This is a genomic window from Streptomyces sp. JK94, assembly GCF_053613315.1.
In genome coordinates this window covers 109,663-165,997 of sequence record NZ_JBSICH010000012.1, presented here as the reverse complement: position 1 = coordinate 165,997, position 56,335 = coordinate 109,663, and the positions used below count along the sequence as shown (strand labels likewise).

The following is a 56,335-nucleotide window of genomic DNA, read 5'->3' as shown; positions in this document are numbered from 1 at the left end:
CGCAGGTCACCTCGGTGCCGGCGACGGTGTCGCGGACGTTGCCCGTGGGCAGCAGGGGGCCTGCGCCCTGCGGGAACTCCAGGACCACCGCGGCGGCGGTCCCGGGCACGCCGGAGATCTCGGCGTCCCCGGTGGGGTCGACGCGTCCGCCCGGGGTGGGGAACGTCGCGACGGCGAGTTCTCCGGTGTTGCGCATGCGGACGCGTACGGACGTCTCCTCGTCCCCGGCCGCCACCAGCCCGCGTTCGACCGCGAACGGGCCCACCCCGGCGAGGATGTTGCCGCAGTTCTGCCGGTCGGTCACCTCGGGTGTGTCCACGGCGACCTGGAGGAAGAGGTAGTCGACGTCCGCGTCCGGGTCGGCCGACCGGGAGACCACGGCGACCTTGCTGGTCAGCGGGTGGGCCCCGCCCAGGCCGTCGATCTGGCTCGGGTCGGGGCTGCCCATGATCCGCAGCAGCAGCCCGTCGCGGGCACCGGGGTCGGCGGGCAGGTCGTCGGCCAGGAAGTAGGCGCCCTTGGAGGTGCCGCCACGCATCAGCGTGCAGCGCACCCCCTCGGAGCCGGTCACGGCCGCTCCTCCGCCGTGTACTCGTCGTACGACTGGTAGGTGACGCCCAGCTGCTTCAGCTTCTCCCGCAGCCCGTAGCGGTCCAGGCCCAGTTGTCCCTCGACGAACGCCGCGCGGGCGCCGGCCTCCTTGGCCTCGCGGGCCTCGGACGCCTCGGCCGTCCGCCGGGCGCGTTCACGAGGGACGACCACCACGCCGTCGTCGTCGGCGACGATCACGTCGCCGGGGCGGATCACCTGGCCGTCGACGGCGACCGGCACGTTGACCGAGCCGCCCGTGGCCTTCACGGTGCCCTGGGCGGAGACGGCCCGGGACCAGGCGGCGAAGCCCATCTCGCGCAGCTCCTGGGTGTCGCGGAGGCCCGCGTTGATGATCAGACCGCGCACACCGCGCCGCTGGAGGGCGGTGGCGAAGAGTTCGCCGAACATGCCGTCGGTGGACGGGGAGGTGGTGGTGACCACCAGGACGTCGCCCTCGCCGCACTGCTCCACGGCGGCGTGGATCATCAGGTTGTCGCCGGGCCAGCTGAGGACGGTGACCGCGGTGCCGGCGATGCGCACCCCCTGCTGGACGGGGCGGATCTCCGGGCCGAGCAGACCGGTGCGGCCCATGGCCTCGCTGACGGTGGCCACGCCGTACCCGGCGAGTGCCTCGACGTCCGCGGCGGCGGCCTTCGGCGGGCCGGTGACGATGACGCCGCTCATGCCAGCTCCTTCGCGATCTGCGGGTACGGGCGCATGAACGCCTCGGCCATGGTCTTGTGGGCCAGGCCCAGGTTGGGGCCCGCGTTGCGCTTGAGCTGGACGCCGCGGCGGACGGCGAGGTCGGTGTAGTAGTCCCACAGGTGCTGCTGGGCGGCGAGGCACTCCATGGCCTTGCGCTTGGTCTCCCACACCTCGGTGATGTCGAGCAGGACCTCGGGCCGGAAGCCGCTCATCTCGGGCTGGTGCGGCTCGAAGTAGAAGACCGGCGGGGCGCCGATGATCTCGCCCTCGCCCGGGTAACCGATGGCCTGGGCGAGGACGCGGGCTTCGAGGGCCATGCGGTTGGCGGCCGGGTGGTCGCCGTTGTACGGGTCCTCGACCGGGTGGGTGAGCACCACGTCGGGCTGGGTGGCGCGGTATACCTCGACGAGCCTGTCGGTCAGCTCGGGCGTGGCGGTCAGCGGGTAGTCGCCGGCGTCGAAGAAACGGACCTCGGCGCCGAGGGCGGCGGCGGCCCCCTCGGCCTCCTCCCGGCGGATCGCCTTGATCTCCTCCAGCTTCTTCCCCTCGCGCCAGGCCTTGGCGGACTCGCCGCGCTCGCCGAAGGTCAGGCACGCGATGGTGACCTTCTCCCCGCGCGAGGCGGCGAGGGCGATGGCGCCACCCGCCCGCCACACGAAGTCCCCCGCGTGCGCGGTGACGACGAGTGTCGAGCGTGGGGTGGCGGCGGGCGCGTTGCCGTGCGTCATGGATGCTTCTCCTTGGTGAACAGGTGACGCCCGCCTCGACGCGTGTGTGTCAGTCGCGCAGCGCCTCGATCACACTGGTGAGGTGGGCCCGGACGGCCGCCTCGGCCGCCTGTGGGTCCCTGGCCTCGATCGCCTCGATCATGGCCAGGTGCTCGTTCAGGGATTGCTGCGGACGCCCCGGGCGCAGCGCCAGCTGGAAACGGTGACGCACCAGTTGGGCGTTGAGCCGCTCCAGCAGCTCCACGGCCGTCCGCTGCCCGGAGAACTCCCGGATCCTGGCGTGGAGTTCGTGGTTGAGGTCCGAGTAGGTCAACGGCTCGCCGGCGGTCACGGCCTTGCGCATGGCCGTGCCCAGGCCCCGCAGTTCACCGAGCTGCTCGTCGTCGACGGCGGCGGCGGCCTTGGCCGCGCACAGCCCTTCGAGGACCAGGCGGCATTCGGTGATGGCCACCGCCTCCTCGACCGTGACGACCCGTACCCGTGAACCGCGGTTGCGGATGCGTTCCACGAGCCCCTGGGACTCCAGGTCGATCAGCGCGGCCCGGATGCTGGCCCGGGTCACGCCGAACTGCTCGGCGAGTTCGTTCTCCACCAGCCGCTGCGCCGGTGCCATCTCGCCGCGCAGGATCGCCTGCCGCAGCTGCCCGAGCGCAAGCTGTTTGGCCTGCTCCCCGGTGCCCGGACGGGCTTGTTTCGGCATGGTTGCCCTCCCTGAGTGAGTGCCTGTCGAACGTAAATCTAGCCAAACAAGATTGTCAACAATTTCGTCTACCGTATTCCCGCCTTCCGGCCCGCACCGGCCGCTCAGGTCCGGTCGGCGCGGTGCCCCCGGGGAAGCGGTGACCGCCTCGTCCCGGTGATCGTGAGACGACCGGGAACCGCTCCGCCCCGCTGACCGCGTCCCGTGCGGCGCCGGACGCCGCTCCTCTCCCTCGCCCCGCACCCCCGGGCGGGCGGGGAGGTCGACGACGTGCTGGACGGCGAGGCACCGCGGAGCGCAAGGCGGTACCGGCCCGGTCACACGAGCCGGCACCCCCGCGGACGCACCCGCCCGGCGCCCCGGCACAACTGCACGGCCCCCGGCACGGGAGGGCGGCGGCGAGCCGCTCCGGGGACACGCCGACCAGGGCCGTCCATCCATCGGGCGCACCGCCGGTGACGGGCGCCCCGGCGGGTGACGCGGGCCGGGGTGCGTTCGATCCAGGTCGCTCCCGGGGTAGGCGGGGCGGAGGGGCCGGGAGGCCGGGGGCCACCCGTCGTGGCGGGGCACACCTCAGTCCCGCTCAGGGAGGCGGGCCGCCGGGGGCGGAGGTGCGGGGAAGCCAGGAGGCCCCGGGGGCCACCGGTCGTGGCGGAGCACACCGCAGTCCCGCTCAGGGAGGCGGGCCGGCGAGGGCGGGGGGCCGGGAGGCCGGGGGCCACCCGTCGTGGCGGGGCACACCGCAGTCCCGCTCAGGGAGGCGGGCCGGCGAGGGCGGGGGGCCGGGAGGCCGGGGGCCACCCGTCGTGGTGGAGCGCACGTCAGTCCCGCCCGGCGGCCGGCTCCCCCGTCACAGCCGGGAGCCCCGTCACAGCCGGGAGCCCCGGTGCTCCGCGCGCAGCAGCCAGGCGAGGTAGGCCCCGCCCGCCACGCCGGTCACCACACCGACCGGCAGCAGGGCGGAGCCGGTCAGGCGCTGGGTGACCAGGTCCGCGGCGGTCACCAGGAACGCTCCGGTCCACCCGGCGGCCAGGACGTTCGGGCCCGCCGCCCGGGTCATCCGGCGGGCCAGCTGCGGGGCGGCCATCGCCACGAACGGGACGGGGCCGGCCGCCGCCACCGCCAGGGCGGTGAGACCCGTGCCCGCGCCGAGCAGCACCAGGCGGCTCCGCTCGGGCGGCACCCCGAGCGCGGCGGCGGAGTCGTCGCCCATCTCCAGCATGGTCAGCCGTCGTCCGTACGCCAGGACGACCGGCGCCAGTGCCACCAGGCCCAGCGCGGCGACTCGGACGTCGTTCCAGTCCCGGGCGTTGAGCGAGCCGATCGTCCAGGCGGCGGCCTGCGCGGCCTTGCCGATGTCGGCGCGCAGGTACAGGAAGCTGGTCGCCGCGCCCAGCACCGAGGAGGCGCCGATGCCGACGAGGACCAGCCGGTATCCGTGCACCCCGCGCTTCCAGGCCAGCAGGTAGACGGCGGCGGCCGTCGCCGCACCGCCGCACACCGCGCCGACGGCCGTCTGCGCCGCGCCCGCGTCGAGGACGATGATGGCCACGAGGGCGCCGGCCGAGGCGCCGTTGCCGAAGCCGATGACGTCGGGGCTGCCCAGCGGGTTGCGGGTCAGGGACTGGAAGACGGCGCCCGCCATGCCCAGCCCGAAGCCGACCAGGGCGGCCACCAGGGCGCGGGGCAGACGCAGGTCGAGGACGACGAACCCGGCGCCCGGCGGCCCGTCGCCGGCGAGTGTGCTCAGCACCTCGGGCGGGGACAGCTCGTAGGTCCCGGTGCCGATGGCCAGCACCATGGCGCCTGCCGTGAGCACGGCGAGCACCACGCAGACCAGCAGGGTCCGGGCGCCGTAGCGCAGCGACCAGCGGCCGGTGCGCAGCAGTCCGCGCCGCACCTCCGCGCGGGCCCGCACGGGGGTGTCCTTCACGAGGCTCACAGCTGGGCCACCTTCCGCTGCCGTACGAGATGGATGAAGAGCAGTCCGCCGAGGAACGCGGTGACCGTGCCCACCTCGATCTCGGACGGCGGCATCACGACGCGGCCGATCACGTCCGAGACGAGCAGCAGCACCGGTGCGAACACCGCACAGCAGGGGATGAGCCGACGCGGGTCGGGCCCGCAGAAGGCGCGGGCGGCGTGCGGGATCATCAGGCCGATGAAGCCGATCGGCCCGCACACGGCGGTGGCGCCGCCGCACAGCAGGGTGATGGCGATCACGGAGAGCACCCGCACGCGCCGCACCCGGGTCCCCAGTGCCCGCGCGTGGTCCTCGCCGAGGGCGACCGCAGCGAGCGGCCGGGCCAGGGCGAGGGCGAGCACGGCGCCGCCCAGGAGCAGCGGCGCCACGGTGACCAGCAGGGAAACCTCGCGGTTGGCCAGGGTGCCGACCGACCAGAACCGCATCTCGTCCAGCGTGCTCAGGTGCCACAGCGAGAGGCCGTTGACGTAGCCGAACAGGGCCGCGTTGACGGCGGTCCCGGCCAGCGCGAGCCGCACCGGCGTCGCCCACCGGCCGCCGCCGAGGGCGTTGACGGCGGTGGCGGCGAGGGCCGCGCCGGCGAGTGCGAACCACAGGTATCCGGTGAACGACGTGATGCCGAGGACCCCGATCGCGGTGACGACCGCGGCCGACGCGCCCGCGTTGACGCCGAGGAGTCCGGGGTCGGCGAGCGGGTTGCGGGTCAGGGTCTGCATGACGGCGCCGCCGAGGCCGAGGGCGGCGCCGACGGCGGCGCCGATGAGCGTGCGGGGCAGCCTCAGGTCCCGGACGATCGCGTCGTTCTCGGTGCCGGACGGGTCGAACAGCGCGGACCAGACCTGGTCGAGCGGTATCTGCCTGGCTCCCACGGCCAGGGAGAGGGCGGTCGCCCCGACGAGCAGGAGGACGCCGAGGAGCAGGCCCGCCGCGCGTCGGGGGGCCCTGGTGCGGGGCCTCTTCCCGTCCTGCTCCCTCCTCGGTGGGGCTGCGGCCGTCGTGGTGCTCACGAGACGGCCGTCCGGGGGGCGGAGCGCCGGACGACGGGCACCGAAGCGTCTAGGTGCAGGACACACATTCCAGTGGACATGTGCTTAGCTTAGGCTAGCCTTACCTTGGCTGTTGACGATTTCGTCGGCAGTTCCGCCTGCCCTGCACGCTCCGACCAGCGGTTCACGGAGAACACCGATGACCACGCTCACTCGATCCACCCCTCGCGGTGCCACCGCACCGGACATCCGCCCGGAGCGGGTGACGGGACCGCGCGTCGCGCGGCTGCTGGAGGCCGTGGAGGGGGCCGACGACGCCCGACGGGCGGCCCTGGCCGCCGAGTTCTGGCAGGAGGCGGAGAGTCTGGGCACCCCGCTCGTCGAGGTGTTCGACGGTGCGCCCGGCCATCGGGCGGTCACGTTCCTGTGGCGGGGTCACCGCGCCACCCGGCAGGTGCTCTTCTTCGGCAACCGCCTCACCGACCGCGCCCACCTGGCCGGTTCACTGCTGGAGCGGGTTCCGGGCACCGACGTCTGGCACCTGGGGCTCCGGCTGCGCGCCGACCACCGCGGCTCCTACCGGCTGGCCGCCGACATCTCGCTCCGGGAACCGCCCTCGGACCCGGACGGACTCCAGCAGCGGCTGCGGTCGCTGACCGCGTTCGCCGCGGCCGACCCGCTCAACCGCCGTACCGTAGCCACCCGCCGCGGCGAGTCCGACGCCTCGGTCTTCGCCCTGCCCGACGCACCCGCCCAGCGGTGGGCCGGGCGGCGGGGCACGGTGCCGGCCGGGCGGGTCGAGCGGCACCGGGTCCCGGGCTCGGCGCCGGTCGGGGACCGGGACGCCTGGGTCTATCTGCCGCCGGGTCACGAAGCCGGCACCCGTGCGCCCCTGCCGGCCGTGGTGCTGTGCGACGGCGACATGTGGTTCGGGCGGCTCGGACTCGGCGACACGCTGGACGCGCTGATCGCCGACGGCGCGCTGCCGCCGCTGGCCGTGCTGGCACCGGACGCCGTGGACCGGCGGACCCGTTGGCGCGACCTCGGCGGCCGGGAACCGTTCGTCACCTTCCTGGCGGACGAGTTGCTGCCCTGGGCGGCCGGACGCTGGCCGCTGGCCACGGACTCCGAACGCACCGTGGTCGCCGGGCAGAGCCTCGGCGGCGTGACCGCGCTGTACGCCGCGTACCTGCGGCCCGACCGGTTCGGCAACGTCCTCGCCCAGTCCGCCTCCCTGTGGTGGCGGCCCGGACAGCCGCCGCCGGCCGGGCCCAAACCGCCGGTCCACGGCACGCCCTGGCTCGTCGCCCGCTACGCCGCCGGAACCGCCCGGCCGGTGCGCGTCCACCTGGACGTCGGACTGCACGAGGGCGTCATGGTCGACCACAGCCGCGCCCTGTACGACGCGTTGCGCACGACCGGCCACCGGGTCACCCGCACCGAGTTCAACGGCGGTCACGACTACGCCTGTTGGCACGGCGCTCTGGCGGACGGACTGGTCCGCCTGCTGGGCGGCCCCACCCCCTGACCCGTCGCCTCGCGCACCCTTCCGCCCGCCGGCTCCCCTCCCGCGCCTCCCCTTCCCCGTCCCGCCCGCACCTTCCCCCGTCTCGCCCGCCTTCCCTCGTCCAGACCCGTTTCCCCGTTCCCATCTCCCCGTCCCGCCCCCGTTCTCCGTTTCCCGTTTCCCGTTTTCCACCACCCTTCCGAGGAGCGACTCCTTCATGTCCCCTGCACGTGCCTCCCGCAGAACCGTCCTCGCCTCCGCCGCCGTCGTCACCGGAGCCCTGCTCCTGACCGGCTGCGGTGACGACGGCGGCGGCGACAGCGCGGGCGGCTCGGAGGCCGGCACCCGTCAGGTCACCGACGCCACGGGCCGCAAGGTCGACGTGCCCGCCGAGCCGAAGAAGGTCGTGACGCTCAGCGAGCCCACCCTGGACGCCGCCCTCGCGCTCGGCATCGAGCCGGCCGGCGCCACCGCCGGACGCGGTCAGAAGGGCGTGTCCACGTACCTGGCCGACAAGGCGGGCGCGGCGCAGGTGGTCGCCACGGTCGCTGAGGCCGACATGGAGAAGCTGGCCGCGCTCCAGCCCGATCTGATCCTGCTCGACGAGACCACGGCGGTGAAGGGCGAGGTCTCCAAGCTGGAGTCCATCGCCCCGACCGTGGTCACCGCCAAGCTGAACGAGGACTGGAAGAAGGCCTTCACCGCCACGGCCGACGCGCTGAACCGGAAGGCCGAGGCCGAGAAGATCCTCACCGGCTTCGACTCCGACGTGACGGCCGCCAAGGGGAAGCTCGGCGAGAACGCCGGAGCGGTCGTCAGCGTGATCCGCTGGCAGAACAAGGCGCCGTCGGCGGTCGGCCGGGGCGTGGGCCACGTGGGCGCCACCCTGACCGCCCTGGGCCTTCAGCGGCCCGAGGACCAGCAGGGCGTGGGCACCGGCCACAGCGAGCCGGTCAGCCTGGAGAAGCTGTCCACCATCGACGGCGACTGGCTGTTCTTCGGCACCCTCGGCGAGAAGGCCGACGGCGAGGAGGCGTACGCCGAGGCCCAGAAGGTGCCCAACTTCAGCAGGCTCAAGGCCGAGCAGGAGGGCCACGTCGTGGTCGTCCAGGGTTCCGCCTGGAACAGCGCCGGCGGCCCCCTGGCCGCCCGGATCGTCCTGGACGACGTGACGAAGGCGCTCGCCTCGTGATGCCCGGACTCGACGGCCGGCTCGCCCTCGTGACGGGGGCGGGCCGGGGCATCGGCGCGGCGGTGGTCACGGCCCTCGTCGAGGAGGGCGCCCGCGTGGTCGCCACCGACCTCGACCCCGCGGGCGTGGAGACACTCGCCGCCCGGCACGACGGGCGGGTCACCGCCCGCCCGCTGGACGTCACCGACGCCACCGCCGTGGACACGCTGGTGGCCGAGACCGAGGAGACCCTCGGCCCGCTGGACATCGCCGTCAACGTGGCCGGCATCCTGCGCGACGGACCCGTCGCCGGCCTCTCCGACGAGGACTGGGCAGCGCACTTCGCGGTCAACACCACCGGGGTGTTCCACGTCTCGCGCGCCGCCTCCCGCCGCATGGCCGGGCGTGGCCGCGGCAGCATCGTCACCGTCGCCTCCAACGCGGGAGGCGTCCCCCGCGCGGGCTTCGCCGCCTACGCCGCGTCCAAGGCCGCCGCGGTCATGTTCACCAGATGCCTGGGCCTGGAGGTCGCGCGGCAGGGCGTGCGCTGCAACACGGTCTCCCCCGGCTCGACCATGACCGACATGCAGCGCGCCCTGTGGACGGCGGGCGAGGAGGAGGCCTCCGCCCGGCGGGTGATCGAGGGCGACCCGGCGGCCTACCGCACGGGCATCCCGCTCGGCCGGATCGCCGACCCCTCCGACATCGCCGACGCCGTCGTCTTCCTGGCCTCCGACCGCGCCCGGCACATCACCATGCACGACCTGTACGTCGACGGCGGCGCCACCCTGCGGGCCTGACCCGGGCCCTCGGCACACGTCCTCCCCACTGGAGACAGCCATGTCCCTTTCCCTGCACGAACCCCTGCACGAACCGCTGCCCGACACCCCGCACCGGCCCACCGGAGCACCGGTCACCCCCGGCGCCGCGACCGCGCTGCTGGAGTCCTACCGCCCCGCGACCGACCGCTTCCTCGCCACCCCCCACCGCACGCTCCTGGGACGCGGCACCGCCGCCGGGATACCCGAGGACTCCCGTCCCCCGGCCCGGCGGGTGCGGGAGACGCTGGAGGCGCTGCGCCGCCCGGGCGCCCCCGTGCCGGTGGTCGTGGGGGCGCTGCCCTTCGCCCCGGACGCCCCGGCCGCGCTGGCGGTGCCCGACTCGGTGCGCTGGGCACCGCCCCTGCGCGAGGACCCGCTGATCGCGCTGCCCGTGCCCGAGGACCGGCACCGTCCCGAGTGGCGGGTCCGGGAGGTCCCGGCCGCGGGACGGTACGGCGAGGCGGTCGCCGCCGCGGTGGCGCGGATGCGGGCCGGGGAGTTCGACAAGGTCGTCCTCGCCCGCACCCTGGAGCTGACCTCCGCCCGGGAACCGGACCTGCCGGCCATGCTGCGCCGCCTGGCCCGCCGCGACCCGGCCGGCTACACCTTCGCCGTGCCGAGCGGACCGGGCCGCACCCTGGTCGGCGCCAGCCCCGAACTGCTGGTCTCCCGCCGGGGCGGCCGGCTCACCGCCAACCCCCTCGCCGGATCGGCGCCGCGCAGCACCGACCTCGCCGAGGACGTGCGGCGCGCGGCGGCTCTGCTGGAGTCCGAGAAGGACCTGCACGAGCACGCCGTCGTCGTGGCCGCCGTACGGGAGGCCCTGGCGCCCTTCTGCCGCGCGCTGGACGTGCCCGAGCGGCCCACGCTGGTGCGCACCGCCGCCATGTGGCACCTGTCGACCACGGTCACCGGCGAGGTCTCCGCCCCGGACACCACCGCCCTCGACCTGGCGTCCGCGCTGCACCCCACCCCGGCGGTCTGCGGCACGCCCACCGAGCGGGCCAGGCGGGTGATCGCCGAGTCGGAGCCCTTCGACCGCGGCGCCTACACCGGCATGGTCGGCTGGCAGGACGCCGACGGCGACGGCGAGTGGGTGGTGACGATCCGCTGCGCCGAGGCCGAGGGCACGACCCTGCGGCTGTTCGCCGGCGCCGGGGTCGTGGCCGCCTCCACGCCGGAGGCCGAGACCGCGGAGACCGCAGCCAAGTTCCGTACCTTCCTGCACGCCGTAGGAGCAGCACTGTGACCCTCACCCCCGGTGTGGACGCCCCCACCTGGCCGCCCGAGTTCGCCGAGCGCTACCGGGCCGCCGGTCACTGGCGCGGCGAGACGTTCGGCGGCATGCTGCGCGAGCGGGCCGCCGCCCACCCCGACCGGATCGCCCTGGTCGACCCGGCGCCCGAGCGCCGCACCTGGACGTACCGGGAGCTGGACGCGCGCGCCGACCGGCTCGCCGCCGGGTTCCTGGCACGCGGCATCGCCAAGGGCGACCGGGTCGTCGTGCAGCTGCCGAACGTCGGCGAGTTCGTCGAGGTGGTCTTCGCCCTGTTCCGCATCGGCGCGCTGCCGGTGTACGCGCTGCCCGCCCACCGCGAGACGGAGATCTCCCACTTCTGCTCCTTCACCGAAGCCGTCGCGTACGTCGTCCCCGACCGGCACGCCGGTTTCGACCACCGGGACCTGGCCGCGCGGATACGGGAGCGGACGCCGGGACTGCGGCACGTGTTCGTGGCCGGGGACCCCGGTGAGCACACGGCGCTGAGCGAGGTGCCGTGCGAGCCGTCCGGTCCGTTCGACGGGCCCGAGCCGCACGAGCTGGCGTTCCTCCAGCTCTCCGGCGGGACGACGGGCCTGAACAAGCTGATCCCGCGCACCCACGACGACTACCTGTACTCGCTGCGGGGCTCCGACGAGATCTGCGGCGTGGACGACGACACGCGTTTCCTGGTCGTGCTGCCGGCCGCGCACAACTTCCCGATGAGTTCCCCGGGCTGGCTGGGTGTCCTGTACGCGGGCGGCACGGCGGTGCTCGCCCCGAAGCCCGATCCGGCCACCGCGTTCCCGCTGATCGAGGCCGAGCGGATCACCATGACGGCCCTGGTGCCGCCCCTGGCCCTGGTGTGGACCGAGGCCGCGTCCGCCACCGGGCACGACCTGTCCACCCTGGAGCTGGTGCTGGTCGGCGGCGCCAAGTACAGCGAGCAGGCCGCCCGCCGGCTGGAGCCCGCGCTCGGCTGCACGTTGATGCAGGTGTTCGGCATGGCCGAGGGCCTGGTCAACTACACGCGGCGGGACGACGACACCGAGACGGTCGTCACCACGCAGGGCCGGCCGATCTCCCCGGACGACGAGGTCCGCATCGTCGACGACGAGGACCGCGACGTCCCCGAGGGCGAGTTCGGGCACCTGCTGACCCGGGGTCCGTACACGATCCGCGGCTACTGGCGGGCCCCCGACCACAACCGGCGGTCCTTCACCGAGGACGGCTTCTACCGCACCGGCGACATCGTGCGCCGCACCCCGACCGGCCACCTCGTCGTGGAGGGCAGGGCCAAGGACCAGATCAACCGGGGCGGCGAGAAGATCGCGCCGGAGGAGGTCGAGAACATCATCCTGGCCCACCCGTCGGTGCACGACGTGTCGGTGGTCTCGGTGCCCGACGAGTACCTCGGCGAACGCTCCCTCGCCTACGTGATCCTGCGGCGGGGCGCCGAGCCGCTGAAGCCGGTCGCGGTCAAACGGTTCGTCCGGGAACGCGGCATCGCCGCCTACAAGGTCCCCGACCTCGTCGAATTCGTCGACGCCTTTCCCCGGACCGGCGTCGGCAAGATCAGCAAGACGCAGTTGCGGTCCGCCGCCGGACAGGCCTGACCGTACCGAGAGGACTCCCCCATGACACTCCCCGCCATCGCCCCCTATCCGCTCCCGGCACCGGACGAACTCCCGGAGAACCGGGTGTCCTGGACCGTGGACCCCGCGCGCGCCGTCCTGCTCGTGCACGACCTGCAACAGCACTTCCTGTCCGCCTTCCCCTCCGGCGAGCAGCCCCTGACCGGCATGCTCGGCAACACCGCCCGTCTGCTCAAGGAGTACCGGCGCCTGGGCGTGCCGGTCCTCCACTCCGCCCAGCGCGGTGGTCAGACGCCCCGGCAGCGGGGCCTCCAGCTCGACTTCTGGGGGCCCGGCGTCCCCGACGACCCGGAGAGGCTCGCCGCGCCCGAGGCCGTCGCCCCCGAGGCCGGGGAGACCGTGCTCACCAAGTGGAAGTACAGCGCGTTCGTGCGCACGGGGCTGGCGGACCTGCTGCGCGAGGGGGGCCGCGACCAGATCGTCCTCACCGGCGTGTACGCGCACATCGGCGTGCTGATGACCGCCGCCGACGCCTGGCAGCGGGACGTCCAGGCGTTCGTCGTCGCCGACGCCGTCGCCGACTTCTCCCGCGCCGACCACGACATGGCACTGCGCTGGGCCGCCGGCCGCTGCGCGGTCGTCACCACCACCGACGCGCTCCTGACGGAGGTCTGACCATGGCGCTGACCCTTGAGCGAATCCGCACCGACGTCGCCGACTGCCTCGGCGAGGACCCGACGGACATACCCGTCGACGAGAACCTGGTCGACCACGGCCTCGACTCGGTCCGCGTCATGGCGCTGCTGGAGCGCTGGCGCCGCGAGCACGACGTGACCGCCTCCTTCGCCGACCTCGCCGAACGGCCCGTCATCGAGGCGTGGGCGTCCCTGCTGGGGGCGGTATGAGCGTCCTGCCCCTGACGGCGGCCCAGACGGGCATGTGGTTCGCCCAGGCCCTGGACCCGCTCAGTCCCGCGCAGAACACCGCCGAGTGCCTGGAGATCGACGGACCGCTCGATCCGGTGCGGTTCGCCCGCGCCCTGCGCCGGGTGACGGACGAGACCGAGGCCTTGCGGGTGCGGATCGAGGACACCCCGGACGGCCCCGTGCAGCACGTGTCGGACGTCGTCGAACCGCCGCTGACCGTACGGGAGTCGGACACCGAGGCCGAGGCCGAGGCCTGGATGCGCGCCGACCTCGCCGAGCCGTTCGACCTGGCGGCCGGGCCGCTGTTCCGCCACGCCCTGTTCCGGGTCGGCGCCGACCGGTGGCTGTGGTACCAGCGCGTCCACCACCTCGTCATGGACGGGTACGGCTACTCGCTGGTGGTGCGCCGCACCGCCGAGGTGTACTCGGCGCTCGTCCGCGGTGAGGAACCCGCCCCGCGCGGCTTCGGCCACCTGGCCGACCTGGTCGCGGACGACACCGCGTACCGGGAGTCGGCCGCGTTCGAGGCCGACCGGGCGCACTGGGCCGAGGCGTTCGCCGACCGGCCGGAGGCGCCACGGCTCGCGGGCCGCGGCGCGCTCCCGTCCCGCACCTTCCTGCGCCGCACCGCCCACCTCTCCCCGGACGCCACCGAGCGGCTCAAGGACCTCGCGACCCGGCTCCGCGCGACCTGGCCGGACGTGCTGATCGCGGCGCAGGCCCTGTGCACCGCCCGCGCCACGGCCCGTACCGACGTGGTGCTGGGCCTGCCGATGATGGGCCGCATGGGTTCGGTGGCGCTGCGCGTGCCCGGCATGGTCATGAACGTGCTGCCGCTGAGGCTGACCGTCTCCCCCGAGGAGACCTTCGCCGAGCTGGTCCGGCGGGTGGTGCTCGGCATCCGCGAGGTCCGCCGCCACCAGCGCTACCGCTACGAGGACATCCGCCGCGACCTGGGCCTGCTCGGCGAGGGCCGGGCGCTGGTCGGCCCGCTCGTCAACGTCATGCCCTTCGACTACGGCGTGGACTTCGCGGGCGCCCCCGCCCGGGCGAGGAACCTGTCGGCGGGGCCGGTGGACGACCTGACGGTCAACGTCTACGACCGCGCCGACGGCCGGGGCCTGCGCGTCGACCACGACGGCAACCCCGCGCTGTACGGGGACTCCGGCCTCGCCGCGCACCAGGAACGGTTCCTGGACCTGCTGGACCGGCTGGCCGGCACCGACCCGCAGCAGCCCCTGGCGGTGCACGCCGTCGCGACCCCGGCGGAGGCCGACCTCGTCGTCGAGGAGTTCAACCGCACGGAACGGGCGCTGCCGCCGACCACGCTCGTCGGACCGATCGAGGCGCGGGCCGCCCGCACCCCGGACGCCACCGCGCTGGTCTTCGGGGACACCGAGCTGGCCTACGCGGAGCTGAACACCCGCGCCAACCGGCTCGCCCGGCACCTCCAGCGTCTCGGCGCCCGGCCGGGCGCGGTGGTGGCGGTGTCGGTGCCGCGCTCGGTGGACCTGGTCGTGACCCTGCTCGCGGTGCTGAAGTCGGGCGCCGCCTACCTGCCGCTCGACCCGGACTACCCGGCGCAGAGGCTGGCCTACATGCTCGGCGACGCCGCACCGGTGTGCGCCGTCACCGACCGCGCCGGCCGTCTCCCGGACAGCGCCGGCACCGAGGTGGTCCTGCTGGACGGGCTCGACGTGTCGTCGTACGCCTGGACCGACCCGCCCCGCGCCCTCACCCCCGCCCACCCGGCGTACGTCATCTACACCTCCGGTTCCACCGGCCGCCCCAAGGGCGTGGTCGTGCCGCACCGGGCGATCGACAACCGGCTGCGGTGGATGCAGCACCAGTACGGGCTGACGGCCGGGGACCGCGTGCTCCAGAAGACGCCGTCGTCGTTCGACGTGTCGGTGTGGGAGTTCTTCTGGCCGCTGCGCGAGGGCGCGACGCTGGTCGTCGCCGAGCCCGGCGGCCACAAGGACCCGCTCCACCTGGCCCGGCTGATCCGTGAACAGGCGGTCACCACCTGCCACTTCGTACCGTCGATGCTCCAGGTGTTCCTGGCCGCCCCGGAGGCCGCCGGCTGCGCGGACGCGCTGCGCCGGGTGTTCTGCAGCGGCGAGGCCCTCCCGCGCGAGACGGCGTCCGCGTTCGCCCGCGCCCTGTCCGGCGTGGAGCTGCACAACCTCTACGGGCCGACCGAGGCCGCCGTCGACGTGACGTACCACGCGTGCGACCCGGCGGACACGGGCCCGGTGCCGATCGGGCGGCCGGTGTGGAACACCCGCCTGTACGTCCTGGACGCCGCCCTCCAGCCCTGCCCGCCCGGCGTCCCCGGCGAGCTGTACCTGGCGGGTACGCAGCTCGCCGACGGCTACCTGGGCCGGCCGGAGCTGACCGCGGCCCGGTTCGTCGCCGACCCCTTCGGTCCGGCCGGCACCCGCATGTACCGCACCGGGGACCTGGCCCGGTGGACGGCGAACGGCGAGGTCGAGTACCTCGGCCGCACCGACCACCAGGTCAAGCTCCGCGGCCAGCGCATCGAACTCGGTGAGGTCGAGGCGGCGCTGGCCGCCCGCCCCGGCGTGGACGCGGCGTGCGCCCTGGTCCGCGACGACCGGCTCCTCGGCTACGTGACCGGCAGCGCCGATCCGGCCGGGGTCCGGGCGGCGCTGGCCCGGGAGCTGCCCGAGCACATGGTCCCGGCGGCCGTCGTCGCCCTGGACGCCTTCCCGCTCTCCCCCAACGGCAAGCTGGACCGGCGCGGGCTGCCCGCCCCCGTGTTCGCCGGCGGCACCGGCGGGCGGCCGTACGCCTCCGCCCGTGAGGAGGCGCTGACCGGCCTGTTCGCCGAGGTGCTGGGCGTGGAAGGGGCCGGCCCCGACGACGCGTTCTTCGACCTGGGCGGGACCTCGCTGCTGGCGGTGCGCCTGGTCGGCCGGGTCCGCGAGGAGTTCGGCGCCGAGCTGACCATCGGCTCCCTGTTCGAGGCGCCGACGCCGGCCGGGCTCGCCGCCCGGCTGGACGCCGCCGCACCGGCCGCCGGGGACGCCCTCGGCGTCGTCCTGCCGCTGCGCGCCGAGGGCGACCGGACACCGCTGTTCGGCGTCCACCCGGCGGGCGGCCTCGCCTGGTGCTACGCGGGACTGACCGCGCGGCTCGGCCCGCAGCAGCCGGTGTACGGGCTCCAGGCCCGCGGTCTGACCGGTGACGAGGCGCTGCCGCGCACGCTCCGGGAGGAGGCCGAGGACTACGCGGAGCGGATCCGCGAGGTCCAGCCGCACGGCCCGTACCGCCTGCTGGGCTGGTCGGTCGGCGGTGTCCTCGCGCACACGGTCGCCGTCCTGCTCCAGGAGGCCGGCGAGGAGGTCGAACTCCTCGCGCTGCTGGACGCCTTCCCCTCCGAGCAGTGGCGGGAGCGTCCGGCTCCGGAGGAGGGCGACGCGCTGACGGCCGTGCTGCGCATGGCGGGCTTCGACCGTACCGGCGAACGCACCCGCGAGGACGTGCTCACCACGCTGCGCCGGGCGGGCAGCCCGCTGGCCGGGCTCACCGACCGCACCCTGTCCCGGATCGTCGACATCGTCCCCAACCACGCCCGCATGATGCGCGAGCACGAACACCGCCCGTACGACGGCGACGTGCTGTTCTTCACCGCCGCCGCCCCGCGCGCCGAGTCCTGGCTGACCAGGGAGTCCTGGCGTCCGTACGTCACCGGCGCCCTCGACAACCACAACCTCGACTGCACCCACCCGCAGCTGATGCGGGACCGGTACCTCGACGACGTCGCGGCGGTCCTGGCCGCCCGCCTGAAGGAGCTGGACGCATGACCCCGGAACCGGCCTGCCCCTTCGGTCCCGGCCCCGAGGACGGCCGGGAGGGCCACCCGGTCCTGGAGAACGCCGGGGGCCGCCGGCCCACGTGGCCCACGTGGCGCGCGTGGCGCGCGTGGCGCGCGTGGCGCGCGTGGCGCGCGGTTCCGTCCGGCTGGACGCCCCGCTTCGGCCCCGCACCGTACGAGCGGTGCGTGCGCCGGGTGTCGGCGGGCCGGGAGTGGTCCCCGCAGCCGGCTCAGCGGCCCAGCAGTTCCACCAGCCCGTCCGCCAGTTCCGTGCGCCAGCAGAGGTAGTCGTGTCCGCCGTTGAACTCCCGGTAGGAGGAGTCGTGGTAACCGAGGGCCGTCAGGGTGTCGCGCAGCCTGCGCGCGGCGGGCAGGGCCACCCATTCCTGTGCGCCGAAGGAGAGCCGGAAACGCACCGGCAGCCGGGGCGTCCGGGCGAGGGCCCCGGTGAGCCACTCCGGCTCCGGTTCCACCGGCCACCAGAAGGAGCCCGACTGGACGAGGGCGTTGCCGAAGCGGTGCGGTGCCGCCGCCGCGGCGTAGGCGGCGGTGAGTCCGCCGAGGCTCTGCCCGGCGATCACGGTGTGCGCCGGATCGTCGCCGAGGGGCAGGAACCCCGCCGCCCACGGCAGCAGTTCACCGGTGAGGAAGTCGACGTACTCGGGCCGGCAGGAGAGTTCGGCCCAGCGGGTGGCCTCGTCCACGGCCTCCGGCAGCACGGCGGCGACGGGCGGGATGCGGCCGTCGGCGACGAGGTTGTCGAGGAGGTGGGAGAGCCCGAGGCGGGGCTGCCAGTGCTCGCCGTCGAGCAGCACCAGCACCGGCAGCTCCGCCGGCTCCCGGACCGCGCCGGGCGGTTCGTACAGCCAGACCCGGCGGGAGCCGCCGAGGCGGGCGCTCGCCACGGTGTGCTCCGTGACGGTGCCCCGCGGGATGCCGGGCCGCGGTTCCCAGTCCACCGCGCGCGGGGCGGCCGGGAGTTCCGCGTACGACACCGGCTCCGTCTCCCAGCGGTGGGGCAGCGTGCGGGGGTTGAAGGGGTCGGTGCGGCGCAGGGAGCGCAGACGGCGCCGGCAGGCGGGGGTTCCCGGGTCCGGTCCGTCGCCCTCGTCGACGTACAGGTCGTAGGTGCCGCGCCAGTCGTGCCGCAGACGCAGGGTCCAGTGCCAGACGTCCGTGCCGGGGACGCGTTCCATGAGGTTGCCGTCGGGGTCGCGGGGGTCGCCGAGCTTGTTGGGCAGGACCTCGACGGCTCGGGTGCCGGGGGTGCCGCGCCACAGGAACGTCACCGCCCGGTGGTCGGCGTCGCCGCGCGGGTCGGGGCCCACCAGGGGCGTGCCGCCGCGGGCCCGCACGTCCGCCCAGAAGGCGTCCTCGCCGCCCGGTTCCGGCAGTGTGCACACCGGCCGGGCGAGGCGGGGCACCGGATGCGGCCTGGGCAGACGGGGCGGGCGGTGCGGGGCGCCTTCCGGGGGCTCCGAGAGGTGCGGGGACGCGGACTCCGGTTGACTTTCCATGATCTTGACTGTCCACCATCTGTAGGTTAGGTTAGCCTTACCTTAGTTGATCGCGCATCCCGTTCCGCGCCGGCTTCGCCGCCCTCGATGTGCCCCTCTTGTTCGAACGTCCTTCTCCGTGACGTTTCTCCTGCCAGGAGCAGTTTCCATGACCTCTGAAAGATCCGCTTCGCCCTCCGGTGCCCGGCTGAGCCGTGCGGTCGCCCTGACCGCCGGCGCGGCCCTCGGTCTGGGCGCCCTGTGCGCCGCCCCCCTGGCCATGGCCGCCACCGGCGACACGGGGGCCGCCGGCGCGGTGGCACTGGCGGAGGACACGGCCGCGCCCTCGGTCACCCTGGGTGCCGGGAGCGTGGAGCAGGGCGGCGCGGTCCCCTTCACGGCCACCGGGTTCCCGGCCGGGGCCACCCTGAGCGTCAAGTTCGACGACGCGACGCTGCTGAAGCAGTTCACCGTCGGCGACGACGGAAGCGTCGCGGGCTCGGTCACAGTCCCCGCCGACGCGAGCGCCGGCGGCGGGCACTGGCTGCGGTTCCTGGCCCCGCAGACGAGCGTCCGCAGCGAGGACCTGACGGTCACGGCCGCCGCTCCCGCTCCGACACCGGCCCCCACACCCTCGCAGACCGCGCAGCCCACGCCCACGCCCTCCCCGTCGGCGGTCACCGAGCCCGCGGTGAAGCTCACCGGCGGGCGGGAGGTGGCGGCCGGCGGCAAGGTGTCCTTCACCCTCTCGGGCTTCGTCGGGGGACAGGACGTCACGGTGAAGCTGGACGACGGTGAGATCCTCGCCCAGTGGTCCGACGCGGTGAAGGCCGACGGGACGTTCTCCGGCACGGTGACCGTCCCCGCCTCCGTCCCGGCCGGCAAGCACTGGCTGCGTGTCCTCGCCCCCTCCCCCGCCACCAGTCTGAAGGCCGACATCACCGTCACCTCGCCCAAGGGGAACGGTTCCGGCGGCGGTTCGGCGGGCGGCGGCACGGGCAGCGGTTCCGGCGGCACGGGCGGCGGCTCGGGCAGCGGTACGGGCGGCGCCGGCGGTGCGACGGGGACGACGGGCGGCTCCGGCTCCGGCGATGTGGCGGCGGGCACGTCCGCCACCCTCACCGCGGGCTCCCGGGTGGCCGCGGGGGGCAGGGTCTCGTTCCGGGTGACCAGCTTCCCGGCCGGTCAGCAGCTGACGGTCAAGCTGGACGACGGCAAGATCCTCGGCCAGTGGACGGTCGGCTCCGACGGGTCGTACGCCGGTGGCGTCACCGTCCCCGCCGACACCGCCAAGGGCGCGCACTGGCTGCGCTTCCTCGCCCCGAACCCGCCCACCAGCCTCCGGGCCGACTTCACGGTGACGTCCGGCGCCGCGGGCACCTCCCCGACCGGCGTGACCGGCACCTCCGCGACGGACGGTGCCGCGAGCCCCGCGCCGGCCGCCTGGGGCGCCCCCGCCAGCGCGACCAACGCCGCCGGGGCCAAGGCCGAGATCACCGCCGACCAGGTGCGGCCCGGCGGCACCCTGCACTTCACGGTGACCGGGTTCCCCGCCGGGGAAAAGGTCACTGTCAAGCTCGACGACGAAGCCATCCTCGGACAGTGGGACATCGACGACAGCGGCACCCGCGAAGGTGAGGTCACCGTCCCGGTGGACACCTCCGCGGGCGGCCACTGGCTGCGCTTCCTCGCCCCGAACCCGGCCACCACGCTGAAGGTGGAGTTCACGGTCGTCACCGCGACGGACGGGGCCGCCGCATCCTCCCCGACGTCCGGGACCACCACCCCGGACACCCCCGCCGGGACCCTGGCCGCGGCGTCCGTCGAAAGCCCCGTCTCCTACGCCACGATCGCCTGGTCCGCGGCGGCCGCGGCGGCCGGCGGCGCGGCCGGGGCCGCCGCCACCACGCTCCTCGTCGTCCGCCGCCGCAGCGCCGCCGGTCCCGCCGCGGGCGCCTGAAACCGCCGTCTCCGGGCGGCCACCCGAGCCACTTCCCCCTCCGCAGTTGTCCGTTCATCACCGAGAAAAGGGAGTTTCACCACCATGTCCATCCCCGCCACCTCCGTCCGCCGCCGCGCCGCGGTCGCCACCGCCATAGCCGTGGCGGTCGCCGCGGGCAGCACCCTCACCCTGGCGGGCACCGCGTCCGCGCAGTCCGCCGGCTCGTCGGTCACCACCGCCACGCTCACCAAGGGCCTGTACCAGTCGTCCTACTCCGAGCGGAACAACGTGCTGTGGGTCACCGCCGCCGTGGGCCGCCCGCCGGTCACCGAGTCGCACCTGCTGAAGGTCGACCCGAAGACCCTGAAGATCGAGGCCGACTTCACCCCGCCGGTCACCGACACCGCCACCGGCGCCGTCGAGGCGGTCTACGGCGTCGCCGTCGACGACGAGCACAACACCGTCTGGACGACGAACACCCGCAACAACACCGTGTCCGTCTACAACCAGCGCACCGGCGAGCACCTCGCCAGCCTGCCGGACGTCAACCACGCCCGCGAGATCGTCGTCGACGAGAAGCACGACACGGTGTGGGCGAGCGCCTTCGGCGACGGCACCCTGGTCGCCTTCGACACCAAGACCCTGAAGGAGAAGGAGCGCGTCACCGTCGAGGGCGCCGGCCCCACCGGCCTGACCGTCAACGAGAAGACCGGCACGCTCTACGCGGCCGACCTCAACAACGACCGTCTGATCGAGCTGGCGCGGGGCTCCGAGACCCCGCGCTTCCTCCCGGCCGGTGACGGCCCGATCTCGGTCTCGCTGTCCAAGAACGGCAAGACCGCCTACACCGCCGACCAGACCTCGGGCACCCTGTCCGTGGTCGACCTGAAGTCGGGCGCCGTCACCCGGTCCGTGGCGACCGGCGCCGGCGCCCTGTCCGTGGCCACCGACGAGCGCTCCGGCGACGTCCTGGTGGTCAACCGCACCGCCGCCAACGTGACCCGGGTGGACGTGAGGAAGGGCGTGGTCGAGGAGACCATCGCCACCGGCGCCAACCCGAACCACGTGGAGATCACCGACGGCACCGCCTACGTGGTCGACAAGTCCGGCGCCACCGCGACCGAGGACACCGTCACCCGGATCCGCCTCGCACGCTGACGCCCTTCGCCCCGGTGCCCGTCACCTCCCGCCGCCCTCCCCGCGGCGGGAGGTGGCGGGCACCGCCCACATGCCGACGCCCCCGTCGACCAGGCCGTCGGCGGCCCGGCCCGGCCCGGCTCCGCGCTAAAGCCTCGCCGGCGCCCTTGGAGGCGACGGCGGACGGTGGAGAGAACGGCCGGAGCACCTCCCGCGGACACCGCGAGCCGCCACGCCGGCGACATCATGCACGATTACCTTGCGCTCCCCGAAGGGTGAAGATCCTCCGTACGGCTGTACCGTCTCCGCCGTCGCGTGGCCGCAGGAGCCGCGGCCACCGCACGTACGCCGCCCCCGTCACGCGGGCGGTGGACGGACCCACACGGACGCTCCTGACACATGCCCCCGGAAAGGCGGCCCAGCCATGCCCACGCCCGCACGCCGCCGAAGAGCCACGCCCGTGTCGCTCCTCGGCGTCTGCCTGCTCCTGAGCGGCTGCGGCCTCTACCCGTCCGACTCCGGTTCCGCGGACGACGGCCCGCTGACCCTCGCGTTCGTCAACGGCGGCGACAGCCAGTTCCACACCTGCCTCCAGCGGTCCGTGGAGATCACCGCCAAGAACAACTTCGCGAGGCTGGTCACCGCCAACTCGAAGCAGGACCCCGCGACCGAGCTGGCCAACATCGAGGACATGATCGCGCGCGAGGTCGACGCGATCATCCTGCAGACCGTCGACACGGACACCCTCGAACGCGGCATCGAGAAGGCCCGGGAGGCGGACATCCCCGTCTTCCTGACCTCCGTCAGCGCCGACCCGGACGACATCCTGGGCGCGGTGGTCGTCGACCTGGAGACCGTCGGGCGGCTGGACGCCGAGTGGATCACCGACGACGCGGCGGGCCGGGACGTGGAGGTCGGTGTCATCGCCGGGGCGCCGGGCGCCGCCTCCGACCTGCTCGTCGGCGGCTTCACCGAGGGCCTGCCCGCCAACGCCGAAGTGGTCGCCGAGCAGCCCGGCATGTACGACGCCGGCAAGGCCGGAAAGGTCGCCGACGCCATGGCCCGGGCCCACCCGGACCTGGACTACGCCTTCGTCGCCAACGAGCAGATGGCCTTCGCCGCCCGGAAGGCCTTCGACGCGGCCGGTGCCGACCAGGTCAGGATCGTGACGGTCAACGGCACCGACGAGGCTCTCGCCGCGCTGAAGGACGGGCGCTTCTCCGCGACGGTGGCCAACTCGGCCGGGAACACCGGCGACCTGGCCGTCCGCAACACCATCGCCCTGCTGCGCGGACGCAAGGCGGAGAAGATCGACCACACCCCGATCCGCCTGGTCACCGAGGACAACGCGGACACGGCACCGCTGTACTGCCCCGCCGACTACTGAAGCCGGGCTCGTCCGGCCGCCTTCCCGTCACCAGCCGCCCGGCCGGCGACGCCGGGCAGCCCTCGGGCCGGTCCGGCGCAGACGCGCCCGCCCCGCGCCGGCGGCCGGCCCAGGCCGCACACGAGCGCGGATCTGTCGATGCAGCCCCTGCGACGGGCCGGGCTCGAAGGGGTGGCGGACGGCCCTGCCAGGTCGCCCCGCCCTGCCGCTCAAGGGGTGGCCCGACGACCGGCCGGCCACCGTGAGGCGGGCACGCCGGGAAAGCCCGGCCACCGGGCCACGTCCACGGACGCCTGGACCCACGCCTGGCTCTACCACCGGCGCAACCCCCCGGACCTCGACCCGTACGCGGTGATCTCCTACGGGGACCTCTGCAACGTCCGGCGGGCCGGCGTACGCCGAGTCCTACGAGGTGCAGCTGTCCGACGGCGGCGGCACCCGGCGCACCGTGCACACGACGACCAGCGGCCACGGGGGCACCGGCGCGGCGGCCGGGCACCCCGGCCGGCCGGTCGGTCCGGTACGGACACGGACCTGGCGCGGGGTCTCCTCGGGGCGCGCCCCCGCCCCGAGCGGCCCGCCCGCCCCGCAGCCCCCGAACTCCGCCAATTCTCCGGGCGCCGCCGCGATCGGCCCGCCGAGCCGGGCGGGCCGCCGTAGTATCGAACGATCTCGTGAGGGGGAGGCGGTCATGGGCAGGCAGCGTCCCGGTACGCCGACGCTGGAGGAGGTGGCCGCGCTCGCCGGTGTGGGGCGGGGCACCGTCTCGAGGGTCATCAACAACGCGGCCGGTGTGCGGGACTCGACGCGCCGCGCCGTGCAGCAGGCCATCGCCGAGCTGGGGTACGTCCCGAACCTCGCGGCCCGCTCCCTGGCCGGACACCGTGCGGACGCCGTCGCGCTGGTCATGACGGAGCCGGACTGGCGGCTGTTCGGCGAACCGTTCTTCAGCGAGATCGTCCACTCCGTGGGCGACGCCCTCACGGACACCCCGGTGCAGTTGCTGCTCACTCTGGTCCGCACGGACACCGAGCGGCGACGCTTCGTGGAGTACGCCCGCGGCGGCCGGGTCGACGGCGTGCTGCTGATGTCGGTGCACGCCGAGGACCCGCTGCCGGACATGCTCGCCAAGGCGGGGCTGCCCACCGTCATGCTGGGGCGGCGTTCCGGCGACGAGAGCGTCACCTACGTCGACGCGGACAACGTCGGCGGCGCGCGCGGCGCGGTCACCCACCTGCTGGACGGCGGCCGGGGCACGATCGGGGCCATCAGCGGCCCACTCGACATGTACGTCGCCCAGTGCAGGCTGCGCGGGTACCGGGAGGCGCTGGAGCTGGCGGGTGTGGAGAGCAGGCCCTCACTGATCGTCGAGGGCGACGACTTCACGGAGGAGAGCGGTCGCCGGGCGACGACCGCTCTGATCGCGCGGCACCCCGGACTGGACGCGGTCTTCGCCGCCTCCGACACGATGGCCGCCGGTGCGCTGAGCGCCCTGCGGGCGGCGGGCCGGCGGGTGCCGCAGGACGTCGCCGTGATCGGCTTCGACGACTTCCAGCCGGCCCGGCCGACGGACCCCCCGCTGACGACGGTCCGGCAGCCGCTGGACGAGATCGGCCGGACGATGGTGCGGCTCCTGCTGGAGGAGATGGAGGAGTCGCCCGTCGCCTGGCGGCACGTCATCCTCCGCACGGAACTGGTCCTGCGCGACTCGGCCTGAGGAGGCCGGGCACCGGGGAGCGCTCCCGGTCACCCGTATCACCCCGCACCCTCTCACCTGGGGTTTCGGGAATCCCTCGACATGTACTCCGCGCACAGTCTTGTCAGGAACATGAACCGCTTCTACAGTCCCCAGTCAACCGGTGAATGGGAGCGCTCCCATCCGTGGGGGGCCGGGAGAGCTCCCGCCCGGCCCCCCCTTTCCCCCGCACTTTTCCGGAGAGGCCCCATGCGACCGTTACGGCCCCACGTCCGCACCCCGCGCGGCCTTGTAGGCGCGCTCATCGCGATCTTCGCCGTCGTCGCGTCCCTCGTGACGGCGGCGGCGCCCGCCCAGGCGGACACCACGATCTGCGAACCGTTCGGGACGACCACGATCCAGGGACGGTACGTCGTCCAGAACAACCGCTGGGGTTCCAGCGCGACCCAGTGCGTCACCGCCACCGACACCGGTTTCCGGGTCGGCCAGGCCGACGGCTCGGTGCCGACCAACGGGGCACCGAAGTCGTACCCCTCGGTCTTCAACGGCTGCCACTACACGAACTGTTCACCGGGCACCAACCTCCCCGCGCGGCTCAGCACGATCTCCGGGGCGCCCTCCAGCATCTCGTACGGCTTCGTCGGCGACGCCGTCTACAACGCCTCGTACGACATCTGGCTGGATCCGACGCCCCGGACGGACGGGGTGAACCGGACCGAGATCATGATCTGGTTCAACAAGGTGGGGCCGGTCCAGCCCATCGGCTCACCGGTCGGCACGGCCACCGTCGGCGGGCGGACCTGGGACGTGTGGACGGGCAGCAACGGCGCCAACGACGTGCTGTCCTTCGTGGCCCCGGCGGCGATCAGCGCCTGGAGCTTCGACGTCATGGACTTCGTCCGGGCGACCGTCGCACGCGGACTCGCCGGGAACGACTGGTACCTGACGAGTGTGCAGGCAGGCTTCGAGCCGTGGCAGAACGGCGCCGGCCTGGCCGTGCACTCCTTCTCCTCCACCGTCGAGACCGGCGGGACTCCGGGCGACCCCGGCCCCGGCCCCGGCCCCGGCCCCGGTGACCCGGCGGCCTGCGAGGTGGCCTACAGGACGAACGTCTGGCAGGGCGGTTTCACCGCCGACGTCACCGTCACCAACACGGGACCGGCCCCCGTCGACGGCTGGCGGCTCGCCTTCGCCCTGCCCTCCGGCCAGCGGATCGCCAACGCCTGGAACGCCTCCGTCACCCCGTCGACGGGCTCCGTCACGGCCACCGGCCTGAGCCACAACGCCCGGATCGCACCCGGCGGCAGTCTGTCGTTCGGCTTCCAGGGCGCCTACGGCGGCGCGTTCGCCGAGCCGGACGGGTTCAGCCTGAACGACGCCGCCTGCACCACGGTGTGACAGCCGCGCCGGGGCCACCACTCCCTCGCCCGTCCGGACGAAGCACGTTCCCCGGGCGGGCGGGGGTTCCACCGCATGCTCCGCGGGGCCCCACCACATGCTCCGCAGGGTCCCACCGCACGCTTCGCGGGGCCCCACCGCAGCTTCGCGGGGCCCCACCGCAGCTTCGCGGGGCCCCACCGCACGCTTCCCTCACCCGGCCCCCGCCGCCGTCCCCGTGCCTCACACCTGTTCGACACGCCCCGCTCACCACTCCCGCTCACCACCCCTGCTTGCCATGCCCTGATCATCACCGACCGGAAGACCCCGCACCCGGAAACAGGAGACCCCATGGCTCGACGCAGCAGATACCTCTCCCTCGCGGCGATAATGGCCACCTTGCTCAGTGCGCTCGGCGTGACCTTCCTGCTCGGACAGGGACGGGCCGAGGCGCACGGCGTGGCGATGATGCCCGGCTCACGGACCTACCTCTGCCAGTTGGACGCCAAGACCGGCACCGGCGCCCTCGACCCGACGAACCCGGCCTGCCGGAGCGCCCTCGACCGGAGCGGTGCGACGGCCCTGTACAACTGGTTCGCCGTCCTCGACTCCAACGCGGGCGGGCGCGGCGCCGGTTATGTGCCGGACGGCACGCTGTGCAGCGCCGGCGACCGGTCCCCGTACGACTTCTCCGGCTACAACGCGGCCCGCGCCGACTGGCCCCGGACGCATCTGACGTCCGGCTCCACGATCCAGGTGAACTACAGCAACTGGGCGGCCCACCCGGGTGACTTCCGGGTCTACCTGACCAAGCCCGGCTGGTCGCCCACGTCCGAGCTGGGCTGGGACGACCTGGACCTGATCCAGACGGTGACCGACCCGCCCCAGCGGGGCTCGGCGGGCACCGACGGGGGCCACTACCACTGGGACCTGGCGCTGCCCTCCGGGCGGTCGGGGGACGCGCTGATCTTCATGCAGTGGGTGCGTTCGGACAGCCAGGAGAACTTCTTCTCCTGCTCCGACGTCGTCTTCGACGGCGGCAACGGCGAGGTGACCGGCATCCGCGGTTCGGGCGGCACGCCGACCCCGACGACGCCTCCGACGACGCCCCCGCCCACCCACACCGGTTCCTGCATGGCCGTCTACCACGTGGAGAACTCCTGGAGCGGCGGCTTCCAGGGCTCCGTGGAGGTGATGAACCACAGCACGGAGCCGCTGAACGGCTGGGCCGTACAGTGGCGGCCCGGCGACGGGACCAGGCTCGGCGGTGTGTGGAACGGGTCTCTGACCAGCGGCACCGACGGCACGGTCAAGGTCCGCAACGTGGACCACAACCGCGTCGTCCCGCCGGACGGCAGCGTCACCTTCGGGTTCACGGCCACGTCCACGGGCAACGACTTCCCCGTGGGGACGATCGGCTGCGTGGCGCCGTAGCACCTCCCGGGGGGAGGTGCCGCGGCCGGTGGCGCGGCACCTCCCCCCGGTCTTCCGCGCGCCGGGCAACCTCACGTGCCGGTTACAAATCACTCAACCACTGGTTGCCGGGCGGTGATCGAGCGACGATGGGGTCATGACTCTGGCCCAGCGCGCCCTTGAGCGGCTGCACGCCTGGCCCGACCTCACCGCGGGTCCGGCCAGTTGCGGAACCGGACGGGCGCTGCGCTCCGTCCGCGACGAGATAGTCCACTTCCACTCCGACCGGGACGTCGACCTCCACCTCACCCACCGGGCCATCCAGCGTTTCCAGTACGACCTCGGCGGCTCCAGTGCCATCCGCCTGGTCCCCGGCTCCCGGTGGGTGACCGTGCACCTGGACTGCGACACCGACGTCGACCTGCTGCTGAGCCTGGTGAGCATCGCGCTGAAAGCCCATCAGGCCAGGTCTCCCGCGGACCTGCCCTCGGACTGCAACTTCCACCGGGTCACGGTGCTCCCCCGCTCCGCGGCCGGGGATTTCTGAGACACGCCGTCGGCGGCACCCCTCACCACGGAGGGGCACCGCCCTTCACGGCCTCAGTGGTCCGCCGGCTGCTGCGCGGTGCGCCGGATGCCGGCCGCGGCGAGCACGGCGCCGAGCACACAGAGAACGCCGGTGACGATCACGGCCGCGTGCACGCCGTTCATGAACGCCTGCCCGCTGCCCTCCACCACGGCGGCCCGCAGGCCGGCCGGCATGTCACCGGAGACGGGCGCCACGCCCATCGCCACGGCGTCCTTCGCCTCCCGCATGCCGTGGGCCACGGCCGGGGGCACGCCCGCGCCGGTCAGCTCGCCGGTGAGGGTGGCACCGACCTTGCCGCTGATCAGGGAGACCAGCACGGACGTTCCCAGTGCGCCGCCGATCTGCAGGGTCGTGGCCTGCAGTCCGCCTGCCACACCGGCGTCCCGGACGGGGGCGTTGCCGACGATGGCGTCCGAGGAGGCGGACATCACCATGCCGACGCCGAGGCCGAGCGCGATGAACGGCGGCCACATCGTGGCGTAGGAGGAGTCGGTCTGCCAGGTGAGCATGCCGAAGCAGGCGGCAGCCTGGAGCAGCATGCCCAGCGGCATGGTCAGCCGGGACCCGAATCGCTGGGTCAGGGCCGCGCCCAGGGGTGAGGCGACCAGCGAGGCGAGACTGAGCGGGAGCGTCCGCACCCCCGCCTCGACCGGCGTGAAACCGCGCACGTTCTGCAGGTAGAGCATGACGAAGAAGATCACGCCGAGCATGACGAAGAAGTTCAGCGCGGTGATGATCGCGCCGATGGTCAGCGCCCGGCTGCGGAACAGGCGCATCGGCAGCAGCGGGTGCTCGACGCGGGTCTCGTACCAGCCGAAGACGAGCAGCAGCACGAGGCCGGCGGCGACGGAGCCCAGGGTTCCGGCCGATGTCCAGCCCCAGGTCTCGCCCTTGACCACGCCGAAGACCACGGCGAGCAGGCCGAGGGCCAGCAGGGCGAGGCCGGGGATGTCGAAGCGTTCCCGGCCGGCGGCGTTGCGGCTCTCGGGGAGGACGAGGGCTCCGAAGACGATGGCGGCGACGCCGATGGGGGCGTTGACGTAGAAGACGGACTCCCAGTCGACGTGCTCCACGAGGAGGCCGCCGACGATGGGCCCGAGTGCCGTCGCGACGGCGGAGACCATGGCCCAGATGCCCACGGCCATGCCGAACCTCCTGGGCGGGAACACGGAGCGGAGCAGCCCGAGGGTGTTGGGCATCAGCAGTCCGCCGAAGGCGCCCTGGAGGGCACGGAAGGCGACCACGCCCTCGATCGACCCGGACAGGCCGATGGCGACCGAGGCGAGGGTGAAGCCGGCGACGCCCACGAGGTAGTAGGTGCGCCGGCCGAACCGGTCGCCGAGCTTGCCGCCGAGGATGAGCGTGGCGGCGAGCGCGAGCAGGTAGGAGTTGGTCACCCACTGCAGCTCGGCGGTCGACGCGTGCAGGTCGCTGCCGATCTCGGGGTTGGCGATGGCGACGACGGAGCCGTCGAGCTGGACCATGAACAGTCCGAACGCGACCGCGAGGAGGGTCAGCCAGGGATTGCCCCGCGGCCGGCCGGCCGCGGGCGGGGCGGACGCTGCCGCGGGTGGGGTGGGGTGATCCACGGACGTGGACGGCATGGGTGTGCCTTCTCTTCCGGATTCAGGGGCGGAGCGGTGGGGACGCGGCGGCGCGCGGGAACACGGCGGGCCGGGCGCGGGCACGGCGGTGTGCCCGCGCCCGGCGGAAAGGGCCTGGTCGCGCCCGGTCAGCGGGCGGCGGGGTGGAGGTGCCTCGTCAACGCGTCGAGGGCGTCCAGGGCGGACCCGAGCGCGCCCTGCTCGCCCTCGGTGAGGGAGGCCAGGGCGTGGCGGAGGAACGCGGTCTCCAGCTCCCGCACCTCGGACAGCCGCTCCCGGGCGGTGGCCGTGAGGTGGAGGTGGGCGACCCGCTTGTCGGCGTCGTCCTGCCTGCGCTCCAGATCGCCCCGCCCGGTGAGCTGGGAGACCAGGGCGCTGACGTTGTTCGGCTTCATCAGCAGGGCCTCGGCGGCCTCGCGCACCGTGGCGCCCTCGCGCTGGGCGACGAACCGCAGCAGCGTGAGCTGGCCCTCCGAGGGCTTGGGATGCGGGTACTGGGCGGCGACCCGTCGGTCCAGCGCCCGGTGCAGCGCGGGGAGGCGTGCCGCGAGCCCGGAGGCCACACGGTCGATGTCCCGGCGGGGGGTGCTGGAGTCGGTCACCCGAGAACGGTAACTATGAAGAGATAGGTATGTCAAAGGAGGTATGGGGTGCAACCCTCCCGCAACCTTCCCCGTGCTGGCATGCACGGCATGCGCGACCCACACGAGGAGACCCCCCGCGTCGTACTCACCCCGGAAGCGGCAGCACTGCTGCGGCGGCTCCGCGAGGCGCACGGCCCGCTGATGTTCCACCAGTCCGGTGGCTGCTGCGACGGCAGCTCCCCCATGTGTTTTCCGGCCGGCGAGTTCCGCACCGGCGCCGCGGACGTGCTGCTGGCGGAGCTGGTGGTCGAGGGTGTCGGGGAACCGGTGGCGTTCTGGATGTCGCGCGGCCAGTACGCGGCGTGGTGCCACACCCGGCTGATCGTGGACGTCGTCGCGGGCCGGGGCGGCGGCTTCTCCCTGGAGGCCCCCGAGGGAGTGCGCTTCCTCATCCGTTCCCGCCTGGTCGACACCCGGCCGCCCCTGGACCTCCGCGGTCCGGCGCGCCCGCCCCGGGCGTCGGCACCAGGTGACGGGGCGTCAGGAGCGGACCGGTGACACGTCCTCGCCGGCGGTCACCGGCGGGCGGACCGGGGCCGGGGCCGCCCCGCCGGGGCGCCGCGGCGCCCGGCCCGCGCGCGTCACGGCCTGAGGCCGCTGACGATGTCCGCCGTCGCGGTCAGACCGCTGCTGATGGTCGGGGCGATGCTGGTGCCGGCCAGGCAGAAGCCGAGCAGCAGGCAGACCAGTGCGTGCGAGACCTTCAGCCCGCCGTTCCGCAGGAAGATCACCGCCAGGACGGACAGCAACAGCACCACAGAGATGGAAACGGCCATCGTCAACCTCCTCCGCCACGTCCGCTTCGCGGCGTTCGGCCGCAAGTGTGGCGTAGCGGAGGGTTCGTCCGGGCGGCTGACCTGTCCTCCGAACGAGTGGTGTCCCGCGGCGCCCTACGCGTCCCGGTGGGCGTCGAGGAAGGCCTCCAGGCCGGCGAGGTCGTCGGTGTTGAGATGGTCGGCACCGGCGGAGAGCAGTTCGGCCCACACCGCGTCCCGGGCGGGGCCGGCCAGGTCGGGTGTGCCCCAGAACCGCACCCGCTGCCCGCGGGCGTGCGCCGCGCCGACGATGTCCCGCAGCTTGCGCCGCTCGGCCACCGGGAAGGCGCCCACACCCCGCCAGGTGAAGTGGAGCGCCCAGTTGTCGCTGATCAGCGGCACGAAGGAGGCCGGTGCGGAGGTGCCGAGGTCGGTGAGGCGGCCGTCGTAGAAGGCTCGCCGGGTGCTCTGCGCCTCCATGGGCACGCGGGCCGCCCGGTCGCCGGAGATCACGACGGTGACCGGGCCGGGGAGCACCCGTCCGTGGGCGAAGGAGGTGAACAGGTGCTTGTAGCGGCGCAGCCGCCGGTCCAGTTCCCGGTACGTCGACGCTCCCTCGGTCTTGATGTCGACCAGGAGCTGCAGGGAGCCGCGGTCCCGTCGGTACACCCGGCCGTGGTGGGCGCGAACCCGGGCGGCGAGCGGGTCGAGGTAGAGGGACTCCAGGGTGCGGCCGGGGTCGAGGTCCTCCGGATCGTGTGCGACGAGGAGCTGACCGCCGGCCAGGTGGATGTCGGCCTCGACGCTCCCGAAGCGGTGGTCGAGGGCGTCGAGCAGGGGGCGGGCGTGCTCGTAGTCGTTGTGGGCGTGGGCCCGCCACAACGGGCGCGGCCCGTATCCGCCTTCACCGGCCAGAGCGGTGCCGGCGGGCAGGACGGCCGCGCCCGTGAGGGCGGCGCCGAGGGTGGTGAGGGCTCTGCGTCGGGTGGTGAGGGCCATGCTCTGCCTCCCTGGAGGTGCCGTACGGGACGCTGTGAGTATGGGGTCCCGACGCCCCCGGACAGCAGGCCCCGGCGGGGAGTTGGCCGGACCGCCGCCGGTCGTTCACCTCGGCGAGGCGGCGGGCACGGAAACGCCCGCCCCCGGCGGGACGGGCGTTCCCGGCCGGGCGGGCGACGTCAGGGGGCTCGCAGGCCGACCAGTTCGGCCAGCGCCTCCCGGTGGGCGCCCGCCGTGCCGTAGGCGATCGAGTCGGCCTTGGCCCGCTTCAGGTAGAGGTGGACCGGGTGCTCCCACGTCATGCCGATGCCGCCGTGCAGTTGCAGCGCCTCCTCGGCGACGCGGACGGCGACCTGGCCGGCGTACGCCTGCGCCACGGCCACGGCCACGTCGGTGTCCTGACCGGTCGCCAGCGCGTCGGCGGCGCTGCGGGCCGCGGCGCGCAGGCCCGCGACCTCCAGCCACAGCCGGGCCAGCCGGTGCTTGAGGGCCTGGAAGCCGCCGACCTGGCGGTTGAACTGCCTGCGTTCCTTGAGGTACCGGACCGTCTCGGTCAGCAGCCAGTCGGCGAGGCCGAGTTGCTCGGAGGCGAGGAGCCCGGCACCGGTCCGCAGGGCGCGCCGCACCGCGGGTCCGGCGTCGCCGAGGCGGTGGCCGGAGACGCCGTCGAGGCTCACGCGCGCGACCGGCCGGGTCAGGTCCAGGGACACCTGCGGGGTGACGGCCGCGTCGGCGGTGCGGACCGCGTGCAGTCCGCCGTCGTCCGCGGGCACCAGCAGCACGTCGGCGGCGGCCGCGTCGGCGATGCCGGTCAACTCCCCGCGCAGTAGGCCGTCTTCGAGTCGCACCCGCGGCAGGTCGCGCCCCGGCGCGGCGTGCAGCCCGACGGCGAGTACGGCCACCGTCCTCGCGGACGCCACCTCGGTGAGCAGGTCGTCCGCCCCGCAGGCGAGCAACGCCTCGGTGGCGACCACGGCGCTCGTCAGGTACGGCACCGGAGTGATCGCCCGCCCCAGCTCCTCCAGCACCACCGCGGCCTCCCGGGGGCCTGCGCCCTGCCCGCCGAGTTCCTCGGGGATCAGGAGCCCCGCGAGGCCCATCGACGCGCCGAGCGCCTTCCACAGCGACAGGTCGTGGGGCGCGGCCGACTCGGTGCGGGCGATGACGCCCGCCGGGTCGCAGTGATCGGTGAGCAGGTCCCGGACGGCGGCGCGCAGCGCCTCCTCCTCCTCCGAGTAGAGCAGACCGGGTTCCGACTGTGCGCTCATCGGGCGAGGTCCTTCCATGCGACGTCCTTGTCGGTGCGCGGCTCGGCGGGCAGGCCCAGGACGCGCTCGGCGACGATGTTCAGCAGGACCTCGCTGGTCCCGCCCTCAATGCTGTTGCCCTTGGAACGCAGGTAGCGGTACCCGGCGTCGCGGCCGGTGAAGTCCACCTGCTCGGGGCGGCGCATGGTCCAGTCGTCGTACAGCAGGCCCTCCTCGCCGAGCAGTTCGACCTCCAGTCCGCTGATCTCCTGGTTGAGGCGGGCGAAGTTCAGCTTCATCCCGGCGCCCTCGGGGCCCGGCTGGCCGGCCACCAGCTGCTGGCGCAGGCGTACGCCGGTGAGGCGGGCGACCTCGGCCTCGACCCACAGGCCGAGCAGCCGCTGGTGCAGGTCGTGGGTGCGCAGTTCGGGGCGTTCGCGCCAGGTCGCGGCGATCTTGCCGATCATGCCGCCCTCGCGGGGGACCGGGGTGCCGCCGATGGCGACGCGCTCGTTGTTCAGCGTGGTCTGCGCGACCCGCCAGCCGTCGCCGATCCCGCCCAGGCGGCGGGAGTCGGGGATGCGGACGCCGGTGAGGAAGACCTCGTTGAACTCGGCCTCGCCGGTGACCTGGCGCAGCGGCCGGACCTCCACGCCGGGGTCGGTCATGTCGCACAGGAAGTACGTGATGCCCCGGTGCTTGGGCACGTCCGGGTCGGTGCGGGCGATGAGGATGGCCCAGCGGGCGAGGTGCGCGCTGGACGTCCACACCTTCTGCCCGTCGACGACCCAGTCCTCGCCCTCACGCACGGCCCGGGTGCCGAGCGCGGCCAGGTCGGAGCCGGCACCCGGCTCGCTGAACAGCTGGCACCACACCTCCTCGCCGGTCCACAGCGGGCGCAGGAGACGGCGCTTCTGCTCCTCCGTGCCGTACTGGAGGATGGTCGGGGCGGCCATGCCGAGGCCGATGCCGATGCGCCGGGGGTCGTTGTCGGGGGCGCCCGCGGCCGTCAGTCCGGCGTCCACGACGGCCTGGAGGGAGCGGGGGGCGGCGAGTCCGCCGAGGCCTTCCGGGTAGTGCACCCAGGCGAGGCCGGCGTCGAAGCGGGCCCGGAGGAAGTCCAGGCGGGCGGTGGTCGCCGGCGGGTGCGCGGCCAGCAACTCCTGTGTACGACGGCGCAGTTCCGCTGCGTCGGTCATGCTGCGGCTCCCTTCCGAGGGACGACGGCCACGCGGCCGGTCGTCGTGCCGTCGGCGACGCGCTGCACGGCCTCCGCGGCCCCGTCGAGCGCCACCCGCTCGCTGACCAGCGGTTTGACCGCGCCTCGTGCGGCCAGCCCGGTCAGCTGCTCGTGGCAGTGCTGGACCAGCTCGGGGTTCTTGGTGTTGTACAGGCCCCAGTGCAGGCCGAGGATCGCGTAGTTCTTCACCAGGGCGTGGTTCAGCGCGGGGCTGGGGATCGTGCCGCTCGCGAAGCCGACGACGACGATCCGGCCCTCGAAGGCGACGGTCTTGGCGGACTGGGCGTAGGCCTGGCCGCCCACCGGGTCGTAGACCACGTCGGCGCCCCGGCCGCCGGTGGCCTCCTTCACGGCCGCGACGACGTCCTGGCTGCGCCGGTCGACGACCACGTCGCAGCCCAGCTCGCGGGCGACGGCCGCCTTCTCGGGGCCGCCGACGACACCGACGACGGTGGCGCCGGCGGCCTTGCCGAGCTGCACGGCCGCGCTGCCGACCCCTCCGGCGGCAGCGTGGACGAGCAGCGTCTCACCGGCCTCCAGCCGGGCCCGGCGGTGCAGGCCGAACCAGCCGGTCTGGTAGCCGATGTGCAGGGCGGCGGCCTCGGCGTCGTCCAGGGCGTCCGGCGCGGGCAGCAGGGCGCGGGCGTCGGCGACGGCGTACTCGGCGAAGCCGCCGTGCGGGAGCGCCGGAGTGGCGATGACGCGGCGCCCGTCCTCGGTCTCGCCGCAGATCTCCACGCCCGGCGTGAACGGCAGCGGCGGCCTGACCTGGTACTGGCCCCGGCACAGCAGGGCGTCCGGGAAGTTGATGTTCGCGGCGCGGACCCTCAGCAGGACCTGGCCGTCGCCGGGTGTCGGGGGCGCCACGTCCGCGAGACGCATCACCTCGCGCGGCTCGCCGTTCTCGCGCACCTGCCATGCCTGCATGCGGGGCCTCCACCGACTGCGTCGTCCGTCCGGGGTCCACCGCATACTAAGCGGTCGCTTGCAGATCAGGGAACAGGGCGCGGGCAGTCGCGCCGCACGGCCGACCGGGCCGCCGGGACACCGGGGCCACCGGCACCGCAGCGGGCCCGGACCGCCGGGAGCGGGGCCCGGACCGCCCGGGACGGGCACCCGGGACGCCAGGACTGGACCTCGGGACGGTCAGGCCCGGGGCCACCTGGCCGCCCGGCCACCGAGACTCAGGCCAGGACCACCTCGCCTCAGGACAGACCCCGGCCCGCCGCGCCTCCGGGTACTCGGCGGCGGCGTTGATGACCGGGCAGCCACGGAAGCCCGGCCCGCAGATCTCCGCCCCGATGCCCGCCATCATCGTGAGCAGCAGGGCCTCGGGGTCGGTACTCGTCCGGAACGCCTCCGTCGCCAAGGCAGACCCCGGGACCGTCAGGCCCGGGCCGGCCGTGCCCGTACGTGCATCCGCTCCCCCTGCGGGCCGAACAGGCTGAGGAACTCGACCGGCCCCTCCCCCGTCGACCCGAACCAGTGCGGCACCCGGGTGTCGAACTCGGCGGCCTCCCCCGCCGACAGCACCACGTCGTGGTCGCCGAGCACGAGGCGCAGCCGGCCGGAGAGGACGTAGAGCCACTCGTACCCCTCGTGGGTCCGCGGGTCCGGCTCCTCCTTCCGGCGGGGCTCCAGCACCTTGAACGCCTGCAGTCCCCCCGGCTGACGGGTGAGGGGCCAGTGAGTGCGGCCGTGGTGCTCGATCGGCTTGGCGCGCACCCGGGGATCGCCGACCGGCGGCGCGCCGACCAACTCGTCCAGCGGCACCTGGTGGGCCTGGGCGATCGGCAGCAGCAGCTCCAGGCTCGGCCTGCGCAGCCCCGACTCCAGCCGCGACAGGGTGCTCACCGAGATGCCGGTCGTCTCGGAGAGCGCCGCCAGGGTCACCTCCCGCTCCTTGCGCACCTGGCGCAGCCTCGGTCCGACACCGGCGAGAACGTCGTCTGCAGTCGTCATGCACTTATTGCAGAACCGGCAAACACATTTGTCAATCCCGGCGGCTTCGAGGGACCTTTTCCGTGGAGGTGGTCACCATGACCCTGAACACCCAGAGCAAGGACCTGCCCGGGAGCAAGGACCTGCCCGGGAGGTACGACGTGGTCGTCGTCGGCGGTGGCGCGGCCGGACTCTCCGCCGCGCTCGTCCTCGGCCGCTCGCGGCTGCGCACCCTGGTCGTCGACGCCGGAGAACCGCGCAACGCGCCCTCGGACCACATGCAGGGGTACCTGACCCGGGACGGCATGTCGCCCGCCGGGTTCCTCGCGCTCGGCCGGGAGGAGATCGCGCGGTACGGCGTGGAACTCGTCCGCGACCGGGCCGTGGACGTGGCCCGGGGCGAGGACTTCGCCGTGGAGCTGGCCGGCGGGCGGACCGTCCGCGCCCGTCGGCTGATCGTCACCACCGGGCTCCGGGACGAGCTGCCGGCGGTGCCCGGCGTCGCCGCGAGGTTCGGCCGGGACGTGCTGCACTGCCCGTTCTGCCACGGCTGGGAGGTGCGCGGCGAGCGCTTCGGCGTCCTCGCCGCCGGCCCGCTCGGCGTGCACCAGGCGCTGATGGTCTCCGGCTGGTCGGACGACGTGACCCTCTTCCTGCACACGGTCGCCGAGGAGGAGCTGTCCGACGACGACCTGCGCCGGCTCGCCGCGGCCCGGGTCAAGGTGGTGCCCGGTGAGGTGGCCGGACTGCGGGTCGAGGACGACCGGCTCACCGGGGTCCGGCTGGCGGACGGCACCGTGCACGACCGCTCGGTGGTGTTCGTCGCCCCGAAGGCCGTACCGCAGACCGGTCTGATGGAGCGGCTGGGCGCGGAGCTGCAGGAGACCCCGTTCGGCTCCTACCCCGTGGTGGACCCGACGGGCCGGACCACCGCGCCCGGCGTGTGGACCGCCGGCAACGCGATGGGCTTCGGCGAGCAGGTCGTGCACGCGGCGAGCGGCGGCTACCGCGCGGCGGCGGCCGTCGTCGGCGACCTGATCATGTCGGACCTGGACGCGGCCGTCGCCGGTTAGGCCCCCGCCCCCGGGCCCCGCCGTCGGTTCCCGCCCCGGGCTCCGTCGTCCGTCCTGGCCCCGCACGGCGGCGGCGAACGCGGGTGCCCCTCCCGGGGGAGCGCGGGTGGTGCCGGGCGGCCGGCGCCAGGGCCCCGGTGAGGCCTCCGCACGGGAACCGGCGGCCACCGGGTGTGGCCCGGCCCCCTCCGGTGCACCATGACTGCATGCTCCTTGCCCGGTTGGCCCAGGTGTCCCGGGAGGTCGCCGCCACCTCGGCGCGGTCCCGGAAGACCGTCCTGCTCGCGGAACTGTTCCGGGAGGCGGAGGCGGCGGACGTGCCGGTCGTGATCCCGTACCTGGCGGGCCGGCTCCCCCAGGGCCGGATCGGCGTCGGCTGGAAGGTGCTGGGCCACCCGGTCGCACCGGCCGCCGAGCCGACCCTGACCGTGCGCGAGGTGGACGCCCGGCTCACCCGGCTCGCGGCGGTGTCCGGCACCGGCTCGCAGGCGGAGCGGACGCGCCTGGTCGGTGAGCTGATGGGCGCGGCCACCGACGACGAGCAGCGCTTCCTGACCGGGCTGCTCACCGGTGAGGTCCGGCAGGGCGCGCTGGACGCGGCCGCCGTCGAGGGCCTGGCCGCGGCGACCGGCGCACCGGCGGCGGACGTACGGCGGGCGGTGATGCTCGCGGGCTCCCTGGAGACGGTGGCCGAGACCCTGCTGACCGACGGCCCCGGCGCCCTGGAGGGATTCCGGCTCACCGTCGGCCGCCCGGTCCTGCCGATGCTCGCCCACAGCGCCTCCTCCGTCGCCGAGGCGGTCGGCAGACTGGGCGCCTCGGCCGTCGAGGAGAAGCTGGACGGCATCCGGGTCCAGGTGCACCGCGACGGCGAGACCGTACGGCTCTACACCCGCACCCTGGACGACATCACCGCCCGGCTCCCCGAGGTCACCGCGGCGGCCCTCGCGCTGCCCGGGGAGCGGTTCGTCCTGGACGGCGAGGTGATCTCCTTCGACGGGACCGGACGCCCCCGCTCCTTCCAGGAGACCGCGGGACGGGTCGGCTCCCGCACGGACGTGGCCACGGCCGCGCGGGCGGTGCCCGTCTCCGTCGTGTTCTTCGACGCGCTGTCCGTCGACGGCCGCGACCTGCTCGACCTGCCGCTGACCGAGCGGCACGCGGAGCTGGCCCGGCTGGTCCCCGAGCCGACGCGGGTGCGGCGCGCGCTGGTGCCGGGGCCCGAGCAGACGCGGGCGGCGGAGGAGTTCCTCGCCGAGACGCTGCGGCGCGGCCACGAGGGTGTCGTGGTCAAGGGGCTCGACGCCGCCTACAGCGCGGGCCGGCGCGGCGCGTCCTGGCTGAAGGTCAAGCCCGTCCACACCCTCGACCTGGTCGTTCTGGCCGCCGAGTGGGGCCACGGCCGCCGCACCGGCAGGCTCTCCAACCTCCACCTGGGCGCCCGCACCGCGGACGGCTCCTTCGCCATGCTCGGCAAGACCTTCAAGGGCATGACCGACGCCCTGCTGGCCTGGCAGACCGAACGCCTCGGGGACCTGGCCGTCGAGGAGCACGGCTGGGGGGTGACCGTACGCCCCGAACTCGTCGTCGAGATCGCCTACGACGGTCTCCAGCGGTCCACCCGCTACCCGGCCGGCGTCACCCTCCGCTTCGCCCGCGTGATCCGTTACCGCGAGGACAAACGCCCCGAGGAGGCGGACACGGTGGAGGCCCTGCTCGCCGCGCACCCCGGGGCGGCCCCGTGAGGCGCAGCGCGGGCCTGCTCCTGCACCGTCCCGCCGGCCAGGGCCGCCAGGTGCTGCTCGGCCACATGGGCGGCCCGTTCCACGCCCGCCGGGAGGCCGGCGCGTGGACCGTGCCCAAAGGGGAGTACGACCCCGGGGAACCGGCCTGGGAGGCGGCCCGGCGCGAGTTCGAGGAGGAGCTGGGGCTGCCGCCGCCCGGGGGCGAGGCCGTACCGCTCGGGGAGGTCCGGCAGGCGGGCGGGAAGGTCGTCACGGTGTGGGCCGTCGAGGCCGACCTCGACCCGGCGACGGTCGTTCCCGGGACCTTCCGCATGGAGTGGCCGCCGAGGTCGGGCCGGATCGAGGAGTTCCCCGAGCTGGACCGGGTGGCCTGGTTCCCGCTGGACCGGGCGCGCGAGGTGATCGTGGGGGCGCAGGCCGCGTTTCTCGACCGGCTGGCTGAGCACTCGCACTGACGGAAGCGACGAGGAGCGACGAGAGGCTCGGGACGGTTCCGACGAGGCCCGTCCGCGTTGCGGCGCCCCACGCCGCGCGCCAAGGTCGAAGCACGATCCGCACCAGGGAGGTCGGCCATGCCCATCGCGACGGTGAACCCGGCGAACGGCGAGACGCTCAGGACGTACGAGGCCATGGGCGAGGAGGAGGTCGAGCGCCGGCTCCAGCTCGCGGAGGCCACCTTCCGCACGTACCGGACGACGGCGTTCGACGAGCGGGCCCGGCTCATGCACCGCGCCGCCGGCCTCCTGGAGGCGGACCAGGAGGAGATCGGCAGGGTCATCACCACGGAGATGGGCAAGCCGGTCAGGCAGGCCCGCGCGGAGGCGGCCAAGTGCGCCAAGGCGATGCGCTGGTACGCCGACCACGCGGCGGAGCTGCTCGCCGACGAGGAGCCCGCCGCGTCCGACGTGAAGGATTCCGGCGCCTCCCGTGCCCTGGTCCGCCACCGGCCGCTCGGCCCGGTGCTCGCGGTGATGCCGTGGAACTTCCCGCTCTGGCAGGTGATCCGGTTCGCGGCGCCCGCACTGATGGCGGGCAACGTCGGCCTGCTCAAGCACGCCTCGAACGTGCCGCAGACCGCGCTGTACCTGGAGGACCTGTTCCACCGGGCGGGCTTCCCCGAGGGCTGCTTCCAGACCCTGCTCATCGGCTCGGCGGCGGTCGACGACGTCCTGCGCGACGAGCGGGTGCGGGCCGCCACCCTCACCGGCAGCGAGCCCGCCGGCCGCGCGGTGGCCTCCACCGCCGGGGAAATGATCAAGAAGACGGTGCTGGAGCTGGGCGGCAGCGATCCGTTCGTCGTCATGCCGTCCGCCGACGTCGACCGGGCCGCCGAGGTCGCGGTGACCGCGCGCACGCAGAACGCCGGACAGTCCTGCATCGCTGCCAAGCGGTTCATCGTGCACACGGACGTGTACGACGCCTTCGTCGAACGCTTCACCGCGGGCATGAGGGCGCTGAGGGTCGGCGACCCCATGGACGAGGAGACCGAGGTCGGCCCGCTCTCCAGCGAGCAGGGGGTGAACGATTTGGTGGAGCTGGTCGACGACGCGGTACGCGGCGGCGCGAGCGTCCTGTGCGGAGGCGAACGCCCGGACGGCCCCGGCTGGTACTACCCGCCGACCGTGCTGGCCGGCGTCACCCGCGCCATGCGCATCCACCGCGAGGAGGCGTTCGGCCCGGTCGCCACGCTGTACCGCGCGGCCGACCTGGACGAGGCCGTGCTGATCGCCAACGACACGGACTTCGGGCTCAGTTCCAACGTGTGGACACGCGACGACGGCGACGTGGACCGCTTCGTGCGGGATCTGGAGGCGGGCGGCGTGTACGTCAACGGGATGACGGCGTCCCATCCGGCGTTCCCGTTCGGCGGGGTCAAGCGGTCGGGCTACGGGCGTGAGCTGTCCGGGCAGGGAATCCGGGAGTTCTGCAACATCACCACCGTATGGCACGGAGCGTGAGCCTTCCGCGACTACGATCCCTCGTGTGAACCGCGAAGTGACCCTGCCTCTGATCGTCGACGACCGCGGTACCCTACAGGTCGCCGCGGCCGACGTGAGCAAGCTGCTGCGCACGGTGGGCGGGAGATGGCTGCGGCTGGTGGAGGCCGGTGAGGGGAGTCTGGACGAGGACACGGTCGCGGCCCTCACCATCGAACTCGCCAAACTGGCCGACCGGATCGACGTGGCCTGCATCGCCCACAGCAGCGGCCAGTCCACCTGACACCGCCCGTCCGGCACCGGCCCGCGAGGCGCCGTGCGCCGGGCTGCACTCCGGGCGGCCCGAGGGTGGGCGGGCGGGCGGCGAGCCGTTCCACGTGTCCGCGGGCGAGCCGGACGTCCCGCCCGCGGGGCCGGGGGTCCTAGCGGATCGGCATCCCCGACAGGGTCCGCGCGATCACCAGCCGCTGGATCTCGCTCGTACCCTCGAAGATGGTGTAGATCGCGGAGTCCCGGTGCATCCGCTCCACCGGGTACTCCCGGGTGTAGCCGTTGCCGCCCAGGATCTGGACCGCCTGGGCGGTCACCTTCTTGGCCGTCTCGCTCGCGAACAGCTTCGACATCGACCCCTCGGCCGCCGTGAACGGCTTGCCGCTGATCGCCATCCAGGAGGCGCGCCACACCAGCAGCCGCGCCGCGTCGATGGAGGTGCGCATGTCCGCGAGCTGGAAGGCGACGCCCTGGTTGTCGATGATCGGCCGCCCGAACTGCTCACGGGTCTGCGCGTACTCCAGCGCCACCTCGTACGCGGCCCGCGCCGTGCCCACCGCCATGGCGCCGACCGCCGGGCGGGAGGCCTCGAACGTGGCCATCGCGGCGTTCTTGACGCGCTCGCCGCCCTTCCTGGCCTTTTCGCGGGCGCGGGCCAGCCGCGCGTCCAGCTTCTCCTTGCCGCCGAGCAGGCAGGAGCCGGGGACGCGCACGTTGTCCAGGACGACCTCGGCGGTGTGCGAGGCGCGGATGCCGTGCTTCTTGAACTTCTGGCCCTGGGACAGTCCCGGGGTGCCGGGCGGGACGATGAAGGACGCGTGGCCCTTGGACCCCAGCTCGGCGTCGACGACCGCCACCACGACGTGGACGTTGGCGATGCCGCCGTTGGTCGCCCAGGTCTTGGTGCCGTCGAGCACCCACTCGTCCTTGGCCTCGTCGTAGACGGCACGCGTGCGCAGGGAGGCGACGTCGGAACCCGCGTCGGGCTCGGAGGAGCAGAACGCGGCGACCTTGACGTCGTTGGCGTCGCCGTACATCTGGGGGATCCAGGTGCCGATCTGCTCCTCGGTACCGTTGGCGAGGACGCCGACGGCGGCGAGGCCGGTGCCGACGATGGACAGGGCGATGCCCGCGTCACCCCAGAACAGCTCCTCCATCGCCATGGGGATGCCCAGGCCGGTGGGGTCGAAGTACTGCTGGGCGTAGAAGTCGAGGGAGTAGATGCCGACCTTGGCGGCCTCCTGGATGACCGGCCAGGGAGTCTCCTCACGCTCGTCCCATTCGGCGGCCGCGGGGCGGATGACGTCGGCGGCGAAGCCGTGCAGCCAGTCCCGGACCTCCTTCTGTCCGTCGTTGAGCTCCATGGTGAACTCGGCCATGTCCCCTCCAGTGACGCACGAGCATGTTACTTGCGGTAACACGAGTCTGTTACCGGCCGGTAGGAAAAGTCAACTCCCGTGGGCCCCTCGCCCTCCCGTTCGATGTCCGGCGCCCTGTGGGTGTTAGTTTGCGCAGGCGTCACCGAACCAGCACGGGTGGGGAGAGCACATGGACACCACGCAGCGGACCGATCAGCAGCGGTCCGCCGACCACAGACGGCGCGAGCTGCTGGAGGCCGCCGACCGGGTGGTGCTGCGCGACGGCCCCCAGGCCTCGATGAACGCCATCGCCGCCGAGGCCGGCATCACCAAGCCGATCCTCTACCGCCACTTCGGCGACAAGGGCGGACTCTACGCCGCCCTGGCGGCGCGGCACACGGACGCCCTCCTCGCCTCGCTGCGGGCCGCCCTGGACGCCCCGGCGGACCGCCGGGACCGCGTCGAGGCCACGCTGGACACCTATCTGGCGGCCATCGAGGCGCGCCCGCAGGTGTACCGCTTCCTGATGCATCCGGCGGAGGGCGGCACCGTACCGGGCGAGCAGGCCGAGCAGGGCTTCGATGTCGGCAAGCACTCGGCGCCGGTGCTGCGCCGGATGGGCGAGGAACTGGGCACGGTCATCGAGGAGCGCCTCGACATGGGTCCGGACAGCCGGCAGCTGTCCCGCGTGTGGGGACACGGCATCGTCGGCATGATGCACGCGGCCGGCGACTGGTGGCTGGGGGAACGGCCCTGCTCCCGCGCGGAGTTGGTGCGCAGCCTCGCCGACCTGCTGTGGGGGCGGCTGGCGGCGGCCGGGGACAAGGCGGGCGGGCCGGGCTTCTGAGGGCCGCGGGGAGCGCTCCGCGGTCCTCAGAAGCCCGGGAGCCGGCGGGCCCGGACGGTCCCGCGGCCCGCGACGCCCCCGGTGGGCCCGCGTCCGACGGCTCGGGACGGTCCGCGGCGGCTCAGGACGGTCCGGCGGCCCCCGGGGCGGTCCGGCGGCTGTTCCAGGGCGCCCGGGCGGCCCGCCGGAGCACCCTGCGCCTGCGCCACCCCCCGAGGCGGTCGACGTAGAGGCCGCCCTCCAGGTGATCGCACTCGTGCTGGAGGCACCGGGCGAAGAACCCCGTCCCGCGCACGGTGACCGGTTCCCCGGTCACCGTGAAGCCCGTCACGACCGCCTCGTCGTAACGCTCCGTCCCGGCCTCCAGCCCCGGCAGCGAAAGGCATCCCTCCGGCCCGCGCACCACCATTCCGCCGGTCTCGACGAGCCGGGGGTTCACCAGGTGGCCGAGGTGGCGCTCGTCCTCGTCGTCCGGGCAGTCGTACACGAAGACGCGGACCGGCTCGCCGATCTGGTTCGCGGCCAGGCCCACTCCGCGGGCGGCGTACATGGTCGCGAACAAGTCCTCCACGAGCGCCGCGAGTTCCGGGCCGTGGTCCGTCACCTCCTCGCAGGGCGCGCGCAGGACGGGATCGCCGAGGACGGTCAGGGGCCGGACGCGCCCGCGGGTGCCCGGGATGGAACCTTGTCGCATGGCGGCAAGAGTAAGGTCCGTGTGTCCCCCGGCGGCTCGCGCCCACCGCCGGAACCCGTGGCCGGTGCCGCGATTCGGGAGTGCGAACGGATCTCGATAGGCTGAGGTCCACACCACGTGGCCGGTCAGGCTTCAGGCGCGGCGCGTACGCAAGGAGGATCGAGAACTGATGGCAGGCAACTCGGACCCGCTCACGCCCCGGGCCAAGATCGCCGTGACCGCGGGCAAGGCGGTGGCGGCGGCATCTCGTGCCGCGGGGCGCGGCAGCGGTTCGGTGATCGGCGGCAAGGTCGCGCTGAGGCTCGATCCCGATCTCCTCGCCCGGCTCGCCCAGCACCTGGACGTGACCCTGGTCTCGGCGACCAACGGCAAGACGACCACCACCCGCCTCATCGCCGAGGCGCTCAAGGCGGCCGGGCCGGTCGTCTCCAACGCGCTCGGCGCCAACATGCCGGCCGGCATCACCTCGGCGCTCGCGGCCGGCGCGGAGGCCCGGTTCGGGGTCATCGAGGTCGACGAGAAGTACCTCGTCGGCGTCGCCCAGGCCACCGACCCCCAGTGCATCGCCCTGCTCAACCTCTCCCGCGACCAGCTCGACCGCGCCGCCGAGACCCGGATGCTCGCCGAGAACTGGCGCGAGGGCCTGGCCGGTTCCAAGGCCGTGGTCGTCGCCAACGCCGACGACCCGCTGGTGGTCTGGGCCGCGTCCTCCTCCCCCAACGTCATCTGGGTGGCCGCCGGGCAGATGTGGAAGGACGACGCCTGGTCCTGCCCGTCCTGCGGCGGTGTGATGCAGCGTCCGGGCGACGACTGGTTCTGCGGCGAGTGCGGCTTCCGGCGCCCCACGCCGAGCTGGGCCCTGTCCGGCGACCACGTCCTCGACCCGCACGGCTCCGCCTGGCCGATCCACCTGCAGCTCCCCGGCCGCGCCAACAAGGCCAACGCCGCCTCGTCCGCGGCCGTCGCCGCGGTCTTCGGGGTGCCGCCGCAGGTCGCGCTGGAGCGCATGTACCAGGTCCAGGCGGTCGCCGGGCGCTACGACGTCGTGCAGTTCCAGGGCCGTGACCTGCGACTGCTGCTCGCCAAGAACCCGGCGGGCTGGCTGGAGACCTTCTCCCTGATCGACCCGCCGCCGGCCCCGGTGATCCTGTCGGTGAACGCGCGCGGTGCCGACGGCACCGACACCTCCTGGCTGTGGGACGTGGACTACACCCGGCTGACCGGCCACCCGATCTGCGTGATCGGCGACCGGAAGCTGGACCTCGCGGTGCGCCTGGAGGTCGCGAACCAGCAGTTCCAGGTGTGCGAGAACCTCGACCAGGCGGTGCAGGCGTGTCCGCCCGGCCGGGTCGAGGTCATCGCGAACTACACCGCCTTCCAGGACCTGCGCCGCCGCGTCGGCAACTGACCGCGAGACTTCAGGGGACATTCGTGAGCGACAACCAACTGCGGATCGTCTGGATCTACCCGGACCTCCTCAGCACGTACGGCGACCAGGGCAACGCCCTCGTCGTGGAGCGCCGGGCCCGCCAGCGCGGCCTCGACGTGGCCCGGCTCGACGTGCGCAGCGACCAGCCGATCCCGACCTCCGGCGACATCTACCTGATCGGCGGCGGCGAGGACCGCCCGCAGCGGCTCGCGGCCGAGCGGCTGCGCCGCGACGGCGGCCTGCACCGGGCGGTGGCGAACGGGGCGATCGTCTTCTCGGTCTGCGCCGGCTACCAGATCCTGGGCCACGAGTTCATCAACGACCTGGGCCAGCGCGAGCCGGGTCTCGGTCTGCTCGACGTGGTCTCCACGCGCGGCGAGGGCGCGCGGTGCGTCGGCGACGTCCTCGGTGACATCGATCCGCGCCTGGGGCTGCCGCCGCTGACCGGCTTCGAGAACCACCAGGGCGTCACGCACCTCGGCCCCGGGGCCCGCCCCCTCGCACAGGTCCGTTTCGGCAACGGCAACGGCACCGGCGACGGCACGGAGGGCGCGTACAACGACACGGTCTTCGGCACGTACATGCACGGCCCGGTACTGGCGCGCAACCCGCTGATCGCGGACCTGCTGCTGAAGCTGGCCCTGGACGTGAACGCGCTGCCGCCGACCGACGACCACTGGTACGAGGCGCTCCGCAACGAGCGCATCGCGGCTGCGGAGCAGCCCGCGTAGGCACCGCTGCGGAGCAGCCCGCGTAGGCACCGCTGCGGAGCAGCCCGCGTAGGCACCGCAGCCCGGCGGCCCGTGATGGCACCGCCGCGCGGCGGTGCCGCTTGCGGGCTGCCGCGCGGCAGCCGCCTGAGGCCGGTCCGCCCGGGGGGTGTCGCACGAGCCGTCGAACGGCCCGTCTGACGACTCGTCCACACAGGTGAGCAGGCACGTCCAGCAGGCGGACGCGCGGTGCTGTTCCGGCCCCCGATGCCGCTAGGGTGGCGGGGATCCAGCCGGACAGCGCGGTCCGGACCCGTGCCACGTGGAGAAGGTATTTCGGGCTATGCGCATTGGTGTCCTCACGTCCGGCGGCGACTGCCCCGGCCTGAACGCCGTCATCCGGTCCGTCGTGCACCGCGCCGTCGTCGACCACGGCGACGAGGTCATCGGCTTCCGGGACGGCTGGAAGGGCCTCCTGGAGTGCGACTACCTCAAGCTCGACCTGGACGCGGTGGGCGGCATCCTGGCCCGCGGCGGCACCATCCTCGGATCCTCCCGGGTCCGCCCCGAGCACCTGCGGGACGGTGTGGAGCGCGCCCGGGGGCACGTCGGGGAACTCGGCCTGGACGCGATCATCCCGATCGGCGGCGAGGGCACGCTGAAGGCGGCCCGGCTGCTGTCCGACCACGGTCTGCCGATCGTGGGCGTGCCGAAGACCATCGACAACGACATAGCGGTCACGGACGTCACGTTCGGCTTCGACACGGCCGTCACCGTCGCCACCGAAGCCCTGGACCGGCTGAAGACCACCGCCGAGTCCCACCAGCGGGTGCTGATCGTCGAGGTCATGGGACGCCACACCGGCTGGATCGCACTGCACTCGGGCATGGCGGCGGGCGCCCACGCCGTCGTCGTCCCGGAGCGGCCCTTCGACATCGAGGAGCTGGCCGCCAAGGTCGGCGAGCGCTTCTCGGCGGGCAAGCGGTTCGCGATCGTGGTGGCCGCGGAGGGTGCCAAGCCGAAGGCCGGAAGCATGGACTTCGACGAGGGCGGCCGGGACGTCTACGGCCACGAGCGCTTCGCAGGGATCGCCCGCCAGCTCTCCGTCGAGCTGGAGGAGCGGCTCGGCAAGGAGGCCCGGCCGGTGATCCTCGGGCACGTCCAGCGGGGCGGTACGCCGACGGCCTACGACCGGGTGCTGGCCACGCGGTTCGGCTGGCACGCGGTGGAGGCGGTGCACCGGGGCGAGTTCGGGAGGATGACGGCCCTGCGGGGGACGGACATCACCATGGTGCCGCTCGCCGACGCGGTCGAGTCGTTGAAGACGGTGCCGGACGCGCGGTACGCGGAGGCGGAGTGCGTCCTGTGAGACCGCGGTAGTACGCCGGCACCGCCCCCGGTCGCGTCAGCGGCCGGGGGCGGTTCTAGTCTTGCTCCGGACAGACGGCGCTCAACCGCGCGCAACCCCCACGAATCAGGAGCCGTCGGATGGATCACAGCGGGCACGGCATGACGATGGATCTGCCGCCGTTCACGCTGGGGCGAGGTCTCGGCTGGTCGGCGGACCCGTTCTTCCTCGTCGCCTGCCTCCTCGGGCTCGCGCTGTACGGCTGGGGCGTCCTCCGGCTGACCCGGCGCGGCGACAAGTGGCCGGTGGGGCGGACCGTCGCCTTCGTCACGGGTGTGCTGAGCGTCGGGCTGATGATGTGCACCAGGCTCAACGACTACGGCATGGTCATGTTCAGCGTGCACATGGTGCAGCACATGGTCATCAGCATGGTGTCGCCGATCCTGCTGCTGCTCGGTGCCCCGATCACGCTGGCCCTGCGCGCGCTGCCCACGGCCGGCCGCGGCCGCAAGGGGCTGCGCGAACTGCTGCTGATGCTGCTGCACAGCCGCTACGTGCGCATCGTCACGCACCCCGCGTTCACCATCCCGCTGTTCATCGCGAGCCTGTACGCGCTGTACTTCACGCCCCTCTTCGACTTCCTCATGGGCTCCCAGGCCGGGCACATCGCGATGATGGTGCACTTCCTCGCCGTCGGGCTGGTGTTCTTCTGGCCGATCATGGGTGTGGACCCGGGCCCGCACCGGCCGGGCTACCTGATGCGGATGCTGGAGCTGTTCGCGGGCATGCCGTTCCACGCGTTCTTCGGCATCGCGCTCATGATGGCGTCCTCGCCCATGGTCGAGACGTTCCGCAGCCCGCCCGCGTCGCTCGGCATCGACGCGCTCTCCGACCAGAACGCGGCCGGTGGCATCGCCTGGGCCTTCAGCGAGGTGCCCTCCGTGCTGGTGCTGCTCGCGCTGCTGTTCCAGTGGTACGCCTCGGAGGAACGGCAGGCCCGGCGCTCCGACCGTGCCGCCGACCGCAACGGCGACAGGGAACTCGAGGCGTACAACGCCTACCTGGCCTCGCTGAACACACGCAGCGGCTGAACGGCGCCCCCGCCGCACCGGCGGGGGCGGGGCGGGGCTTCCCCGGCGTGCGCCCGGGTTCACCCGTTCGGCCTCCCCCGCCAGGCTCGCCGGCCCGCCCGCGGCGAGTGCGCGGCAGGGGCCTGCCCACTCGGCCCCTCCCCCGCGCGGCCGGGTCCGGTACGGCCGCGGCGGCCGGGGAATCCGGCCCGTATCCCGCCGTCCGCACCGTACGGAGGCGGAACGGGGGCACCATGGAGGGGAACGGACCACGAGGAGGGTGTTGCGATGCCCGGTTCCACGGACAGTTCGACGAAGACGATGGGAGCGCTCACCATCGGCGGCCTGGTCGCGGTGACGGCCTACACGGTGGCGCTCGGAAGCAACGGCTGGCTGTGGTTCGGCTGGGTCGTGCTGGGCCTGATCACCGTGGGGATGGTGGCCACGCGCAGCGCCTGAGCCCCGCGAGGGGCGCACGACGACTCACTCGCGGCCGAGCCGGCCCGCCGAGTGCACGCCCGGCTGGTACTTCGGCAGCCGGACCGTGATCTTCATGCCCGCGCCGACGGCCGTCTCGATGACGAGGCCGTGGTCGTCTCCGTAGACCTGGCGGAGCCGGTCGTCGACGTTGGACAGCCCGATGCCGCCCGACGGGCTGACCTCGCGTGCCAGGATGCGGCGCAGCAGGCCGGGGTCCATGCCTGCGCCGTCGTCCTCGATGACGACCAGCGCCTCGGCGCCGGCGTCCTGTGCCGTGATCTGGATGCGGCAGCGGTCGGCCTTGCCCTCCAGGCCGTGCTTGACGGCGTTCTCGACGAGCGGCTGGAGGCAGAGGAAGGGCAGGGCGACCGGCAGCACCTCCGGTGCGACCTGGAGGGTGACGGCGAGGCGGTCGCCGAAGCGGGCCCGCACCAGCGCCAGGTAGTGGTCGATGGCGTGCAGCTCGTCGGCGAGGGTGGTGAAGTCGCCGTGCCGGCGGAACGAGTAGCGGGTGAAGTCGGCGAACTCCAGGAGCAGCTCGCGGGCGCGCTCCGGGTCGGTGCGGACGAACGAGGCGATCACCGCCAGCGAGTTGAAGATGAAGTGCGGGGAGATCTGGGCCCGCAGCGCCTTGATCTCGGCCTCGATGAGCCGGGTGCGGGACTGGTCGAGGTCGGCCAGTTCCAGCTGGACGGAGACCCAGCGGGCCACCTCGCCGGCGGCCCGGACCAGGACGGCGGACTCGCGGGGCGCGCAGGCGACCAGGGCGCCGTGCACCCGGTCGTCGACGGTGAGCGGGGCGACCACCGCCCAGCGCACCGCGCAGTCGGGGGTGTCGCAGCTCAGCGGGAACGCCTCCCCGCGGCCCGTCTCCAGCGGCCCGGCGAGACGCTCCATGATCTCCGTGCGGTGGTGGGCGCCGGCTCCGTCCCAGACCAGGACCTCCTCGAGATCGGTCAGGCACAGCGCGTCCGTGCCGAGCAGGGAGCGCAGCTTGCGGGCCGACTTGCCGGCCGTCTCCTCGGTGAGGCCCGCCCGCAGCGGGGGCGTGGCCAGGGAGGCCGTGTGCAGGGTCTGGAAGGTGGCGTGCTCGACCGGGGTGCCGAGCCCGCCGAGGTGCTGCGGGCGGGCCGTGCGCCGGCCCAGCCAGAAACCGGCGGCCAGCAGGGGCAGCACGGCGACGGCGAGGCCCGCCAGGAAACCGCTCATGGAGCCGCTCACGGGGCCGCCTCCTTGCGCAGTTCGTCCGCCCGCAGCTCTTCCGGCAGGTGGAACCGGGCCAGGATCGCCGCCGTCCCGGCCGGCACCCGGCCCCGGGTGGCCAGGGAGACCAGCACCATGGTGAGGAAGCCCAGCGGCACCGACCAGAGCGCGGGCCAGGCCAGCAGCGCGTGCAGCGCTCCGCCGCCGCCCGGGAAACCGCCCATGGTGGCGGCGACCGCGAGCAGGGCGGAACCGCCGCCCACCAGCATCCCGGCCGCCGCCCCCGGTGGGGTCAGCCGCCGCCACCAGATGCCGAGGACGAGCAGCGGGCAGAAGGACGAGGCGGACACCGCGAAGGCGAGGCCCACGGCGTCGGCCACCGGCAGCCCGCCGACCAGCGCACTCGCCGCGAGCGGCACGGCCATCGCGAGGACGGTGCCGAGCCGGAAGTGCCGGACCGCGCGGGACGGCAGCACGTCCTGGGTGAGGACGCCCGCGACGGCCATGGTCAGCCCCGACGCGGTGGACAGGAACGCGGCGAAGGCGCCACCCGCGACCAGCGCGCCGAGCAGGTCGCCGCCCACTCCCCCGATCACCCGGTCGGGCAGCAGCAGGACGGCGGCGTCGGCGTCGCCGGTCAGGGTCAGTTCGGGGGCGTACAGGCGGCCGAGGGCGCCGTAGACGGGCGGCAGCAGGTAGAAGGCGCCGATCAGGCCGAGGACGGCGACGGTGGTGCGGCGGGCGGCGACACCGTGCGGGCTGGTGTAGAAGCGGACCACGACGTGCGGCAGGCCCATGGTGCCCAGGAAGGTGGCGAGGATCAGGCCGTACGTGGCGTACAGCGGGCGTTCCGTGCGGCTCTCGGCCCGGGAGGGTGACAGGGCGTCGTCGGCGCCGCGTCCGGCGGCCGGGACCGGGGTGCCCGCGGCGAAGGTGAGGCGGGCGCCGGCCTCGATGTGGTGGGTTCCGGCGGGCAGGGCGAGCCGGGTGCCGTCGTGGGCGCGGCCGTCCACGGTGCCGTCGACGGTGACGGTCAGCGGACGGTCGAGCTTGAGGGTGAGGCTGTCGTCGACCCGGACGGAGCGCTGCTCGCGGAAGGCGGCCGGTTCCTCGAAGGGGCGGCCGGGCGCTCCGTCGCCCTGCCAGGCCAGCACCAGGAAGAGGGCGGGGACGAGCAGGGCGGTGAGCTTCAGCCAGTACTGGAAGGCCTGGACGAAGGTGATGCTGCGCATGCCGCCGGCGGCGACGATGGCGGTGACGACGACGGCGACGATCACCCCGCCGAGCCAGTCGGGCGCGTCGCTCAGCACGGTCAGGGTCAGTCCGGCGCCCTGGAGCTGGGGAAGCAGGTAGAGCCAGCCGACGCCGACGACGAAGGCGCCCGCGAGGCGCCGTACCCCCTGGGAGGCGAGCCGGGCCTCGGCGAAGTCGGGCAGCGTGTAGGCGCCGGAGCGGCGCAGCGGGGCGGCGACGAAGAGCAGCAGGACCAGGTAGCCGGCGGTGTAGCCGACCGGGTACCAGAGCATGTCGGGGCCCTGCACCAGGACCAGGCCGGCGATGCCCAGGAAGGACGCGGCGGAGAGGTACTCGCCGCTGATGGCGGCGGCGTTGAGGCGGGGGCCGACCGTGCGGGAGGCGACGTAGAAGTCCGAGGTGGTGCGGGAGATGCGCAGGCCGAAGGCGCCGACGAGGACGGTGGCCACGACGACGAGGGCGACGGCGGATATGGCGTAGGTGGAGTTCACGGCGCCTCGTGGGACACGGTCACCGGTCCTCGACGAGGCGCACGAAGTCGCGTTCGTTGCGCTCGGCGCGGCGCACGTACCAGCGGGCGAGGAGGACGAGCGGGGCGTACAGGCCGAAGCCGAGGACGGCCCATTCCAGGCCGTGGGCGTCCGGCATCACCGCGAACAGCAGCGGCAGCGGCCCGACGAGGAGGCCGAGGACCGCGAAGGCGGCGAGGCCGGCGCGCAGCTGGCTGCGCATGAGGGAGCGGACGTAGGTGTGCCCGAGGGTGGTCTGCTCGTCGATCTCGGTGCGCGGGCGGTAGTACCCGAAGGCCCGGCCGGTGCGCCGGGGCGGGCCGGTGACGGTGACGCGGCGTTCGGTGGGGTCCTGGGGCACGGTCACGGCCTCCGCATGAGCAGGTCCCGCAGTTCGCGGGCGTGGCGCCGGCTGACCTGGAGTTCCTCGGCGCCGACCAGGACACTGACGCTGCCCGCGTCCAGGCGGAGTTCGCCGATGTGGCGCAGGGCGACGAGGTGGCGGCGGTGGATGCGGACGAAGCCGCGGGCGCGCCAGCGTTCCTCCAGGGTGGACAGGGGGATGCGGACGAGGTGGCTGCCCCGGTCGGTGTGCAGGCGGGCGTAGTCGCCCTGGGCCTCGACGTGGGTGATGTCGTCGACGGGGACGAAGCGGGTGACGCCGCCGAGTTCCACCGGGACGTGGTCCGGGTCCGGTTCGTGGACGGGGACGCGCGGGGCGGGGACGGGGGCGCCGCGCTGTTCGGCGGCGCGGCGGACCGCCTCGGCGAGCCGCTCCCGGCGGACGGGTTTGAGGACGTAGTCGACGGCCTCGAGGTCGAAGGCCTGGACCGCGAAGTCCTCGTGGGCGGTGACGAAGACGACCAGCGGCGGCCGGGCGAAGCCGGTCAGGAGCCGGGCGAGGTCCAGTCCGTCGAGGCCGGGCATCTGGATGTCGAGGAAGACGACGTCGATGGCGTCCGGCCCGTCGGGTCCCGACTCCAGGGCGCGGTTGATGCGGCGCAGCGCCTCGGTCGCGTCGCCCGCGCCCTCCGCCGTGCGGACGCGGGGATCGGTGTTCAGCAGGTACAGGAGTTCCTCGAGCGTGGGGCGTTCGTCGTCGACAGCCAGGGCGCGCAGCATGAAGGTGGAGTGTAGGAGCAATCCGTGCGCCTGCACACGTGCCCGGCGTCGGCGTATCCGCTGGATACAGTGCCCGCATGAACAGCAGGCCCACCCCGTTCGACGAACTCGACCGGAAGATCGTCACCGCCCTGATGGCGAACGCCAGGACGTCGTTCGCCGAGATCGGCGCGGAGGTCGGGCTGTCCTCCACGGCGGTCAAGCGCCGGGTGGACCGGTTGCGCGGGACGGGCGTGATCACCGGGTTCACGGCGACGGTGCGGCCCTCCGCCCTCGGCTGGCGCACCGAGGCGTACGTGGAGGTGTACTGCGAGGGGGCGGCGCCGCCGAGGCGGCTGGCGGAGGTCGCGCGGGGCTATCCGGAGATCACGGCGGCGATGACGGTGACCGGCGGGGCGGACGCGCTGCTGCACGTGCGGGCGCGGGACGTGGAGCACTTCGAGGAGGTGCTGGAGCGGATCCGGGCCGAGCCGTTCATCCGCAAGACGATCAGTGTGATGGTGCTGTCCCATCTGATTCCGGACAGTCCGGAGGCGGGTGCGAGCCAGCCGGCGCCCGCAGGGGTGGCCGAGGGCGCAGCAGACGTGCGCTGAGCGGGCCCAGGACGCAGCGTTCCTGCGCTGACACGCAGCTTTCGTCGCTTGTCGTTCTTCTGCTCCGCTTCCTACCGTGGTGTCATCCCTCAGTCACACCCCGTCAGGAAGCGGAGGAACCCCTTCGTGCCCGAATCCCGTGTGCGGCGCCGGCGGCGCTTCCTGGTCTGCGCACCCAGACACTTCGCCGTGCAGTACGCGATCAATCCATGGATGAGCACCGGCCGTCCCGTCGACGTCATCCGGGCCCTGGACCAGTGGCAGGCACTGGTCGACGCCTACCGCGCGCACGGCCACACCGTCGACACCGTCCAGCCGGTGTCCGGCCTGCCCGACATGGTCTTCGCCGCGAACTGCGCGGTCGTCGTCGGGGGCCGGGTCCTCGGCTCCCGCTTCCACGCGCCCGAGCGCCGCCCCGAGTCCGTGCCCTACGAGGCGTGGTTCAAGGCGGAGGGCTTCGAGGTCCACCAGCCCGAGTCGGTCTGCGAGGGCGAGGGCGACCTGGTGCCGGCCGGCCGCTGGATCCTGGCCGGCACGGGGTTTCGCACCACGCGTGAGGCGCACCGCGAGGCGCAGGAGTTCTTCGGTGTGCCGGTGATCTCGCTGACGCTGGTGGACCCGTACTTCTACCACCTGGACACGGCGCTGTTCGTGCTCGACGACGGAAGCGACGGTGCCGCCGGGACCGCCGGCAACATCGCCTACTACCCCGGGGCCTTCTCGCCCGGCAGCCGCGAGGTGCTGGAGCGGCTCTACCCCGGCGCGGTGATCGCCAGCCGGGAGGACGCCATGGCCTTCGGGCTCAATTCCGTCTCCGACGGACGACACGTGTTCCTCTCGCCCCGGGCCCGGGGACTCGCCGATCGGCTGGCCGGCCTCGGCTACGTCCCCGTCCCCGTCGACCTGTCCGAGTTCCACAAGGCCGGGGGCGGCATCAAGTGCTGCACCCAGGAGATCCGGGAGATCCGCTCATGACCGCACCCGCTCGCGCCCGCGGCTCCGAGGAGCTCATCCGCGCCGAGGAGCCCGTCCTCGCGCACAACTACCACCCGCTGCCCGTCGTCGTGGCCCGTGCGGAGGGCGCCTGGGTCGAGGACGTGGAGGGCCGCCGCTACCTGGACATGCTGGCGGGGTACTCGGCGCTCAACTTCGGCCACCGCCATCCGGCGCTGACCGAGGCCGCCCACCGCCAGCTGGACCGGCTCACGCTCACCTCGCGGGCCTTCCACAACGACCGGCTCGCGTCCTTCGCCGAGCGGCTGGCCGCCCTGACCGGCACGGACATGGTGCTGCCGATGAACACCGGCGCCGAGGCGGTGGAGAGCGGCATCAAGGTGGCCCGCAAGTGGGCCTACGACGTGAAGGGCGTCCCGCGGGACGCGGCGACGATCGTGGTCGCGGCGGACAACTTCCACGGCCGTACGACGACGATCGTGGGCTTCTCCACGGACGAGACGGCGCGCTCCGGCTTCGGCCCCTTCGCCCCCGGTTTCCGGATCGTCCCGTACAACGACCTGGCCGCTCTTCGGGCGGCGGTCGACGAGACGACGGCGGCCGTGCTGATCGAGCCGATCCAGGGCGAGGCGGGGGTGAACATCCCGGACGACGGCTATCTGACCGGCGTGCGGGAGCTGACCCGCCGGGCCGGGTGCCTGTTCATCGCGGACGAGATCCAGTCGGGCCTCGGCCGGACGGGGCGTACGCTCGCCGTGGAGCACGAGTCGGTCGTGCCGGACCTGGTGCTGCTCGGCAAGGCGCTGGGCGGCGGGATCGTCCCGGTGTCGGCGGTGGTCGGCCGCCGGGAGGTGCTCGGTGTGCTGCACCCGGGCGAGCACGGCTCGACCTTCGGCGGCAATCCGCTGGCCGCCGCGGTCGGCACGGCGGTGGTGGAGCTGCTGGAGACGGGCGAGTTCCAGCGCCGGGCGACCGAGCTGGGCGCGGTGCTGCGCGAGGGCCTCGCCGCCCTGGTCGGCAAGGGCGTGGTCGGTTTCCGCGCGCGCGGGCTGTGGGCGGGCGTCGACGTCGACCCGGCGCTCGGCACGGGCCGTGAGGTCAGCGAACGCCTGATGCGCGAGGGCATCCTCGTCAAGGACACCCATGACTCCACGATCCGTCTGGCGCCGCCGCTGACCGTCACCGGCGCGGAGCTGGAGGGGGCGCTGGGGACGCTGGAGAAGGTCCTGACGTCCTGATGCCTGACGTCCTGGTGCCCTGACATCCCGGGGGCCTCGGGGCCTCGGGACCTCCGGGCCTCCGGGCCTCCGGGCCTCGGGACCTCCGGGCCTCCGGGCCTCCGGGCCTCCGGGCCTCGGGGAAGACCGTCTACGGAGCGGCTCGGCCCAGGTCGAGCCGCTCCACGTGTGCCACGTTGTCCCGGTCCTCGGCGTCCTCGCCGGGCCCGGCCGCGAACCAG

General features: G+C 73.9%; 51 protein-coding genes and 1 pseudogene (2 of these 52 running past the window's edge). 30 read left to right on the top strand and 22 right to left on the bottom strand.

Translation table 11 applies throughout. The features are described 5' to 3' along the window. The 6 genes from ACVV2G_RS12745 to ACVV2G_RS12720 all read right to left on the bottom strand — a co-directional run. Positions 1–571 carry the 5' portion of a 4-oxalomesaconate tautomerase gene (locus tag ACVV2G_RS12745; protein ID WP_453842783.1) on the bottom strand. The gene continues 557 nt to the left of window position 1, outside the view, so 571 of the gene's 1,128 nt are visible here — the first part of the coding sequence; it begins with the start codon at positions 569–571; its stop codon lies off the left edge, out of view. Further along, positions 568–1,275, bottom strand: coding sequence for a 4-carboxy-4-hydroxy-2-oxoadipate aldolase/oxaloacetate decarboxylase (locus ACVV2G_RS12740; protein ID WP_453842782.1), 708 nt, complete (start codon positions 1,273–1,275; stop codon positions 568–570). Before ACVV2G_RS12740 ends, ACVV2G_RS12745 begins: the two co-directional genes overlap by 4 nt. Then, positions 1,272–2,024, bottom strand: coding sequence for a PIG-L deacetylase family protein (locus tag ACVV2G_RS12735; protein ID WP_453842781.1), 753 nt, complete (start codon positions 2,022–2,024; stop codon positions 1,272–1,274). The genes ACVV2G_RS12740 and ACVV2G_RS12735 overlap by 4 nt, the downstream gene beginning before the upstream one ends. A gap of 49 nt (positions 2,025–2,073) precedes the next feature. Next, complete coding sequence (locus ACVV2G_RS12730; protein WP_371238155.1) at positions 2,074–2,724, bottom strand: GntR family transcriptional regulator; 651 nt, start codon at positions 2,722–2,724, stop codon at positions 2,074–2,076. An 868-nt stretch (positions 2,725–3,592) separates the two neighbouring features. Further along, on the bottom strand, positions 3,593–4,666 hold the full coding sequence (locus ACVV2G_RS12725; protein WP_453842780.1) for a FecCD family ABC transporter permease: 1,074 nt from the start codon (positions 4,664–4,666) through the stop codon (positions 3,593–3,595). Further along, complete coding sequence (locus ACVV2G_RS12720) at positions 4,663–5,715, bottom strand: FecCD family ABC transporter permease (protein ID WP_453842779.1); 1,053 nt, start codon at positions 5,713–5,715, stop codon at positions 4,663–4,665. Before ACVV2G_RS12720 ends, ACVV2G_RS12725 begins: the two co-directional genes overlap by 4 nt. Before the next feature lie 178 nt (positions 5,716–5,893). Here ACVV2G_RS12720 and fes (ACVV2G_RS12715) point away from each other — a divergent pair, with 178 nt between their 5' ends. From fes (ACVV2G_RS12715) to ACVV2G_RS12680, 8 genes are all read left to right on the top strand, one after another. Next, positions 5,894–7,222: an enterochelin esterase gene (gene fes, locus ACVV2G_RS12715; protein ID WP_453842778.1), complete on the top strand. Its 1,329-nt coding sequence runs from the start codon at positions 5,894–5,896 to the stop codon at positions 7,220–7,222. A 196-nt stretch (positions 7,223–7,418) separates the two neighbouring features. After that, positions 7,419–8,393 carry an ABC transporter substrate-binding protein gene (locus ACVV2G_RS12710; protein WP_453842777.1) on the top strand — a complete coding sequence of 325 codons (975 nt, stop codon included), beginning with the start codon at positions 7,419–7,421 and terminating at the stop codon, positions 8,391–8,393. Continuing rightward, entirely contained in the window at positions 8,393–9,172 is a 780-nt protein-coding gene (locus ACVV2G_RS12705) for a 2,3-dihydro-2,3-dihydroxybenzoate dehydrogenase (protein WP_453842776.1), read from the top strand. The genes ACVV2G_RS12710 and ACVV2G_RS12705 overlap by 1 nt, the downstream gene beginning before the upstream one ends. Positions 9,173–9,212: 40 nt before the next feature. Next, positions 9,213–10,442, top strand: coding sequence for an isochorismate synthase (locus ACVV2G_RS12700; protein WP_453842774.1), 1,230 nt, complete (start codon positions 9,213–9,215; stop codon positions 10,440–10,442). Further along, entirely contained in the window at positions 10,439–12,067 is a 1,629-nt protein-coding gene (locus ACVV2G_RS12695) for a (2,3-dihydroxybenzoyl)adenylate synthase (RefSeq protein WP_453842773.1), read from the top strand. Before ACVV2G_RS12700 ends, ACVV2G_RS12695 begins: the two co-directional genes overlap by 4 nt. A 21-nt stretch (positions 12,068–12,088) precedes the next feature. Continuing rightward, complete coding sequence (locus tag ACVV2G_RS12690) at positions 12,089–12,721, top strand: isochorismatase family protein (protein WP_453842772.1); 633 nt, start codon at positions 12,089–12,091, stop codon at positions 12,719–12,721. Positions 12,722–12,723: 2 nt separating this feature from the next. Next, positions 12,724–12,951: a phosphopantetheine-binding protein gene (locus ACVV2G_RS12685; protein WP_453842771.1), complete on the top strand. Its 228-nt coding sequence runs from the start codon at positions 12,724–12,726 to the stop codon at positions 12,949–12,951. Beyond that, entirely contained in the window at positions 12,948–16,802 is a 3,855-nt protein-coding gene (locus tag ACVV2G_RS12680; RefSeq protein WP_453842770.1) for an amino acid adenylation domain-containing protein, read from the top strand. The genes ACVV2G_RS12685 and ACVV2G_RS12680 overlap by 4 nt, the downstream gene beginning before the upstream one ends. Before the next feature lie 241 nt (positions 16,803–17,043). Here ACVV2G_RS12680 and fes (ACVV2G_RS12675) read toward each other — a convergent pair whose 3' ends face one another. Then, positions 17,044–18,330, bottom strand: a complete 1,287-nt coding sequence (gene fes, locus ACVV2G_RS12675) for an enterochelin esterase (protein ID WP_453842769.1) — start codon at positions 18,328–18,330, stop codon at positions 17,044–17,046. Between the two features lie 148 nt (positions 18,331–18,478). On the opposite strand from fes (ACVV2G_RS12675), the gene ACVV2G_RS12670 reads away from it, so the two are divergent. The 7 genes from ACVV2G_RS12670 to ACVV2G_RS12640 all read left to right on the top strand — a co-directional run bounded on the left by ACVV2G_RS12670 (position 18,479) and on the right by ACVV2G_RS12640 (position 27,808). After that, positions 18,479–20,269, top strand: a complete 1,791-nt coding sequence (locus ACVV2G_RS12670; protein WP_453842768.1) for a hypothetical protein — start codon at positions 18,479–18,481, stop codon at positions 20,267–20,269. An 84-nt stretch (positions 20,270–20,353) separates the two neighbouring features. Next, positions 20,354–21,409, top strand: coding sequence for a YncE family protein (locus ACVV2G_RS12665; RefSeq protein WP_453842767.1), 1,056 nt, complete (start codon positions 20,354–20,356; stop codon positions 21,407–21,409). Positions 21,410–21,812: 403 nt separating this feature from the next. Then, positions 21,813–22,775, top strand: a complete 963-nt coding sequence (locus ACVV2G_RS12660; RefSeq protein ID WP_453842766.1) for a sugar ABC transporter substrate-binding protein — start codon at positions 21,813–21,815, stop codon at positions 22,773–22,775. Positions 22,776–23,466: 691 nt separating this feature from the next. Beyond that, a complete protein-coding gene (locus tag ACVV2G_RS12655) occupies positions 23,467–24,492 on the top strand; it encodes a LacI family DNA-binding transcriptional regulator (RefSeq protein ID WP_453842765.1) in 1,026 nt (341 codons plus the stop codon). A 228-nt stretch (positions 24,493–24,720) separates the two neighbouring features. Continuing rightward, a complete protein-coding gene (locus tag ACVV2G_RS12650) occupies positions 24,721–25,869 on the top strand; it encodes a glycoside hydrolase family 12 protein (protein WP_453842764.1) in 1,149 nt (382 codons plus the stop codon). Positions 25,870–26,199: 330 nt separating this feature from the next. Beyond that, positions 26,200–27,282: a lytic polysaccharide monooxygenase gene (locus tag ACVV2G_RS12645; protein WP_453842763.1), complete on the top strand. Its 1,083-nt coding sequence runs from the start codon at positions 26,200–26,202 to the stop codon at positions 27,280–27,282. 136 nt (positions 27,283–27,418) lie between these two features. Beyond that, positions 27,419–27,808, top strand: a complete 390-nt coding sequence (locus tag ACVV2G_RS12640; protein ID WP_453842762.1) for a luciferase domain-containing protein — start codon at positions 27,419–27,421, stop codon at positions 27,806–27,808. A 53-nt stretch (positions 27,809–27,861) separates the two neighbouring features. Here ACVV2G_RS12640 and ACVV2G_RS12635 read toward each other — a convergent pair whose 3' ends face one another. Further along, complete coding sequence (locus tag ACVV2G_RS12635) at positions 27,862–29,454, bottom strand: MFS transporter (RefSeq protein WP_453842761.1); 1,593 nt, start codon at positions 29,452–29,454, stop codon at positions 27,862–27,864. Positions 29,455–29,582: 128 nt separating this feature from the next. Next, on the bottom strand, positions 29,583–30,056 hold the full coding sequence (locus ACVV2G_RS12630) for a MarR family winged helix-turn-helix transcriptional regulator (protein ID WP_453842760.1): 474 nt from the start codon (positions 30,054–30,056) through the stop codon (positions 29,583–29,585). A gap of 90 nt (positions 30,057–30,146) precedes the next feature. Here ACVV2G_RS12630 and ACVV2G_RS12625 point away from each other — a divergent pair. Further along, positions 30,147–30,509, top strand: a pseudogene (locus tag ACVV2G_RS12625) (DUF779 domain-containing protein); the annotation flags it as partial. A 170-nt stretch (positions 30,510–30,679) separates the two neighbouring features. On the opposite strand, the gene ACVV2G_RS12620 reads toward ACVV2G_RS12625, so the two are convergent. The 6 genes from ACVV2G_RS12620 to ACVV2G_RS12595 all read right to left on the bottom strand — a co-directional run bounded on the left by ACVV2G_RS12620 (position 30,680) and on the right by ACVV2G_RS12595 (position 36,301). Beyond that, complete coding sequence (locus ACVV2G_RS12620; RefSeq protein ID WP_453842759.1) at positions 30,680–30,874, bottom strand: hypothetical protein; 195 nt, start codon at positions 30,872–30,874, stop codon at positions 30,680–30,682. Positions 30,875–30,988: 114 nt separating this feature from the next. Then, positions 30,989–31,852, bottom strand: a complete 864-nt coding sequence (locus ACVV2G_RS12615) for a phosphatidylinositol-specific phospholipase C/glycerophosphodiester phosphodiesterase family protein (RefSeq protein WP_453842758.1) — start codon at positions 31,850–31,852, stop codon at positions 30,989–30,991. 179 nt (positions 31,853–32,031) lie between these two features. Further along, positions 32,032–33,120: an acyl-CoA dehydrogenase family protein gene (locus ACVV2G_RS12610; RefSeq protein WP_453842757.1), complete on the bottom strand. Its 1,089-nt coding sequence runs from the start codon at positions 33,118–33,120 to the stop codon at positions 32,032–32,034. Beyond that, positions 33,117–34,298: an acyl-CoA dehydrogenase family protein gene (locus ACVV2G_RS12605; RefSeq protein ID WP_453842756.1), complete on the bottom strand. Its 1,182-nt coding sequence runs from the start codon at positions 34,296–34,298 to the stop codon at positions 33,117–33,119. The genes ACVV2G_RS12610 and ACVV2G_RS12605 overlap by 4 nt, the downstream gene beginning before the upstream one ends. Continuing rightward, entirely contained in the window at positions 34,295–35,266 is a 972-nt protein-coding gene (locus ACVV2G_RS12600) for an NADPH:quinone oxidoreductase family protein (RefSeq protein WP_453842755.1), read from the bottom strand. The genes ACVV2G_RS12605 and ACVV2G_RS12600 overlap by 4 nt, the downstream gene beginning before the upstream one ends. A gap of 459 nt (positions 35,267–35,725) precedes the next feature. Next, the gene (locus tag ACVV2G_RS12595; RefSeq protein ID WP_453842754.1) at positions 35,726–36,301 is read right to left on the bottom strand and encodes a helix-turn-helix domain-containing protein; all 576 of its coding nucleotides are present in this window, start codon (positions 36,299–36,301) and stop codon (positions 35,726–35,728) included. A 77-nt stretch (positions 36,302–36,378) separates the two neighbouring features. On the opposite strand from ACVV2G_RS12595, the gene ACVV2G_RS12590 reads away from it, so the two are divergent. From ACVV2G_RS12590 to ACVV2G_RS12570, 5 genes are all read left to right on the top strand, one after another. Continuing rightward, the gene (locus ACVV2G_RS12590; protein WP_453842753.1) at positions 36,379–37,353 is read left to right on the top strand and encodes an NAD(P)/FAD-dependent oxidoreductase; all 975 of its coding nucleotides are present in this window, start codon (positions 36,379–36,381) and stop codon (positions 37,351–37,353) included. 206 nt (positions 37,354–37,559) lie between these two features. After that, positions 37,560–39,098 (top strand): ATP-dependent DNA ligase, encoded by a 1,539-nt coding sequence (locus ACVV2G_RS12585; protein ID WP_453842752.1) that lies wholly within the window; start codon positions 37,560–37,562, stop codon positions 39,096–39,098. Then, on the top strand, positions 39,095–39,553 hold the full coding sequence (locus tag ACVV2G_RS12580; RefSeq protein WP_453842751.1) for an NUDIX hydrolase: 459 nt from the start codon (positions 39,095–39,097) through the stop codon (positions 39,551–39,553). Before ACVV2G_RS12585 ends, ACVV2G_RS12580 begins: the two co-directional genes overlap by 4 nt. A gap of 117 nt (positions 39,554–39,670) precedes the next feature. After that, positions 39,671–41,056, top strand: coding sequence for an NADP-dependent succinic semialdehyde dehydrogenase (locus ACVV2G_RS12575; RefSeq protein ID WP_453842750.1), 1,386 nt, complete (start codon positions 39,671–39,673; stop codon positions 41,054–41,056). Between the two features lie 25 nt (positions 41,057–41,081). Then, the gene (locus tag ACVV2G_RS12570; protein WP_453842749.1) at positions 41,082–41,318 is read left to right on the top strand and encodes a DUF6213 family protein; all 237 of its coding nucleotides are present in this window, start codon (positions 41,082–41,084) and stop codon (positions 41,316–41,318) included. Between the two features lie 139 nt (positions 41,319–41,457). Here ACVV2G_RS12570 and ACVV2G_RS12565 read toward each other — a convergent pair whose 3' ends face one another. Continuing rightward, positions 41,458–42,684, bottom strand: a complete 1,227-nt coding sequence (locus ACVV2G_RS12565; protein ID WP_453842748.1) for an acyl-CoA dehydrogenase family protein — start codon at positions 42,682–42,684, stop codon at positions 41,458–41,460. A 169-nt stretch (positions 42,685–42,853) separates the two neighbouring features. Here ACVV2G_RS12565 and ACVV2G_RS12560 point away from each other — a divergent pair, with 169 nt between their 5' ends. Then, positions 42,854–43,510, top strand: coding sequence for a TetR/AcrR family transcriptional regulator (locus tag ACVV2G_RS12560; RefSeq protein ID WP_453842747.1), 657 nt, complete (start codon positions 42,854–42,856; stop codon positions 43,508–43,510). Positions 43,511–43,631: 121 nt separating this feature from the next. Here ACVV2G_RS12560 and def read toward each other — a convergent pair whose 3' ends face one another. After that, positions 43,632–44,204: a peptide deformylase gene (gene def, locus ACVV2G_RS12555; protein WP_453842746.1), complete on the bottom strand. Its 573-nt coding sequence runs from the start codon at positions 44,202–44,204 to the stop codon at positions 43,632–43,634. 169 nt (positions 44,205–44,373) lie between these two features. On the opposite strand from def, the gene ACVV2G_RS12550 reads away from it, so the two are divergent. From ACVV2G_RS12550 to ACVV2G_RS12530, 5 genes are all read left to right on the top strand, one after another. Further along, positions 44,374–45,612 carry a Mur ligase family protein gene (locus ACVV2G_RS12550; protein WP_453842745.1) on the top strand — a complete coding sequence of 413 codons (1,239 nt, stop codon included), beginning with the start codon at positions 44,374–44,376 and terminating at the stop codon, positions 45,610–45,612. 23 nt (positions 45,613–45,635) lie between these two features. After that, complete coding sequence (locus tag ACVV2G_RS12545) at positions 45,636–46,364, top strand: type 1 glutamine amidotransferase (RefSeq protein ID WP_453842744.1); 729 nt, start codon at positions 45,636–45,638, stop codon at positions 46,362–46,364. A 322-nt stretch (positions 46,365–46,686) separates the two neighbouring features. Next, a complete protein-coding gene (locus ACVV2G_RS12540) occupies positions 46,687–47,712 on the top strand; it encodes a 6-phosphofructokinase (protein WP_453842743.1) in 1,026 nt (341 codons plus the stop codon). A 119-nt stretch (positions 47,713–47,831) separates the two neighbouring features. Then, entirely contained in the window at positions 47,832–48,782 is a 951-nt protein-coding gene (locus ACVV2G_RS12535; protein ID WP_453842742.1) for a cytochrome c oxidase assembly protein, read from the top strand. 267 nt (positions 48,783–49,049) lie between these two features. Next, positions 49,050–49,220, top strand: coding sequence for a membrane protein (locus ACVV2G_RS12530; RefSeq protein WP_019327487.1), 171 nt, complete (start codon positions 49,050–49,052; stop codon positions 49,218–49,220). A 24-nt stretch (positions 49,221–49,244) separates the two neighbouring features. Here the strand turns inward: ACVV2G_RS12530 and ACVV2G_RS12525 are convergent, their stop codons facing one another. From ACVV2G_RS12525 to ACVV2G_RS12510, 4 genes are read right to left on the bottom strand one after another with little or no spacing between them, the layout of a single operon-like run. Continuing rightward, complete coding sequence (locus ACVV2G_RS12525; RefSeq protein ID WP_453842844.1) at positions 49,245–50,450, bottom strand: sensor histidine kinase; 1,206 nt, start codon at positions 50,448–50,450, stop codon at positions 49,245–49,247. Between the two features lie 8 nt (positions 50,451–50,458). Continuing rightward, complete coding sequence (locus ACVV2G_RS12520) at positions 50,459–52,189, bottom strand: sodium/solute symporter (protein ID WP_453842741.1); 1,731 nt, start codon at positions 52,187–52,189, stop codon at positions 50,459–50,461. A gap of 19 nt (positions 52,190–52,208) precedes the next feature. Further along, positions 52,209–52,568 (bottom strand): hypothetical protein, encoded by a 360-nt coding sequence (locus ACVV2G_RS12515; RefSeq protein WP_453842843.1) that lies wholly within the window; start codon positions 52,566–52,568, stop codon positions 52,209–52,211. 2 nt (positions 52,569–52,570) lie between these two features. Beyond that, positions 52,571–53,329 (bottom strand): LytR/AlgR family response regulator transcription factor, encoded by a 759-nt coding sequence (locus tag ACVV2G_RS12510; protein WP_453842740.1) that lies wholly within the window; start codon positions 53,327–53,329, stop codon positions 52,571–52,573. A 77-nt stretch (positions 53,330–53,406) separates the two neighbouring features. Between ACVV2G_RS12510 and ACVV2G_RS12505 the strand changes: the two genes are divergently transcribed. The 3 genes from ACVV2G_RS12505 (at position 53,407) to rocD (ending at position 56,114) form a co-directional block, all read left to right on the top strand. After that, entirely contained in the window at positions 53,407–53,922 is a 516-nt protein-coding gene (locus ACVV2G_RS12505; RefSeq protein ID WP_453842739.1) for an Lrp/AsnC family transcriptional regulator, read from the top strand. A 126-nt stretch (positions 53,923–54,048) separates the two neighbouring features. Next, on the top strand, positions 54,049–54,897 hold the full coding sequence (gene ddaH / locus ACVV2G_RS12500) for a dimethylargininase (RefSeq protein WP_453842738.1): 849 nt from the start codon (positions 54,049–54,051) through the stop codon (positions 54,895–54,897). Continuing rightward, complete coding sequence (gene rocD / locus ACVV2G_RS12495) at positions 54,894–56,114, top strand: ornithine--oxo-acid transaminase (protein WP_453842737.1); 1,221 nt, start codon at positions 54,894–54,896, stop codon at positions 56,112–56,114. Before ddaH ends, rocD begins: the two co-directional genes overlap by 4 nt. Before the next feature lie 130 nt (positions 56,115–56,244). On the opposite strand, the gene ACVV2G_RS12490 is transcribed toward rocD, so the two are convergent. After that, positions 56,245–56,335, bottom strand: partial view of an RpiB/LacA/LacB family sugar-phosphate isomerase gene (locus ACVV2G_RS12490; protein ID WP_453842736.1) — the final stretch only. It continues 365 nt past the right edge of the window; the window shows 91 of its 456 coding nt (coding positions 366–456); the start codon falls outside the window, past its right edge — the gene reads right to left on this strand; it ends in the stop codon at positions 56,245–56,247.

Excerpts from the sequence above, each read along its gene's own strand:
- ACVV2G_RS12710 (WP_453842777.1), top strand. The coding sequence starts at position 7,419 with ATGTCCCCTGCACGTGCCTCCCGCAGAACCGTCCTCGCCTCCGCCGCC.
- def (WP_453842746.1), bottom strand. The coding sequence starts at position 44,204 with ATGCGACAAGGTTCCATCCCGGGCACCCGCGGGCGCGTCCGGCCCCTG.
- ACVV2G_RS12600 (WP_453842755.1), bottom strand. The coding sequence starts at position 35,266 with ATGCAGGCATGGCAGGTGCGCGAGAACGGCGAGCCGCGCGAGGTGATG.
- ACVV2G_RS12650 (WP_453842764.1), top strand. The coding sequence starts at position 24,721 with ATGCGACCGTTACGGCCCCACGTCCGCACCCCGCGCGGCCTTGTAGGC.
- ACVV2G_RS12730 (WP_371238155.1), bottom strand. The coding sequence starts at position 2,724 with ATGCCGAAACAAGCCCGTCCGGGCACCGGGGAGCAGGCCAAACAGCTT.
- ACVV2G_RS12505 (WP_453842739.1), top strand. The coding sequence starts at position 53,407 with ATGAACAGCAGGCCCACCCCGTTCGACGAACTCGACCGGAAGATCGTC.
- ACVV2G_RS12740 (WP_453842782.1), bottom strand. The coding sequence starts at position 1,275 with ATGAGCGGCGTCATCGTCACCGGCCCGCCGAAGGCCGCCGCCGCGGAC.
- fes (WP_453842778.1), top strand. The coding sequence starts at position 5,894 with ATGACCACGCTCACTCGATCCACCCCTCGCGGTGCCACCGCACCGGAC.
- ACVV2G_RS12620 (WP_453842759.1), bottom strand. The coding sequence starts at position 30,874 with ATGGCCGTTTCCATCTCTGTGGTGCTGTTGCTGTCCGTCCTGGCGGTG.
- ACVV2G_RS12595 (WP_453842754.1), bottom strand. The coding sequence starts at position 36,301 with ATGACGACTGCAGACGACGTTCTCGCCGGTGTCGGACCGAGGCTGCGC.
- rocD (WP_453842737.1), top strand. The coding sequence starts at position 54,894 with ATGACCGCACCCGCTCGCGCCCGCGGCTCCGAGGAGCTCATCCGCGCC.
- ACVV2G_RS12705 (WP_453842776.1), top strand. The coding sequence starts at position 8,393 with ATGCCCGGACTCGACGGCCGGCTCGCCCTCGTGACGGGGGCGGGCCGG.
- ACVV2G_RS12700 (WP_453842774.1), top strand. The coding sequence starts at position 9,213 with ATGTCCCTTTCCCTGCACGAACCCCTGCACGAACCGCTGCCCGACACC.
- fes (WP_453842769.1), bottom strand. The coding sequence starts at position 18,330 with ATGGAAAGTCAACCGGAGTCCGCGTCCCCGCACCTCTCGGAGCCCCCG.
- ACVV2G_RS12610 (WP_453842757.1), bottom strand. The coding sequence starts at position 33,120 with ATGAGCGCACAGTCGGAACCCGGTCTGCTCTACTCGGAGGAGGAGGAG.
- ACVV2G_RS12525 (WP_453842844.1), bottom strand. The coding sequence starts at position 50,450 with ATGAGCGGTTTCCTGGCGGGCCTCGCCGTCGCCGTGCTGCCCCTGCTG.
- ACVV2G_RS12680 (WP_453842770.1), top strand. The coding sequence starts at position 12,948 with ATGAGCGTCCTGCCCCTGACGGCGGCCCAGACGGGCATGTGGTTCGCC.
- ACVV2G_RS12685 (WP_453842771.1), top strand. The coding sequence starts at position 12,724 with ATGGCGCTGACCCTTGAGCGAATCCGCACCGACGTCGCCGACTGCCTC.
- ACVV2G_RS12560 (WP_453842747.1), top strand. The coding sequence starts at position 42,854 with ATGGACACCACGCAGCGGACCGATCAGCAGCGGTCCGCCGACCACAGA.
- ACVV2G_RS12590 (WP_453842753.1), top strand. The coding sequence starts at position 36,379 with ATGACCCTGAACACCCAGAGCAAGGACCTGCCCGGGAGCAAGGACCTG.
- ACVV2G_RS12645 (WP_453842763.1), top strand. The coding sequence starts at position 26,200 with ATGGCTCGACGCAGCAGATACCTCTCCCTCGCGGCGATAATGGCCACC.
- ACVV2G_RS12665 (WP_453842767.1), top strand. The coding sequence starts at position 20,354 with ATGTCCATCCCCGCCACCTCCGTCCGCCGCCGCGCCGCGGTCGCCACC.
- ACVV2G_RS12510 (WP_453842740.1), bottom strand. The coding sequence starts at position 53,329 with ATGCTGCGCGCCCTGGCTGTCGACGACGAACGCCCCACGCTCGAGGAA.
- ACVV2G_RS12735 (WP_453842781.1), bottom strand. The coding sequence starts at position 2,024 with ATGACGCACGGCAACGCGCCCGCCGCCACCCCACGCTCGACACTCGTC.
- ACVV2G_RS12550 (WP_453842745.1), top strand. The coding sequence starts at position 44,374 with ATGGCAGGCAACTCGGACCCGCTCACGCCCCGGGCCAAGATCGCCGTG.
- ACVV2G_RS12660 (WP_453842766.1), top strand. The coding sequence starts at position 21,813 with ATGCCCACGCCCGCACGCCGCCGAAGAGCCACGCCCGTGTCGCTCCTC.
- ACVV2G_RS12640 (WP_453842762.1), top strand. The coding sequence starts at position 27,419 with ATGACTCTGGCCCAGCGCGCCCTTGAGCGGCTGCACGCCTGGCCCGAC.
- ACVV2G_RS12615 (WP_453842758.1), bottom strand. The coding sequence starts at position 31,852 with ATGGCCCTCACCACCCGACGCAGAGCCCTCACCACCCTCGGCGCCGCC.
- ACVV2G_RS12670 (WP_453842768.1), top strand. The coding sequence starts at position 18,479 with ATGACCTCTGAAAGATCCGCTTCGCCCTCCGGTGCCCGGCTGAGCCGT.
- ACVV2G_RS12540 (WP_453842743.1), top strand. The coding sequence starts at position 46,687 with ATGCGCATTGGTGTCCTCACGTCCGGCGGCGACTGCCCCGGCCTGAAC.
- ACVV2G_RS12535 (WP_453842742.1), top strand. The coding sequence starts at position 47,832 with ATGGATCACAGCGGGCACGGCATGACGATGGATCTGCCGCCGTTCACG.
- ACVV2G_RS12585 (WP_453842752.1), top strand. The coding sequence starts at position 37,560 with ATGCTCCTTGCCCGGTTGGCCCAGGTGTCCCGGGAGGTCGCCGCCACC.
- ACVV2G_RS12565 (WP_453842748.1), bottom strand. The coding sequence starts at position 42,684 with ATGGCCGAGTTCACCATGGAGCTCAACGACGGACAGAAGGAGGTCCGG.
- ACVV2G_RS12635 (WP_453842761.1), bottom strand. The coding sequence starts at position 29,454 with ATGCCGTCCACGTCCGTGGATCACCCCACCCCACCCGCGGCAGCGTCC.
- ACVV2G_RS12605 (WP_453842756.1), bottom strand. The coding sequence starts at position 34,298 with ATGACCGACGCAGCGGAACTGCGCCGTCGTACACAGGAGTTGCTGGCC.
- ACVV2G_RS12655 (WP_453842765.1), top strand. The coding sequence starts at position 23,467 with ATGGGCAGGCAGCGTCCCGGTACGCCGACGCTGGAGGAGGTGGCCGCG.
- ACVV2G_RS12530 (WP_019327487.1), top strand. The coding sequence starts at position 49,050 with ATGCCCGGTTCCACGGACAGTTCGACGAAGACGATGGGAGCGCTCACC.
- ACVV2G_RS12575 (WP_453842750.1), top strand. The coding sequence starts at position 39,671 with ATGCCCATCGCGACGGTGAACCCGGCGAACGGCGAGACGCTCAGGACG.
- ACVV2G_RS12690 (WP_453842772.1), top strand. The coding sequence starts at position 12,089 with ATGACACTCCCCGCCATCGCCCCCTATCCGCTCCCGGCACCGGACGAA.